The sequence below is a fragment of the Pedobacter sp. KBW06 genome (genome assembly GCF_003852525.1).
GTDB lineage: Bacteria > Bacteroidota > Bacteroidia > Sphingobacteriales > Sphingobacteriaceae > Pedobacter.
On sequence record NZ_QAJL01000007.1, the window covers coordinates 57,672 to 115,342 of the forward strand.

The 57,671-nt window shown below is 41.4% G+C and carries 45 protein-coding genes (1 of these 45 only partly in view); 18 read left to right on the plus strand and 27 right to left on the minus strand.

Annotated features, from left to right (window positions below; genetic code table 11):
• Nucleotides 1-20: 20 nt before the first annotated feature.
• Complete coding sequence (locus DBR43_RS31445; protein ID WP_124587324.1) at nt 21-3,311, minus strand: SMEK domain-containing protein; 3,291 nt, start codon at nt 3,309-3,311, stop codon at nt 21-23.
• Nucleotides 3,312-3,621: 310 nt separating this feature from the next.
• Here DBR43_RS31445 and DBR43_RS31450 point away from each other — a divergent pair, with 310 nt between their 5' ends.
• The 3 genes from DBR43_RS31450 (at nt 3,622) to DBR43_RS31460 (ending at nt 12,036) form a co-directional block, all read left to right on the plus strand.
• The gene (locus tag DBR43_RS31450; protein ID WP_124587325.1) at nt 3,622-4,887 is read left to right on the plus strand and encodes a helix-turn-helix domain-containing protein; all 1,266 of its coding nucleotides are present in this window, start codon (nt 3,622-3,624) and stop codon (nt 4,885-4,887) included.
• Between the two features lie 179 nt (nt 4,888-5,066).
• Complete coding sequence (locus DBR43_RS31455) at nt 5,067-11,366, plus strand: hypothetical protein (RefSeq protein ID WP_124587326.1); 6,300 nt, start codon at nt 5,067-5,069, stop codon at nt 11,364-11,366.
• The gene (locus DBR43_RS31460; RefSeq protein WP_124587327.1) at nt 11,323-12,036 is read left to right on the plus strand and encodes a hypothetical protein; all 714 of its coding nucleotides are present in this window, start codon (nt 11,323-11,325) and stop codon (nt 12,034-12,036) included. The genes DBR43_RS31455 and DBR43_RS31460 overlap by 44 nt, the downstream gene beginning before the upstream one ends.
• Nucleotides 12,037-12,118: 82 nt before the next feature.
• On the opposite strand, the gene DBR43_RS31465 is transcribed toward DBR43_RS31460, so the two are convergent.
• The 12 genes from DBR43_RS31465 to DBR43_RS31520 form a co-directional block, all read right to left on the minus strand.
• Nucleotides 12,119-13,045, minus strand: coding sequence for a hypothetical protein (locus DBR43_RS31465; protein WP_124587328.1), 927 nt, complete (start codon nt 13,043-13,045; stop codon nt 12,119-12,121).
• A 5-nt stretch (nt 13,046-13,050) separates the two neighbouring features.
• Nucleotides 13,051-14,319, minus strand: coding sequence for a hypothetical protein (locus DBR43_RS31470; RefSeq protein ID WP_124587329.1), 1,269 nt, complete (start codon nt 14,317-14,319; stop codon nt 13,051-13,053).
• Between the two features lie 248 nt (nt 14,320-14,567).
• Nucleotides 14,568-15,212, minus strand: a complete 645-nt coding sequence (locus DBR43_RS31475) for a class I SAM-dependent methyltransferase (protein WP_124587330.1) — start codon at nt 15,210-15,212, stop codon at nt 14,568-14,570.
• Between the two features lie 65 nt (nt 15,213-15,277).
• Nucleotides 15,278-16,267, minus strand: a complete 990-nt coding sequence (locus DBR43_RS31480; protein ID WP_124587331.1) for a DUF6602 domain-containing protein — start codon at nt 16,265-16,267, stop codon at nt 15,278-15,280.
• Between the two features lie 158 nt (nt 16,268-16,425).
• Nucleotides 16,426-17,334: a DUF4238 domain-containing protein gene (locus tag DBR43_RS31485; RefSeq protein WP_124587332.1), complete on the minus strand. Its 909-nt coding sequence runs from the start codon at nt 17,332-17,334 to the stop codon at nt 16,426-16,428.
• 103 nt (nt 17,335-17,437) lie between these two features.
• Nucleotides 17,438-18,337: an SIR2 family protein gene (locus DBR43_RS31490; protein WP_124587333.1), complete on the minus strand. Its 900-nt coding sequence runs from the start codon at nt 18,335-18,337 to the stop codon at nt 17,438-17,440.
• Nucleotides 18,338-18,443: 106 nt separating this feature from the next.
• A complete protein-coding gene (locus DBR43_RS31495) occupies nt 18,444-19,445 on the minus strand; it encodes a hypothetical protein (RefSeq protein ID WP_124587334.1) in 1,002 nt (333 codons plus the stop codon).
• A gap of 13 nt (nt 19,446-19,458) precedes the next feature.
• A complete protein-coding gene (locus tag DBR43_RS31500; protein ID WP_124587335.1) occupies nt 19,459-20,991 on the minus strand; it encodes a reverse transcriptase domain-containing protein in 1,533 nt (510 codons plus the stop codon).
• A gap of 839 nt (nt 20,992-21,830) precedes the next feature.
• On the minus strand, nt 21,831-23,888 hold the full coding sequence (gene mobC / locus DBR43_RS31505; RefSeq protein WP_124587336.1) for a conjugal transfer protein MobC: 2,058 nt from the start codon (nt 23,886-23,888) through the stop codon (nt 21,831-21,833).
• 25 nt (nt 23,889-23,913) lie between these two features.
• The gene (locus DBR43_RS31510; protein WP_124587337.1) at nt 23,914-24,852 is read right to left on the minus strand and encodes a DUF5712 family protein; all 939 of its coding nucleotides are present in this window, start codon (nt 24,850-24,852) and stop codon (nt 23,914-23,916) included.
• 11 nt (nt 24,853-24,863) lie between these two features.
• Nucleotides 24,864-25,442, minus strand: a complete 579-nt coding sequence (locus tag DBR43_RS31515) for a BfmA/BtgA family mobilization protein (RefSeq protein WP_124587338.1) — start codon at nt 25,440-25,442, stop codon at nt 24,864-24,866.
• A 207-nt stretch (nt 25,443-25,649) separates the two neighbouring features.
• Nucleotides 25,650-26,015 carry a hypothetical protein gene (locus DBR43_RS31520; RefSeq protein ID WP_124587339.1) on the minus strand — a complete coding sequence of 122 codons (366 nt, stop codon included), beginning with the start codon at nt 26,013-26,015 and terminating at the stop codon, nt 25,650-25,652.
• 691 nt (nt 26,016-26,706) lie between these two features.
• On the opposite strand from DBR43_RS31520, the gene DBR43_RS31525 reads away from it, so the two are divergent.
• The 4 genes from DBR43_RS31525 (at nt 26,707) to DBR43_RS31545 (ending at nt 31,958) form a co-directional block, all read left to right on the plus strand.
• Nucleotides 26,707-28,020 carry a reverse transcriptase domain-containing protein gene (locus tag DBR43_RS31525; protein ID WP_124587340.1) on the plus strand — a complete coding sequence of 438 codons (1,314 nt, stop codon included), beginning with the start codon at nt 26,707-26,709 and terminating at the stop codon, nt 28,018-28,020.
• 230 nt (nt 28,021-28,250) lie between these two features.
• A complete protein-coding gene (locus DBR43_RS31530) occupies nt 28,251-29,273 on the plus strand; it encodes a protein kinase domain-containing protein (RefSeq protein WP_124587341.1) in 1,023 nt (340 codons plus the stop codon).
• A gap of 541 nt (nt 29,274-29,814) precedes the next feature.
• On the plus strand, nt 29,815-31,374 hold the full coding sequence (locus DBR43_RS31540; RefSeq protein WP_124587342.1) for a Fic family protein: 1,560 nt from the start codon (nt 29,815-29,817) through the stop codon (nt 31,372-31,374).
• A 236-nt stretch (nt 31,375-31,610) separates the two neighbouring features.
• Complete coding sequence (locus DBR43_RS31545) at nt 31,611-31,958, plus strand: helix-turn-helix domain-containing protein (RefSeq protein ID WP_124587343.1); 348 nt, start codon at nt 31,611-31,613, stop codon at nt 31,956-31,958.
• 330 nt (nt 31,959-32,288) lie between these two features.
• On the opposite strand, the gene DBR43_RS31550 is transcribed toward DBR43_RS31545, so the two are convergent.
• From DBR43_RS31550 to mnmE, 5 genes are all read right to left on the minus strand, one after another.
• Nucleotides 32,289-33,023: an HNH endonuclease gene (locus DBR43_RS31550; RefSeq protein ID WP_124587344.1), complete on the minus strand. Its 735-nt coding sequence runs from the start codon at nt 33,021-33,023 to the stop codon at nt 32,289-32,291.
• Entirely contained in the window at nt 33,020-34,648 is a 1,629-nt protein-coding gene (locus DBR43_RS31555; RefSeq protein ID WP_124587345.1) for an AAA family ATPase, read from the minus strand. The genes DBR43_RS31550 and DBR43_RS31555 overlap by 4 nt, the downstream gene beginning before the upstream one ends.
• 293 nt (nt 34,649-34,941) lie before the next feature.
• Entirely contained in the window at nt 34,942-36,135 is a 1,194-nt protein-coding gene (locus DBR43_RS31560) for a site-specific integrase (RefSeq protein WP_124587346.1), read from the minus strand.
• 3 nt (nt 36,136-36,138) lie between these two features.
• Nucleotides 36,139-36,705, minus strand: coding sequence for a helix-turn-helix domain-containing protein (locus tag DBR43_RS31565; protein WP_124587347.1), 567 nt, complete (start codon nt 36,703-36,705; stop codon nt 36,139-36,141).
• 321 nt (nt 36,706-37,026) lie between these two features.
• A complete protein-coding gene (mnmE, locus tag DBR43_RS31570; protein ID WP_124587348.1) occupies nt 37,027-38,397 on the minus strand; it encodes a tRNA uridine-5-carboxymethylaminomethyl(34) synthesis GTPase MnmE in 1,371 nt (456 codons plus the stop codon).
• Nucleotides 38,398-38,562: 165 nt separating this feature from the next.
• On the opposite strand from mnmE, the gene DBR43_RS31575 reads away from it, so the two are divergent.
• On the plus strand, nt 38,563-39,681 hold the full coding sequence (locus DBR43_RS31575) for an AI-2E family transporter (RefSeq protein WP_124587349.1): 1,119 nt from the start codon (nt 38,563-38,565) through the stop codon (nt 39,679-39,681).
• Nucleotides 39,682-39,728: 47 nt separating this feature from the next.
• Here the strand turns inward: DBR43_RS31575 and DBR43_RS31580 are convergent, their stop codons facing one another.
• Nucleotides 39,729-40,370, minus strand: coding sequence for a hypothetical protein (locus DBR43_RS31580; protein WP_124587350.1), 642 nt, complete (start codon nt 40,368-40,370; stop codon nt 39,729-39,731).
• 284 nt (nt 40,371-40,654) lie between these two features.
• Here DBR43_RS31580 and DBR43_RS31585 point away from each other — a divergent pair, with 284 nt between their 5' ends.
• The 4 genes from DBR43_RS31585 to DBR43_RS31600 all read left to right on the plus strand — a co-directional run bounded on the left by DBR43_RS31585 (nt 40,655) and on the right by DBR43_RS31600 (nt 43,645).
• On the plus strand, nt 40,655-41,017 hold the full coding sequence (locus DBR43_RS31585) for a DUF4870 domain-containing protein (protein WP_124587351.1): 363 nt from the start codon (nt 40,655-40,657) through the stop codon (nt 41,015-41,017).
• Nucleotides 41,018-41,159: 142 nt separating this feature from the next.
• Nucleotides 41,160-41,732 (plus strand): Crp/Fnr family transcriptional regulator, encoded by a 573-nt coding sequence (locus DBR43_RS31590; RefSeq protein WP_124587352.1) that lies wholly within the window; start codon nt 41,160-41,162, stop codon nt 41,730-41,732.
• Between the two features lie 62 nt (nt 41,733-41,794).
• A complete protein-coding gene (locus DBR43_RS31595) occupies nt 41,795-42,400 on the plus strand; it encodes a hypothetical protein (protein WP_124587353.1) in 606 nt (201 codons plus the stop codon).
• 3 nt (nt 42,401-42,403) lie between these two features.
• A complete protein-coding gene (locus DBR43_RS31600) occupies nt 42,404-43,645 on the plus strand; it encodes a serine hydrolase domain-containing protein (RefSeq protein ID WP_124587354.1) in 1,242 nt (413 codons plus the stop codon).
• 49 nt (nt 43,646-43,694) lie between these two features.
• Here the strand turns inward: DBR43_RS31600 and argS are convergent, their stop codons facing one another.
• Nucleotides 43,695-45,476: an arginine--tRNA ligase gene (gene argS, locus DBR43_RS31605; RefSeq protein WP_124587355.1), complete on the minus strand. Its 1,782-nt coding sequence runs from the start codon at nt 45,474-45,476 to the stop codon at nt 43,695-43,697.
• Between the two features lie 3 nt (nt 45,477-45,479).
• Nucleotides 45,480-46,430: an arginase gene (locus tag DBR43_RS31610; protein WP_124587356.1), complete on the minus strand. Its 951-nt coding sequence runs from the start codon at nt 46,428-46,430 to the stop codon at nt 45,480-45,482.
• Between the two features lie 103 nt (nt 46,431-46,533).
• Here DBR43_RS31610 and DBR43_RS31615 point away from each other — a divergent pair, with 103 nt between their 5' ends.
• Complete coding sequence (locus DBR43_RS31615; protein WP_124587357.1) at nt 46,534-47,925, plus strand: arginine decarboxylase; 1,392 nt, start codon at nt 46,534-46,536, stop codon at nt 47,923-47,925.
• Nucleotides 47,926-47,994: 69 nt separating this feature from the next.
• On the opposite strand, the gene DBR43_RS31620 is transcribed toward DBR43_RS31615, so the two are convergent.
• Complete coding sequence (locus DBR43_RS31620) at nt 47,995-48,768, minus strand: HAD-IIA family hydrolase (RefSeq protein ID WP_073225927.1); 774 nt, start codon at nt 48,766-48,768, stop codon at nt 47,995-47,997.
• Nucleotides 48,769-49,029: 261 nt separating this feature from the next.
• Between DBR43_RS31620 and DBR43_RS31625 the strand changes: the two genes are divergently transcribed.
• The 5 genes from DBR43_RS31625 to DBR43_RS31645 are packed head-to-tail and all read left to right on the plus strand — an operon-like array spanning nt 49,030 to nt 54,759.
• Entirely contained in the window at nt 49,030-50,046 is a 1,017-nt protein-coding gene (locus DBR43_RS31625; RefSeq protein ID WP_124587358.1) for an ABC transporter substrate-binding protein, read from the plus strand.
• A complete protein-coding gene (locus DBR43_RS31630) occupies nt 50,043-51,038 on the plus strand; it encodes a FecCD family ABC transporter permease (RefSeq protein WP_233603298.1) in 996 nt (331 codons plus the stop codon). The genes DBR43_RS31625 and DBR43_RS31630 overlap by 4 nt, the downstream gene beginning before the upstream one ends.
• A complete protein-coding gene (locus DBR43_RS31635) occupies nt 51,035-51,805 on the plus strand; it encodes an ABC transporter ATP-binding protein (protein WP_124587359.1) in 771 nt (256 codons plus the stop codon). The genes DBR43_RS31630 and DBR43_RS31635 overlap by 4 nt, the downstream gene beginning before the upstream one ends.
• Nucleotide 51,806: 1 nt before the next feature.
• Nucleotides 51,807-52,310 carry a GNAT family N-acetyltransferase gene (locus DBR43_RS31640; protein ID WP_124587360.1) on the plus strand — a complete coding sequence of 168 codons (504 nt, stop codon included), beginning with the start codon at nt 51,807-51,809 and terminating at the stop codon, nt 52,308-52,310.
• A gap of 1 nt (nt 52,311) precedes the next feature.
• On the plus strand, nt 52,312-54,759 hold the full coding sequence (locus tag DBR43_RS31645) for a TonB-dependent receptor (RefSeq protein ID WP_124587361.1): 2,448 nt from the start codon (nt 52,312-52,314) through the stop codon (nt 54,757-54,759).
• Between the two features lie 61 nt (nt 54,760-54,820).
• Here DBR43_RS31645 and DBR43_RS31650 read toward each other — a convergent pair whose 3' ends face one another.
• The 5 genes in view from DBR43_RS31650 to ureG are tightly spaced (at most 11 nt apart) and all read right to left on the minus strand, a layout consistent with a single transcriptional unit that may run on beyond the window.
• A complete protein-coding gene (locus DBR43_RS31650) occupies nt 54,821-55,306 on the minus strand; it encodes an urease accessory protein UreE (RefSeq protein ID WP_158622651.1) in 486 nt (161 codons plus the stop codon).
• The gene (gene hypB / locus DBR43_RS31655; protein WP_199757184.1) at nt 55,287-55,994 is read right to left on the minus strand and encodes a hydrogenase nickel incorporation protein HypB; all 708 of its coding nucleotides are present in this window, start codon (nt 55,992-55,994) and stop codon (nt 55,287-55,289) included. The genes DBR43_RS31650 and hypB overlap by 20 nt, the downstream gene beginning before the upstream one ends.
• A complete protein-coding gene (locus tag DBR43_RS31660) occupies nt 55,994-56,350 on the minus strand; it encodes a hydrogenase maturation nickel metallochaperone HypA (protein ID WP_124587363.1) in 357 nt (118 codons plus the stop codon). Before DBR43_RS31660 ends, hypB begins: the two co-directional genes overlap by 1 nt.
• Nucleotides 56,338-57,150 (minus strand): urease accessory protein UreD, encoded by an 813-nt coding sequence (locus tag DBR43_RS31665; protein WP_124587364.1) that lies wholly within the window; start codon nt 57,148-57,150, stop codon nt 56,338-56,340. Before DBR43_RS31665 ends, DBR43_RS31660 begins: the two co-directional genes overlap by 13 nt.
• Before the next feature lie 11 nt (nt 57,151-57,161).
• Nucleotides 57,162-57,671, minus strand: the 3' portion of a protein-coding gene (gene ureG / locus DBR43_RS31670; protein WP_124587365.1) for an urease accessory protein UreG. The gene runs 105 nt beyond the window's last position; 510 of the gene's 615 nt are visible here — the last part of the coding sequence; its start codon lies off the right edge, out of view; the stop codon is at nt 57,162-57,164.

Consider the following 57,671-nt stretch of genomic DNA (forward strand, 5'->3'; position numbering starts at 1 on the left):
TAAAAGCAGGTTCAGCCAAACTAATCCCGGCTTAATTTCTTTATCGCTTCGACTGCCGATTCGCCCAGTAGCGGATGATCCGTTATACCACGCAGCAGCACAATATCTAGCATTCCACCCAGCCGCTCCAGCATATAAATCGCATGCCTGTCTACATCTGCACCACCGCGCTGAAAACCCAACACCTCTTTTTGCCACCCAAGATTTTGGAGAGTAGCGTAGCAGGCTTTCAGACATTCACCCGGGAAAAAATCTTCGATATGAACAATTGATGAGTCTCCCCATAACCTATTTGTATCATATCCAGGAAGATTATGCCGTGATTCCTGAATGCTGTCAATTAGGTACTCATTGTTACTAGAAAACAGAACTTTAGTCGAGGGTGCAGAGGCATCCCTTTTCTCCTTCTGACTCAGATCAGGCCGGTTAAGCCAGTAATAGAGCTCACCTGCAGCGAACAATGACTGATCCAAGGGATCTGAAGCCTCTTTAAACCTGCTCAGTACCGGGAAGCAGTATTTGGAACAAATCAGGTTTGTGAAAAGAAAAATTTTGATTGAATCTTGGGGTGTCGTTTTATCATAAATTGGCTGATCTAGCCATTTTTCAATTAATGGGCAAACCTTTTCCTGCATGTGCAAGGTCGTATCTATCAAAATAGAAGAAGCAAAGAAAGATCTGTTGGTTCCCTTGAGCGCCATCTCGTAAAACAATTTCTTTTTGGGCTCCTCCATGTCCTCAATGACAACCTGATACGCGTAGTCATAAGGATGATCAAACTGCCGGTCGTAAAAATTTGATGCCCAAGTCCAATTTTCCTCCAGGTCCGGATCGTCAAACAGCAGCTCCATTTCCTCCCTGACAACAGGTATATAGGCAGTTGCATCATCCTCCAATGCCCCTAAAGCAGACAAAGCATCAAACAACATGGTAGATTTCCATATATCCTGGGTATCAGCATGAATTGCATTCAACTGGTCAATCAACGATTTGCGCTGCTGATCATCTTTGGTGAAATGAGTAACATTGTCCAAAATCTCATTGAACAAGTGGTAAGGCAAACCCTTCCAGTTCTTAGTTAAGGCATTAATAACATAAGGATACAGTATCCTCAGCTTATCATCCCAGCGCAAAAGTACCAGCAGAAAATAAAACTGACCGTGGTATAATGAGCGCTTGCCAAGCAATTCTTCTACTAACGAAACAGGGACCGTCTGTTTCCTGTAAAAATCCGAGAAGCCGGAATGCAAACAAGAAACGATCCAGGTCATTGCACAACCGCGAATCGCTACTCCAACATAGGACGAAGCAAATATCCCGGACCGCGCACTCTGCCCTTTTTGCTTTGCTTCTTCTTTTAGCAACTGAACGGCCGAGTTACCTTTTTCATCCAGTTTACCGACTAACGAGAAAACTTCTTTGACCAAGCGGCCTTTGCTCAACATCGAGGGAATCACTCTGATCAAAGCCCTATCATGATCGGTCCAGGAGCGCAGCGTACTGTCAACAAAATTCACCCCGGAAAGCGAATTCTCATCCATTGCAAACTCCAAGTGATCTACCTCCTGTTCCACCTTACTTAATAAATCACTGATTTTCCAGTCCAGCCAGTTGCAGCAGAATTCCCCTCCCTCCCCGAAAGCCAGGGAAAGCAGCAGGTTGACGTCTGTCAGGCCATTCAGCACCTCAACCAAAACCTCCTGGTCATCAATTGATCCGATAATGAGCAGTTTCTTATCATGATTTTTTGGCGCACGTATCGCTTCATTGATCTCGGAAGCGCCACTGGCGAACCGGACCACACTTTCGGCAACAAAAAAATCGTAAAACATCTCATGACCAAAAGTTACCTTGGCCATTTTTTTCTCGAGCAGCCCGGCATTTAGGCAAGCTTCATATACAGTAACAGCTAGTGCAGTCTCCCTCAAAACCCCGTCCAATTTACGTTCATAAATACTGAAAGAAATGGCGTCCGAAAGCAGTTTCGCGGTAGATGCCAAAAGCAAAAATCCGTCCCTCCTGTTTTTACCCAGCTTCCTTGAAATAAATGCTTCAAATAAGGAAAACCGGCTCAAACCCTCAATCTGTTCCGCTCCGATCTCCCCAATCATTCTGGCCTCGAGCGCCGTCGATACCATTGCTAAAAGCGATACCAGTTTAGGATTTTCCGGCTTTCCGCTATAAGCCCCGGCAATCTTGATTTTGGTAAGTGGCGGCGGAAAATCAACTTTTACTAGTAGAGCGTCAAACGGTGCAAAAAGCGGATCATCAAGTTGGGCGGTGATCAACATTTTACAATTCTTTTCCACTTTCACTTTTTCAAGTTCAGCAATCAGTTTGGCTCGTTTTTCAGGCAGGCATTCATTATATCCGTCGATGATGATCAACATGGGAACATTCAAAACCTGCGCAGCATCAAAAAGATCCATCACGGAATCAAAGCCAAAGGCTGTAGCCTCCTTCTCCAGCAACGCTTCCAGGTTTCGCTCGTAATATTTTCCCTGGAGGGTTACGGAAATGCCGGATTGCAAAAAGTTGATGGCCATCTGAGCTGCTAAAATTGACTTGCCACAACCAGAAGGGCCAAGTATGAGCATCGACGCTGATGACTGTAAATGCTGATCGAGTTCAGTTGTCGAGACTTCCATATCTCCTATTTTGCACGAAAATTCGATAAACCTGTCGGTAGCGGATTGGTGGCTTCCTGAAATTACCCGTTTATAGAAAGCAAATTTATCCTCCGCAGAATTAAAACTGATCAGTGTTTTATTTATAATACCTTGTTTACTACGCCCACCAAACTCGTCTCTCAGAAAATCCAGGATTTTCTCAAACTTGGGACGGTCACTATGGTATAGACCTTCAACATTTTTTTGCAAATCTGAGGGGTAAAGTATGTCTGTCTGGGGATTAAACAGTTCCCTGAATTCTGCAAACCTAACAGAATGAATTTTACGCTTTTTATCACTGCTAATAATAAAAAACCGTATTCCTTTTCCAAACCGTTCATGAAGCTTGTTTCTGCGAAACGTCTCCAGGCTGGAAATAATTTTCGAACTTGTATTTTCTGAGGTAATCTGAAAAGCAATCCCTTTGTGAAGATCCCCCAGATCGACACCAGGATGGTTTAGTTTAAGCTTGTTCAGATCTTGAAGCTGGAGATCATAAACCTGATTTAGTAAAACCATAGCAGTTCTCTCAGAAATTCTGTTAATATCCATGTATCCTGATTGATTCGCCAGTCCAACATCAGTCACCCATGCTGCTAAATACTTTCGAAGCTCATAAAAATCTGGTTCGCTATTGCCCATTATTTCATTCTTTAACACCCCGGACTTGTTCGGGGTTAAAGTTGCAAGATAGTTAATCGTTCAAAGAATACCATGTTATCTGTAATGTCCCTGAGATGTCAAAACACTTTGACTATGGCTGGAAAGAAAACGGATACGATTATTGCAGCCTTCCCATGATATCCAGGCATTAGCATTAGAGCCCGCCGATCACTATTTATTCTTAACCCCGTCAAACAAGTAGATTTCAAACTTGTTCCTGCTCCTTATAGATTGCCACATTTGATCGTCACTTTTGTATCTTCGTGAAGTAACATACTCCAAGTTATAGATGAAAAATAACGCTAGCATACAAGAAGATTTTGACCATGAAGTGGCCATCAACCAATTTCCCTTTCCTGAGGTAGTAACGGGTAATCAGAAATATATCCCGTTTTTATTTGAAGAGTTTTCCAGACTTACACCCCGCCCAAAATTCCATCTCTACTTTAACGATTTCATCAGCGAGGAAGAATGGCTGAAAGACCGGACTGAAAACAGAGGTTATATGCACACTTCTACTTCCAGGGAAGTTGTAGCAGCTAATTTCGTACAAAGATCAGCACTGGAAATACAGGCAGAAGAGCTTTATTCAGACTTCACAAATATGATGGTCAAAAAAACAGTGGATCAAAAGTATTTTGGAAGGTTTATCATCGATATGGAAACCCATAAAACATTAACCTCTTTAAATAAAGAGTTGGATCATTTTAGAAAATATGTCTTTAATAGCTCAGACATTAGCCAATACAGTAATTATGCAAGGGCGGCAGCAAAAAAAATGATTTCATTAACTAACAAACTTAAAATTCCGGGGCTAAAATCAGATTTGATAACGTTTATTTTAAACATAGATACAGAGAACGACTTCAAAATGATGTTTTGGATCAATTCAGATAAGAAACATGAACACGACCTGTTAAGTAGCAATTTTAGTTATTTGAAAACACTGGCTGACGAATTATTTTACGATGAAATTCATCAATCGACCTCACAGGATAAAACCAGTCCTGTCAAAAGTAAATCTGATCCTAAGTCCTTTAAAAACTCCAGGTATGCTAATATGACTTGTCAGCAGCTCATTCAGCAAGGGGAAGGAAAATTTATTGAGTTCAAACGTACCTTGAGAATAGACCTGGAAACAAATAAACCTGGAAACAAAGCAAAACAAGCTGTTGTCAAAACACTAGCTTCTTACCTGAATTCAGGTGGAGGAGCACTATTGATCGGAGTAGCTGACAACAAAAAGGTCATCGGCTTGGACTTAGATTTCAGCTCCATAAAGAAGGGCGATAACCATGATAACTTTAAAAAAAGCTTTGACGAACTGATTTCCCTAAAATTTGGCAGCGATTACCATCACCTGATAGACCTTAGCTTTCATACTATAGATGAAAAAGAAGTTTGCTTAATCATCATTGATACTAAATGCCACAAGCCCGTCTATATTAAAGACGAAGCAAACACCTCCAAGGAATTTTACATCAGACGGCAAGCCTCTACAATACCCCTAAAAATTCATGAGGTCAACAACTACATTCAATCCTATTGGACTTAAGTCTTGACAAATCTTACTTTTAACCAACTGCGTAATATAAAACTCTCTCCTAATGGATACATCCAATTTTAATAAATTAGACTTTACTACCATTTTCCTATTTGAAACACCGATTGGACGCACGGTTCAGATGGAAAACCTATCTTCATATATTATTTCTCATCTAACCATAAATAAAAATGGCGGATAATTTAGTGGGCTACAGCAGGGCCGGAGACATGTTTCATTACCAGTACGCCGCCCGTAGAAGCCTGCGGCTGCTGGATCCAAACTCTGCGCCAACACTTTTCAAAATAGAAGGATCACCTGAACCCGATAAGGAAGGCGAATACGTCATAGACCTCTTCGAACAGTATGGTGACTCAAAAAATGCTGAACGGATTTTGTACTTCCAGCTTAAACATACCACCCAGAATGAAAACGTTCCTTTTATTCTTAGTGACTTGAAAGATACCTTCGTTGGATTCGCCAAACGTTTTAAGGAACACCATTCCAAAAACGAAATCATCAGCAAAAATATACAATTCAACATCGTCACCAACCGGCCATTTGATCATGACTTGAAAAGTAACTTAAAGAAAATATCAACCGGCAAGGATTCAGGTAAAAGGTTTTTGAACACCCTGACCAAATACACTAAACTCGATCCAGATGAACTAAAGCAATTTTGCAGCATCCTTAATATCCTAGACACAGAAGGGAACTATACCATACAGGAGCAACAGCTTCGTATAGAACTTACGCAACTCTTTGCAGGTAGCATAAATCATATTCAAATTATGACCATCAGCAACATGATGGCTACCAAAGTAATGCCCAATTCAGACGGAACGGTAACACCGGAAGAAGTTCTACACTGCTTCGGGATGGAGATGCAACACCTTTATCCTGCCACGCCTGTATGGGAACCAGCAGCAAAACTTATTCGGCGCGAATGCCATGATCAAATAAGCAAACAGATCCTATCCTACAATCAGCCTGTTATCGTGCACGCCCCAGGCGGGGTCGGCAAATCCGTCTTCACCCGGCAGCTCGTCGAAAATATCGAGGAAGGCTCAGTGGCTATCGCCTATGACTGCTTCGGCGCAGGAAAATACCGAAATAAAAGTCATTCTCGCCATCGACACAGGGATGCGCTGGTGCAAATCACCAATGAACTTGCAGTCAAAGGCCTTACAGAAATCCTGCTGGCTCAAAACGGAACGCAGGACAGCGACATCATTCGCAAATTCCTCCATCGAATTGAGATGGCCATTCTCTCCATCAGAAAAGCTTATCCTGAAGCCGTATTACTGATACTCGTGGATGCAGCTGACAATTCAGAAATGGCCGCTGAAGAGATGAGTGAAAACTGTTTCGCATCAGACTTGTTGGCAGAGGAAATGCCCGACGGGTGCAAGCTGGTCTACCTCTGCAGGACAGAAAGAATTCTCTTGCTCAACCCTAAATCTACCGTTCATCAAATCCCTCTTGATTCCTTTACTTTAAGCGAGACCAAGGAACACCTCAGGCAACATTTCCCAGACGCAAGCGAAGCAGAGTCTGAAGAATTTCACCGGCTCAGTCTGGCCAACCCGCGTGTTCAGGCCAATGCCATTGCAGAAGGAGCACAAACTCTCGAAGTCCTACTCAGCAATCTGGGACCAAACCCGGTAACAGTTGAAAAACAGATAGAACTGCAGTTGGAAAAAGCCCTGAATAAAGTAAAAGATGCTTACCCAAAAAGATTTCACAAACAATTTCAAAAGATATGCACCGGTCTGGCCAGTCTCTCTCCAAACATACCATTGGAAATACTGGCAAAAATAGCTAAGGTCGATGTTCCTACTATATTCAGTTTTGTCACAGATTTCGGAAGATCCCTTTGGATAACTGGTGAAGCTGTACAGTTCCGCGATGAACCAACCGAAACCTGGTTTAAAAAAACTTTCACGGCTGATACAACTGCTTTTAAGAAGTTCGCAAAAACCTTGGAACCGCTGGCAGAACACTCCACCTACGTCGCAGGAGTGCTGCCGCAAATCTATCACCAGGCAGAACAATACCGAAAGCTAATTGATCTTTCACTCTCCGATGATTACCTACCAAAAAACAATGAAATCGACGCAAGGAATATTCGAATCTACCGGCTGCACTTTGCATTGAAGGCAGCTTTGAGAATTAATGAGCTAAAAGATGCCGCAGTTCTTGCTTTAAGAGCGGGGGAAGAAATCGCTGGAAATAGCAGACAGTTTTACCTTCTCCGGGACAACCTGCACCTCATCACTGAACTCAGAACCGCTGATGAAGTTCATGAGATGGCACTTAAAAGGGACTTTCATAGCGGATGGGACGGCTCATCCAACCTCTATTCAGCATCCCTGTTATCCCGAATCCCGGAATTTCGGGGCGAAGCCCTAGCCTTCCAAAGGTCGGCCATCAACTGGCTGCGGGTCTCCTACGATACGCCAAAAGATCCGGATGACCGGGACGATGTACCTTCAGAGGCTGACTGGCTTGAATTACTTTACCTCAAACTACAATTCCAAGGTACAGAAAGTGCCGCAACGATGATGTGTAAAATGAAGGACCGTGCACTGGTACATAAAATATCCGGCTGGCTGATCCAACGACTCGCAGACTTTCAGGACTTCGAAACAATCCATTTTTTGCTTGCAAAGTGCAGCGAGGACCCAATCCTTGTCATGAAATTTAATCAGGAACTTGCACTCTGCGGGTTAAGCTGTCCAAAAAAACTGATCAGGGATGCGGTGAAAAAAATCAAATCGCTAAAAGCGGATTCGCTTGCACAACCGATCGCATTCGATGACTATCGCTGGAAGGGGCCGGTATCCCTTGCAGAAACTGCGCTGGGTTACGGAATAGCAAAAGAAGACATTACCATATTCCTTAATAGAAACCTTCATATGCCTTCCAGCTATATGCTGAATAACTCAAGGTATTTCAATCAAATGGACCACTTCATGAGGAGCCTGGCTTTACGCCACGAACTTGGGGGCGGTACTGAGTTGATAGAGGAATTTTTAAGCGCTGAAAAGCCGTCAAAAACCAAGGCATCCTATGACGAACAGCGCAAATACGAAGAAAAGAAAAATGTCGTCTTAGGCCTGCTACCTTGGTACAAGGCAAGGCTGGGAATCGTTACAAACGGTGGAAAATTGGAGCTGAACACCATAGAAACCTTTGCAAAAGCTTCGAAAAAGTCTGTTGCCGGACTGTATTTGCAAGATGACCCGGTACCTGTTACAATAGCTAAAGTATGCCTTGATATCCTCAAATTCGCTTCAGGAACCAGCGTGCAAGAACTTAAGGAATTTTACCATAAATACGTTAAAGGCAACAAAAGCCTGTACCCATCAGACTGGAATTCAGCCGTCTATTTTGCCCACCGAGCACCCCACTTAGCCGAGCTACGGGATGAAATTGAGGATGCCGCCTTTCGGAGAATAAGTCATATGCATGATATCGGGCCTGACGAACTATCCGAGCTGTATATGAGTCTGACCCGCGCAGTCCTCAAAACTTCTAAAGACAATGCCCTGTTTTATTTTGGAAAAGCGGCCGAAGCGGTCTCCAAAGTTGGTGATGAGCTATTCCATCGCTGGGATGCAGTAGTTCCCCTGGCAAAACAAACTGCCACAAGTAAAAAAGATGAACAGCAACTCGCCCAACGTTTCATGCGCACGGCAGAAGGGATTGGGAAAGACCAACGGGAAAAGCACTGGAGCAGAACCACAGCAGTGATAACAGCGGTTCAACTATCCCCTGGAGGCGGGCTATCCGCTTTAAGCAGATGGCGTGATCGGGAAATTGGTGATGCCGATTGGGCCAATGCTCATGCGCTGCTGGAAATGGTAGAAAGCTGGGACGTTGATCCGCTAGCCGCCTGGAGTTTCACCACACTCTCTAGCCGAGACTCGCTTGCACGGGCCCTGGAACGCTTCGTAAAATCCAAACTAATTCCAGCGGCTGCGAAAAACCAGATTATAACAGACGCAGTGAGCCGCATGAAGAGAGAAGGCATCGAAATTAATTTCTGGTTTGAACTGGAAGGTTGGTTGAGCGAGGAGAAAATAAAGAACCCTGCCTTAGCTGAAATCCTTGCCGAATTTCCAGCACGACAAAAGAAAGATAAGGCAAAAAGTGATTACCAGCAAAACAAGGACTATCAGCCTGACCTAGACTGGGAAGCTATATTCAGAAACCTCAATCTGCTGGATTACCGCGACATCGAAAAGCTAAATACAAGAATCGAGCAGCACAGCAGGGAGAAGAAGACTTCCTTCCAACGTTACGTCATTTGGAACGAGTCCTTAAAAAGGATCAGCACTCAACAATTAGCTCCCTTCATAGACGAAGTACTTAAATGCGACTGGCTGGTCAGTTATGATTTCGAAGCACTATTAGCCAGAATCCCTGAGTCTTGGGCCTTACGGCCTGCCTTTCAGCAACAGCTGGATGCAATCATAGAAAAAATAGGTATCCGCTTCGCCCTTGATCTGACTGAAGATTATGGCTATCGTAACATTTTGAAGGTCTTACCAAAGCACGAAAATTCTGAAATAACTCTTCAAAAGGGCATATTCAACGGACTAATCAACAGCCGTGAATTTGCTAGCGCAGAACAATTATTTGGACTGGCTCGGCTCGCCTCTCCGTACCTTACACCTGCTCAGGCGGCGGAGACACTAGATTATGCGCTCAGTCGCTTTGAATGTCATTTTGAAGATTCCTTTGCCGACGGCCCATGGCAGGACTGGCTGGAGACTTCTGCCGATCCTATCCACGTGATGTCAGGATATTTATGGGCGGCACTTGCTTCCCCAAGTGCCGACATCAGATGGAGGGCTGCCCATACAATCAGACGCCTTGCAGCTTTTGGCCGGACGAACGTAATTGGATGTTTGTTTCAAAATGCCAAGGAAAACAAGGCCAGGGCATTCGGTGCAAAGGACTATCCATTTTATCAGCTGAACGCCAACCTTTTCTTAGTGATCGCCTGCGCAAGGGTATCCCTGGAACTTCCGGAAACACTAGAATCTTTCGCATCAGAGCTTCTCTTTTATGCCACCGACAGTGAGCATGCCTTAATTATGAAATTCGCTTCAGAGGCTGCGCTAGCATTAGCCTCTAAATTTCCTTTATGCTATACCCCGGAGCAAATCCACTCCATAGATCCCATAAGCCGGTCATTGGGAACACTTGGAGAAGTGGAATTAGAAGAATGGCATAATACAAATTTAGATCAGAATCAAATATCAGCGGAAAATCAGTATCAATATGAAGACCAGGATGAAACTGAAGTGGAAGAAAATGAAGAAGACTTCCACCTGGATTATGATTTCAAAAAGGATTGGCTGAGTCCATTGGCCGACTCCTTCGGCCTCAAAGAAAACTATATCTCCCAGCTGATCTCTAATATAATTCATATAGAATGGGAGCTCAGACTCGACAAATTTGACGACGATTCGAGGTCAGACCTCTGGAACAAGGCCAGTAACTACAATCGCCTTTCCAGCCGACACGGATATCCAGAAGCAGATGACTATCGGTTTTACCTCTCCTACCATGCATTAATGGTAGTGGCAGCTCGTTTATTATCATCTATTCCGCTGCTCAAAGCCGAGGAGTATGATGAATACAATCCTTGGGAAGGCTTTCTATCTTCACACAGTTTAACACGTCCAGACGGGCGATGGATTTCAGATTGGAGAGACCCCGCTCCACTACAACTTCCAGAATGGGCAAGCCAGGATTTCCAGGAATGGCATTCTGCAATACCAGAACAAAGCTTCATCAATGCGATCATAGGAAAGAGAGAGAAAGAAATCATCATTACACTCTCTGGCAATTGGCGGGAGGAAGTGGATTCTAAACGGGAAACAACCTATGTAGCATCCGCACTTGTTGAACCGACAACCTCCGATGCGCTGCTGCGTGCCTTAAGCACCTGCGAAAATCCAAGGCACTTCGTCCTGCCAGCATACAAGGATTCCCATGAAGGCATTGACCGCTACCCCTTTCGCCTTTGGGGCTGGATAGTTAATTCAGGCCTTACCGCAGAGCTGGACAAAAGAGACCCATTTGCTAATGAACTGCCAATCCCGCCTATTGAAATCGGAGAAAAATTCTGCGCGCAACTTGGATTACTCAAGGCCGTCGATCATAAATCTTATGCACTTAAAAACCAGCCCTCAAAAAGCATCATACAGTGCCAGATGTGGTGCGCCAGCCCTGCTTCAGAAAACGACAATTCTCAGCAGCGCGGCAATACGATTCGTTGCAAGTTTAGCTCATTAATTAATATCTTAAAAGAATTGAATATGGAACTGCTTCTGGAGGTCGAGATTGAAAGGAAGTATCATACCACGTACCGTTCCCAAAAAGATGACAAGGACCTGCCCGCTGTACATAAATTATTTATCATCTCACAAAATGGAACAATCAGAGACATTCGACAAAGTTACCCGATTGGGTAAGCTACTGGTAAAAGAACTATCACTAGAAAACAGCAGTGACACGCTGGGCCGCTGGATGGCTCATTACGTCGCCGGAAAAATGGACGAAGCCAGCAATGGTACGGGCAAAAGAAAGGAAGAAGCCGAGCAAGCCTGCACGGAAACAATCCTTGCTCTTTGGGACCACCGATGGAAAATGAGCTCCAGACTCCGGCCGCTTAAAAGCTTCCGAGAAATACTGGAAACCCTGAGCGCCATGGTTCCTGAAAACAAACAGTCTTATTATTTTCATTATCAGGATGTAGACCCTACCCCCTCCGACAACCAGAAACTGAAAAAAGCCAGGGAAATAGATGCAGCAGCGAGGGGTGTTCTCAAATACTTAATGTCTGAGGCGGCAAAGGAAGTTGCCTCACCAGACCTCCACGACTGGATTGAAGCCTCAGATGCCATTGCCGAATATCCAGACATGATGGTGATCAGGACAGTTTATGAACGAAAAGAATATGCTGTCGATCGGAATGTCCCATTATTTGACGACAACGAATTGACTCCGGGCTATTTGTTGAGCGGCTTGGAACAAACCCTAAGGCAGATGGACCTTCTTATTCAGCATACTAAATTGATAAAGACAGAAATCACTAAGAAAATTAAGGCAACTAAAGCTGCGAAATCCAGATCAACTGAATAAACATCATAAATCCGAGCCGATCTTCCCATTGATATTTTTAGACTGGCAATGGAAGTCTTAGTTCTTTGGCGAGGGCCCAGAATTAGTCCTTAGCGACATCAGCAATTTCCGGAACAATGATTTTTATAGGTTGTCCATCATTACTCAGTAGAAAAACTTTAGCCAGATTGCCGTCTACATCAAAAGTATAACTAAACATTCCACAAATGTATTCTAATGGGCCGTGGGGAGTTCTTACAAAGACTCTGTAACGGCCATGATTAATTTCTTTGAATTGTTCCTGGGTAATTGGATGTGCGTAGTGACAGACCCGAATCATGTGCAGGTTGGCACCCCCGTTCTCAGTCTCATGAAGCGGTACGTATTCATTTTTCGACGCGTTGGGAATGCTCGCCCAAGCCTCAGATTGAATATTTATTTCTTTTTTGGCCTGGAAGGCATCATTTGGCCAATATTTATAGGCTAATGCCGATATTCTGTCAAAAACCGGCTTATTGAACTGACTCAAACTTTTAGCACCAGGAAAGAGCCCGTCGTCAAAATGAAAATCAGTAAGGAAACCGTCTCTAAAGTAAAGATAAGCATCAATACTTTGCGCATAGAACATACCATTTCTGGAAACATTTTCAAGTTTCAACACCTTTGAAAGAAAGTCAACGTTCAGGCTATTGTATTCGATACCGTCAGTAAGTGCTTCGGCGACTTTTTGAGTATTGAAATATTTATTTATCGAAAAGTTACCCAGGAATTTTTTGACTTCCTTGTCCGTGAGATAGGTTATATCAGTTGAGGTTAAAACGAATGCTATATTTCTTGTAAAGAGTTCAAAGCCCACATAGTGGATTTTGTCTTTACCGCTTCCAATTACTGGTCCATATACTTGCTCAAGTTCATAACCCAAAGCCAAGGTTACACTGTTCACAGATCCGTTACCAGTATCCCCAATATATTGGACAAACCCACTTTTTGCCGGGACGAATATACCTGTGGATGTACGCTTGTTAAACATGATGGTTAGGGATTAGAAATCTGAGAAGAAATATCTGTTAATTTTGATTTCACATATAAATGAACTTTGTTGATGTCTGCTGTTGAAAATTGAACTGAAAACAAACGTTCGATATGTTGTATTTGCTGATTTATGCCTTTTCCGTCCTGAAACAATTCCCAGATATTAGTAAGTCCTTTAAACCGGTTTATGACTTTGTGGTCTTTGTAAGACTGGATGCCTTTAGTCAAGATGTTGCCACCAAGTTTTCCCAGATTTAGATCTTTAAATGAATCGGTTAGACTTTCACCATCAAGTAAACTATCGGTTCCTTTATCCAAATCAGCATCCTTTGAAACATCAAGTGTTCCATAAAATATCTTGCTCCGTTGACCCAAATACTTATGGTTAAATGTGGTCCAGAATTCCTCAAACTTTCTGAAAGTGCTCAACTGGGACTTTAGATTTGGCGCTTCAGCTATTTCCTGCTCAAATTCGACGAACTTATCCCTTAAGTTTTGATAGTCAGCCCTAAGCTGCGTAAGCTTTAGCGGAATGTCAGAAACGGAAGTTACCTGTCCCAGCAAAATATTAGCAAAGGGTGGAATCGGAAGTACCCGATAATTCAAGCTCCTGAGCAATTCGTGTAAGTTTGCCTCGTGTGTCTTTGCAATTTTATCCAGTGCTTTAATTGAATACGGCGTAGTGGTCAGCGAACTGATCTGCTGTCCGTATAAATAAATTGGGAGTGTTGTTTGGATACTGGATGTTCTGGAAACACCCAGTAAATTGCGAACTAGTTCATCAGACCTGCTCAAAACTTCAGAAACAACGAAATCCTCATCGTCTACCTTTGCCGTCACCAGTGGTATTTCATCAATTATATGACCCACATCACTTTTGAGGAAATAGTCACTATGTATCCTTTTCCCGTATTCAATGATAAAACCTTGTTGCAATTCCTTCCGGGTCCTGCCATACGTACTGGCCCTGTATATTTCCCGCCCTGATTTTTCAAGCACACCATTTACGAATCTCAGCCCTCCTTCTCTTACCACCATATTCAGGATTGGTCTCCCGTTCGGAAAAAGAGCCGATGTTGTAAGATTAAGATGATTCAACTCGTTTAGTGAAGTGTAAAAACTTGATGATCCGATGAAGGTTTCTACAAATGTGTTTAAGGTAAACAAGAATTCAAAATTGGGCTTTCCATAACCTCCAAGGTAGAAATCAAGTTCATCCAGTAAGTTCATACTGATATAAGCACTGTTATACGAAATTGAGTCATCTGCCATTGCTGAGTCTTATTGGTTAGGTGCTCAATATAGTAACATTGTCCCGTACCTTCCGCATTATTTTCCTCTCTGGGTCGTTACCTCGAGATCCGGGCTCATACCAGCGCTGAAATGTTAAAAAAAATAGGCCATTTCTCTCTCAACAGATAATGTATATGTATTTAGCCATTGTTTAGATCTATGCAAATACCGAATTTAATATTCTTCAGCATACTAGTTATATAACGGCCATACAACGGAAGGCAGACTTAAAATATACGCGCTCTGCCAGAAGCCGTTTTCGCTTTGCGCACGCACCAGGTAGTCATACTTCTCAGATTCTGAACATTAGCGGTCTTTATCGGCTCGTGAAGTTCTCCGCCAATTTTTTTGGTGAGTCTGAGCAGCATCTCCTGGTTCACCAGAAAGCGCTCCGACCCATCTGGAAGCAAGTACCGTCCATTTCCGATAAAGCTTACTAGTGATTCGATCCCGATCTCTGAAGCCAACCGGCAGAAAAAATAACCTCCGGGTTTAAGCACATCCCACATGGAATTCAGCATGGCTTCGAAATGACTAAGGTTTTCTGCAAAATGTAATACAGCACTACTGATGACCAGATCAAAGGTTTCATTTTCAAAGGGCAGCTGCTCTACAGCAGCCACCTTAAAGTTCTCTTCCGAATCAACCTGGGGAAATGCGCTGGCAAGGGTTCTTAGCTGCGCAATGGCTTCCGGGTTTTGATCTACGCCAAAAACATTCACGCCGCTTTTCAGCAGATACACTAGGTTTCTGCCTGTTCCACAAACAGCATCTAAAATCTTATGACAATCATCATACGTGCTTTTTAGCAACTGGTCAAATAAGTAAATATCAATATTCCCGAAAGTATCCTGAATGTGCTGTTTTTTCATCTCCGGGCAAAGATAGCCACAAGGCAGCTCACATTAAAACGTTATTCCGTCCGCCTATCAATGAGCTATCCGTTATAAAAACCACTACCGAAAATTTTCTCGACCTCTTCCCGATACCTTTTAAAATCCTCGGGATTTGCGTACGTTGTACTAACGGCGCTGCCATTTTCCCAATCAGTTGTGCCAAAGCCGTACATGCTTGATAACGCGGACGGTAGATAAGTACCCTTGAGTAGTGCAATAATGTCGAATGCAAATTGAGAAAAGTGGGTTTCCGAATGTAATAGCCTTGCCCTCAAATAGAGCTCATTTAACTTCTTGCATTTTGAGTTAGCCCAGAAAAGTAGTGAACTGTTACTTGGAGCTATGTCCTCATCTAAGTATTCAAAAGTTATTCTGCCACTGGAATATTTTTCAATTGATTCCGAGCGAAGAATGTAGCCTCCGTAAAAGCCCCTTAAGTCCGAGCCATCAAGCATGGCGTCCAGTGCCCCAAAATCCCTTTCATCCTTCTTATGGAGTTCATAAAAAACAGTCGCACAAAAGAAATTTCTGGGCAGATAAAATCTGTAGTCGTGGACTGATGGTTTACTGGAGCCCATCAATGGCCGTAACTTTCGCAATTGCTCGACCGCCTCCTTAACACTCCTTTTATTAAACACCGCCTTCACCTCAATCACGCCACAAACATATTCAACAGGAATGGCCATCGATCTTCCCTGTGAAGAAGAATCTGAACTACCGTCCACCCAAAGAACAGGGGATTCCAGCTGGTCATAGATGATCACATCGTAGTGGACAAAATCTTCTGAATTTGGCACGCCCTGGGAAATAATAAAACCCGAGGTAACCCCGTATCGTTTTGGCAAAAAATCACTGAGCCACTTTCGGAACTCAGCTTCAGCGACATTCCCGTGCCCGGTCTGTACCGTTCTTTTACTGCTATGCACGCGTGCCCTGTCGTACGCATCAAGCATTTCGTCCCTTGCCGTTAGAAACTGTTTCCATCCCTGATTAGGGAGCTGTATCTTAAGTTTGGATTGACCGTTTGCCATGGTATTGAGTTTTAAGCTCTAATGTACAAATTTCATAGCTTCCAATTTAAACGTAATTAAAGGTAATCAGCGACAGCCATTTTGGAATCGTCTAACCTCCAACCCATCAAGTAATGGGTTAATTAATCGAAAATATTTTAATAAATGTCTTAAATAGACTATCCGGCTTCAACTCGTTTTCTTAAAGTGTCTGCGTAAAAGGGCTGATTTTTCAAAACTAGTTGGGCAATATCGAAGTCTTCACTATAGGAATACACCTGTCTATAAGAATTTTTAACCTGTAGAGCGTTGAAATAAATGATGTTATCTGGGTTCTCCAAGGGTAGTAATGAATTTTCACTTTTCTCATATTGAAAAAATTGTGAACGGTCAAAAAGGCCCAAACAATAGAATGGCGATAATGGAAAGTTTATTTCAATTCCTTGTGACTGATAACCGGACATAGAGTAATATGGGGAATGTAGATGCGGTACTTTGACAACAGGGTGATCAGAACAATAGAGGAACTGATCGGTCCTGTTTTCAAAAATAATCCAGATGTGGCTGTTCAATACCTGGTAAAGCTCTTCCTTAATTGATCTTTTGTCCAGTCCAAGGATGGAGCGCCCCTGCATATTTTTAATATCGGACGGACTAGTATATAAGCCTCTTTGTTTGACTTCATGGATGTCCATCCACCCTTTGTCTATGATACCCTGGGCCATCTGCGCCAATACCTGTGACATTTCCTGACGATATTCTCTAGTTCTGATGATCTGATAAACCATATACCTACAGATTTCCGATCGTAAGGTAGGATCCAAGTATGAGAATTTTTGTTCGTGCAAGATTTTTACTAGGCGGGCGAGATGAGGGGCAAATCTCGTCTCTATCTCTCCAAGGTGTTTTTCAACCAGTTGTTCCCGGTCGTTTTCATCAAAATCATAGAAATAGTTTTCATTAGCGAGGTTGAGAATCGACGACTGAAAGCTTTTACCCGAAACCTTATCGAAACACCAGATCTTCTGTTTGTTAGAAACAAAACCTCGAAGGTAGAACCTTGGTACGTAATGTTGATTTTTTACCATTTGTTTAGTGTATTGATCTAAAATTCATGTTTTCATGGCAATCTTATTTAACCATCACCTACAAAAGGTCAGAAAAGCCACATCTGATTCTATAAATATTTAATTACAAACGACGGTTAATCCCATCCAAAACCCTGTGGTAGTATGAGATCCCTTCCAGATTCGGAACAATATTTATGATGACATCGTTTGCTTCCAGAACCTGCAATTTATGCGCAGCTATTTTAGCAAATTTCTCCGGAATATAGTAAGTGATCTTATTGGTAATCTTCAGGAGGTCTGGCTTCTTACTTTTTGACTTCTTTTTATAAAACTTGTTCCTGGCTCTGTAAGTTAATAACCACCAAAGATCTGTTTCGACGAAATCCAGAGTTAATCCAACAATATGGATATCAGAAGTAAAGAAAAGATCGATCCATGATTGATTGTTAGGTATTTTACCAGCTTTAAGACGGCTGATCAGTGACGACTTAATAATCTCATCGGATTTATAATAAGTTCCTGTCACAGTATAATTCCGCATATTTTGCAATTGACCGCAGTAATGCTCATATCCCAGGTTAATTGAAGCCGGATAATTGGCTTCCCCATGAATATGCCAAAACTTAGTATCTCCAAATTGATGATTCCGAAAAACACTATAAAGCCTTTCAAATACCAAGCCTTCGTTTTTCTTTGGCATCTCTCCCTGTAGGGTGTAATCATAATTGGTTGTCATGACGTGCGCAAAATTAATCTTCCTGATTCTCGCATGGATTTCGTTTGGAGTGATCTCCGAAACGGACTGCGCAATGAAAGATTTCACCTGAAACTCATCCCATTGTCTGGCTTGTACTGCCCGCAAGAAAATTTCATCATATAGTATCGGAAACGGTTTCTGCTTCTTATTGATGTCAGTGAGCGCACAAAATTGAATGATATCATCTAAAACATCTTCCCAACTTTTGCCTGGAGTAATGTCATTGATACCATTGCCAATGAGTAAACAGAGATTATTGTTCATGCTTATACTTACTAGATTGAGTTATAAAAGTATAAGAAATAAACTTAATTCAGGAAAGATTCAGCCTTTCCGAAGTACGCAGGTGAGCTATCAATATCTTACGGATTTATTCTCGCTCACGTAAGCGCTCAATCTGAGTTTCAATCTCGGCATCAAGAGCACTCGCAGCTTTATGCAGCGCTTCATGAATCATGTTTATTTCAGTACGGAACTGAATAAATTTACTAAGCGCTTTATGACCAGGCAAAGCCCCGATACCCTTATAATGGCCTTCCAACATATTAAGCCGTTCCGACTTCACATAAGTCCAGTTATTTTTATAAGCAATGATCATTTCCTTATGAGCTTTGTTATAGGACGTGCTATCACTGCCTAATTTTAAATTTTTTAGTTCAAATTCTTTGACGTTATAAAATGAATAGAACATCAAAAATTCGTTTAATTCCCAATTCTCAGTTGATTGAGATAAATTGCTGTGATCATCAGTAAGAAACTGGTAATAATCTTTTGCCGTACCTACTTTAGTTAATAAGTACTCTGAAATCAACGCTGGAACTGTTTTAGAATCACCCGGCAGGCAAATAAAATATTTACTTAAAAACTCAGTCCAGCCGTCTTTACTATTTGAAGCCGTACCAGATTGGGTTTTATCATTAGTTACATATGGGTCTTTGATATTCATCGTCATGAAATCTCTGCCTGATCTCCAATCTGGCTGATACTTAAGGATGATGGCATTTAAAAATTTTAGAGCAATTGTCGTAATTAACGGCTCTTCTTTGGATTGGTGGTACAAGTTATTTCTAACATCATGACAAAAAATGAGGATCTCCCGTTCTTCTCTGATAATTAGTTTTTCTGATTCGCATGCCTTTAGCATGTCGTCGTAATTATAAAGTATTTTCTTTCTAAGCGTATAGTTGAACTTTGGCGGCCTTGAAGTAAAGCAATCGTCATAAGCAAACTGCTTTTTCATCAGCTCAGAAAGCTGTATTTCGATGAAGTTATCAAGTAATATCACAGCTAAACGTTGTTTTGAAAAGTCATTACAAACTGCAAGTTTTGCAGCCTCGACTAACTGTGTTTTTAATAATACCACTCTTTTCATATCGCGAGATAAATTAACTTTTTTTTGCGACTCCTAGTGTATCAGCAAATTGCTTACTTGTTTTGCTTATCTCCCGCTCTAAAAATGAAAAATGGGCAGAGAGCTGTCTTTTTATGGAAATAGAATCTAATCCCTCCCGTTTATCACCCTTGTAGTTTGAATATTCCTTTTTTGCAGCATTCTGAGCATAGGAAATGAAATTACGCCTTCCAAAATGGGAGTATTTAGTATAAAGCTTTTTTCTGCCGACCGTAGGACGGGTTGAATTTTTACCATACGCCATCATCATCGTTTTGACAATACTGGCCTTTGCCTTTCTAAAATATCTGGATAGACTACCCGATCGAATGTAAATACTTGTACCATTATATTCAAACCCAAGGTACTGAAGGTTTTTATAAAATTTTTGTTCGGTATTCTTATCAGTTTTTCTTCCTCCCGGTTGATTAATGTCAAAAGATCTGATCATACCTGTAGAATTCTCTCTAAATTCCACGATCTCTGATTTCCTGGTCTGAATAGTTAATTCAAATTCATCTTTGATAACTCTGACAATTTCATCAACAAGATACCTTACATTATCAGATTTACAGACGACGAGTAAATCATCGCAATACCTGAAATACTTGAAGTCCATAAGTACGCTCAGGTTATGCAGCCAACGGTCAAATTCCAATAAATAGATATTAGAAAGCACAGAACTCATAGGAGAACCTTGTGGAATTCCACGATATGATATTGTACCGTCAGCAGCTTTTTTGGGTTTATTTTTGATAATAAGCTGTTCCTTCCTTAACAAATCCATTTTGTTCTGAAAAGATGCTCCATTAATAGAATCCGGAATCAGATCCAACAATGTTCTCCATTTCTTGGTTTTAGGAACCTTTATATTGAAGTGTTTAAGCAAATTGGCCTTCCCCACGTATGCATAATTGGTTAAAGAGCGGTAGATCTGATATTGATCCTTTGGTAGTTGCGTTACACCTAAAACGTCACACCATTTTGATTTCAGAATTTTGTGATCAATAGCATCAAAGTAGCCAGAGATGTCCAAAGCGATTGCACTGCACTTACCATATTTCTTATACATCTCTTTGACGCTATCAAAGGCTCTTTTTGCGAATTGGATGTTGCTGTCTCCATTTAAGTCTGAGCGGTATGCCAATACACATGGTGCAAACCCTTCACCTTTAATATAATCCTGGTATGCCTCAGTTAAGACGAAAGCATAGAAACCATAGATATAAGCGTCTAAATGAGCAGCAAAAGAAATCGGTCTGATCTTAGTTTCCAGACCATAGGCGTTAACATACTCATCGTATTTGTATCGTGGTGTTTTAGTGAGAATCTTTACCAGGGGAGAGAAAGAATATTGAGCGATACTTTCCAACGTCGGATCGCTTACTAATTTTTTGATCAACTCAGCACGATCCTTAAATTCAAAAATTGGATCAAAATGCTTGTAGGATTTTAGTTTGCTATTTTTGGCTATCTTGGCAGCATACGCTTCCCATTTTGCTTCTGAGTATATCGGTTCACTATGCATCAGTTTTATTGGGACATTAGCCAAAGAGATTCATCAGTTTTAACTTCTTTGGCTAATGCACAATGTAAATCACTGCTTGGTCGATGACGCCTCAAATCACCTGGGGATTCACACCCCTACTTACCTTAATCCACCCATGGCCAATCATCCCTAAAAATGTGGCACTACACATCAGGCCCGCGGCCCGACCTATCCAGAATTTTCCGGCGATAACTGATATCGCTTTACACTCCTGAAACCTTTCTGCATATGTTTCGCTACAGATCGAGTTTGCTGAGACACCGCCTCAGTAAGGACATTTTAACAACTATAATGTTATGAGAATACTAAGATCAATACTACCAGCCTTACTTATCATCGTCAACCTCTCTACAAGGATTGAAATCAACTTTGACAGTACCTTTGATGAAATGAAATATTATTTGGCCGAGACCAGAATAATGCGTACCTTAAACTTATCACCCCCCAATCAGTATTAAGGGCACCCAAAGATATCATTTATTAAGTGTGTTAACTTATATGACAAAAAAATAGTTATCAACTTTTTAACACTTGATTCTTTTCAAAATGAATCCTCCAGTTATTGTTTAGATAAGTATTGAATGAACTTGCCCTTTCCATCATATCCTGGTCGGGTATGTTTTCGAAATCCTTAAAACTTAGTTTAGAATAATCCATAATCTTAAAAATTAATTCTATAAATACATGTGTCCGATTATATAAAATCAGTTACACTAATTTAAATAGTATAAAATTAATTATCAAGAGTTATTTTTCTTAAAACACTAATCAGCAATCACATACAAGAAAACGACACAAACTATTGATTTATGATTTTTTTAAATTGGGCTGATATGATCTGAAAGGATATTTGTTTCGTTTACTCCTTGAGGTTGTTGACTCATCTTCTTACCATCCTGACTTTCTATAGTTTCATCTTCGAGAACGTTTTGAGCTGATAACTTCCCAAGTTCAGTAGTCACCAAGCCCTTTACCTCAGCCTTAATCTTTCTGTATACCTCTTCTACATCAGTAATGGTTACATTTTCAATTATAGGAATCATCTGGTAGGCCTCCTCTTCATTTTTAATCGCCTCATGATCGTTTTGTATTTCGCTATGGAACATTTTCAAATTCATCTTCTGACCTGGATTATCAGCGAGGATTCCTACAAACTCCCCGGAAGAAAGTGTTGCAATTTTAGATGCGGGAATGGCAGCTTCCAGTTGCAGGGATTTAGAAATTGAGGTATCGCTACTACTGATGCTCTTACTTTCCCGGTCCTGCATGATACGCCCAAAATTCTCACTCAGCTTCTTAGCGGTATCTCCAGTCACCTGGCCACTGATGATGTTACCAACGATACCGGTAATCACTGCCGCCTGTTCTGTGCCGTAATCTTTACGAACCTGTTCCAGGCTCTGAACCGCGAGACTCACACTTACCAGATTAGATCTGCAGGTTGCTAGTAAACTATCGGTGCCATTTAGAAAAATCGATGGGAATTCATCGAAGACCAGACTGGATTTTAACTGTCCTTTACGATTTACCAGCTTGATCATTTTGGATATATATAATGAAAGCACTGCCCCATAGGTCTGCTGCTTTTGAGGGTTATTCCCCATGCAAACCACTTTTGGCTCCATTGGATTATTTACATCCAGCGTAAAATCATTGCCACTTAACACATAATATAATTGCGGAGAAGCTAAACGGGCAAGGCCAATCTTGGCACTGGCAATCTGCCCTTCCAACTGAGCTTTGGCATTGTTCTGATACGCAGATAAAAAAGGATTGATCAGTACCTGAATCTCTTCCTGAGTTACTAAAATCGCAAAGAGATGATCATAATGTACCTGCATCAGCTCAATCACATGAGGAAGGGTACAGTACTTACCATTTTCATAGCAGCGTAAATACCAGATTATAGCGGTTAAAAAATTAATAGGGGATTCTACGAAGAAATCACCCTGTTTTTTAATCCAGTCACGGTTCAGTCCCAACATTATTGTTCTGGATGCTTCTGTAGCATCTGTGATATCATCCATACTTACCGGATCCAGCGGATTACAGCGATGCGTACGACTCAAATCTTCGAAATTGATTATGTAGAATTTAGGTTTTATCTTATATCCGGAATAGTATTTCAGCAGTTTGTTATAGGCAATTTTGGAAAGGTCATCGAATTTGAAATCGTAAAGGAACATACTAAATCCCTTACGCAGATGCTGATCAATGATATGCCTGATCAGAAAATAACTTTTACCTGCACCTGGGCTACCTGCAATAAGTATTCCCCTGAAGGGATTGATGATATTGATCCAACTATCCCTTATGCGATCCTTTAATTGATATTTTGCAGGTAAATTGATGGAGTATTCATTCTCCAGTAGCCGCTCTTCCTGCGGGAAAGTTTCATTTTCTGTATTAAAAATGTCTTTATTCAGCTGATCTTTAATCAGCCTGGACAATAAAGTCCCACCGGAGAGGATAAGGAGATAACCGGCAAGTGTAAGACCTATGTAGCATACAGCCACGATTACAGCATTGAGATCTAAATAAAAGCATCCTATACTACTAAAATACAAGAACAATCCTGAAACCAAGTACCAAAGGATTTTCTTCATTTGCATAGTCTCCTCCTTTCTCCCTTTTAGCCCAATCAATGAAATGGAAAGGCATACGAGCGCTGATATTTTTACGACTAAAAAACTGTTAAAAAGCCCCGTTTTGGCGACATTTTCCAGGATGCGGTTGGTGACTACGGTAGTCCATCCCCAGTTTTCAAAAGCCACATAACAGCTCAGGTAAAAATGTACCGAGAGTATAAATATGCTGATGTAGCGGGTAAAGTCTACAATCTTTCTAAGGGCAGTGATGTCTTCTCCGGTATTCATATTCAGAAATGTTTGAGGGTGAATTTTACAGATTCAATTCTTGTTGTTGCTGCTTTCCTTTTCTGCGTCTTTTTTTATTCCTGATGGTCGGTGCAGGATCATAACCAGTTTTTGCTAAAGCGATTTCCAGGAAATTGGTTGTTAGAGGAGATTTAAAGTAAACAGGCTCTACTTTTAATTCCGGAGAAGGTTTGAATGATTTATTCGGCGTATTCGCCTGAATTAACATACTTTGTTGCTGCTGCAGCTCCAGCCGTTGTTCCAGATTACCATTTTTTAAAGTATTGGCGTAATTAAAAGTGTCCGTAAGGCCACGCTCAAATCTGAATTGCTGATCAAATAATCTTTCTCCTGATGCTTTAAAAGCTGAACGATCAAATTGTCCCAGTTTTTTAGAATGGTCAATATTTTTACCTCTGGAGGTATTCATCGGACTAAGCCTGATGCGATTAGTCATATCCTTTCTGCTGACAATCACCTGTACATGCAGCTGCTCCCCAGGCTTAAGACTCCCCTTTTTCACCTCCCCATTTATTACCTCTGGATCCTTATTATTGTAATAACGATAGTGTTCCAACTTTGCAAACCACATCAGGTCTTTGTTATTATTAATTCCGGGTTTATGAAAATTACGGGCATATTCATCCATAACTCCTACCGCATATTCCTTTAAAGCAGTCTCCGCTCCTTTTTCTCCATATTGTTCTTTGAGGTAGCGAATCTCCTTCTGAGAGGGACTGATGTTCACCAAAAAAAACTTAGCATCATCCTTACAAAGTTTAGCAATGTTGTGATCCAAACTGTGTTTTACCAGATACGAGGGAATACTAATATTCAGCCCATTAAACCATTGCTCCGGGTAGAGATCTTTGAACATCCGATTTTCTTTATCCAGATAATGAACGAGTTCTCCGCTACTCCTCTTATTGTTTCCCTTGTCACTATCGGTGATGTTGATGTACATGAACCTGTGTTTTACATTTCTGCAACTTGTTTTCTGGCCAGTTCAGCCAATTCTTCTTTTTCCCTGGTTTTGAAGCTGCCGAGGTTCTCTCTATTTTTTATATAAGTATCCAGTATGGTTACAAATTTCTGCTGAAGAGTTCTTTTGATTTCCCGATCCTCATAAAGTACCTTGATGATCTTTGCCGACTCATTAATATCCTTAGTCTGGACTTGTTGATGTTCCAGTAATGATTTGTTTGCCTTTAATACCTGGTCATTAAAGAAACTGACGATTTGCTCCTGATTTTTGATCATGCGTTCCATCTCTGTGCGCATGGGTATCAACAACACCTTTTCCTGAGATTTAATGAAACTGACATAAGCATCATGATTTCTGGACAATGTTTTTTTAAGCTGCTCATCTCCAACATCCAGGGGGTCTTTTCCACTACGGTAAAAGTATTCCACCATTTGCATAAAGAGCTGCCTCTGGCTTCGCCCAAACTTCTCAGACAGTTTCAACAGTTCATTGTGTACTAATAAAGGGAAACGTATTGACTTCTCCTGGGGAGTATTTCTTTTATCGGATTTGATGCTGGGTATACTCATGATACATACTGTTTTATGGGTTTAAGCTGACTTAAAGAGGGCAAAATATACCCGGAGTATATTTCAAACCCCCTCAGCGATAGCGCTAAGGGGGAAAAGTAAGGTTTTGCCTAACTTCCGCTTGCTCCTTTTCTTTGAAGAGAAAAGGCAATAGATTAGCACCAAATTCGCTGCAATAAATTCAGGTGAGTTGCATGGATATCAGGTTCAGTCACCGACTAGATTCCCCTCAAAAACTGCATCCTTTAAAACAGGTTTGCCATTTTGATTGGATTCCACGGACAAATGCATCATAGTGCCAAAGGAAACAAAACGAATTTCCGTTTCGCCTGCCAGATACAAATCATCCTCACCTGGTTTCTTGTAAACTGAAAGGCTGATTTTTTTACCAGAATCTTTAATTGTAAAAAAGCAATTTATGGCCATAAAAGTCTTAGACCATAACATAAAGTCGAGCTTAGCCAGGTAATTTCCTGTGGGTACATCTTCTTTGTAGAAGGAATAATTTTTTGGTTCATAGCCTGCTTCTAAAGCTGGAAAGAACCCCATTACAGTGGTTTCTCTATTCATCATTTTAGGTATTGTTTACCCAAAGGTTCAGTTTTTGAAAGCACTGGTTTCCCATATGGGAAAAATAGTTAACCTAATATGATCAAATTAACGAAATCATGAACAGCCTGATTCCGAACTAAGCTATATGTTGCATTGTTGATAAATTCCACATAGATTCCCTTTCCTGCATAAATGATTTAGCTATATTTGTCCATGGGCTGTTCGGTTTAACAACCGAAACATACCCAAAGCGATGGAGCGAATGATGCGGAAAGTGTTGGCCTTAACAGTCAAGATTTGTATCATAGGCTCACTTATCTGCCCTTCGAAGACCACAGTATTTAGCAGACTAACTGTTTCCGTTGTTGTGGAGTGGAGAATTTTACAGGGAAAGGAAAGGCCGCTAGCGGGAACTATTTTCAAAAAAGTTGCAGAAGTGCGAAAAAACCTTAAATTTGAGTAACATGAAAAAACTACCCAAAAAGTACCCGTCAAATCGCTAGGTGTAAAGTCGCAGGATTGCACCCAGGGGGGACATGTTCGGTTTAACAACCGAAACATACCCAAAGCGATGGAGCGAATGATGCGGAAAGTGTTGGCCTTAACAGTCAAGATTTGTATCATAGGCTCACTTATCTGCCCTTAAAAATTTGTTGTCTGCTAAAACCAGTGGCACTGGAACGGAAACGGCAATTACTAAACAAATTAACTATTGGCTACACCAAGAAAAAAAAGACTATTAACTCAGATTTCTTCTCCCTCTCACCTGAAAAAAGCCTGGACTAAGCTTAATAAAACTAACAAAGAATCCAGAGGTATATCTGAAGAGACCATAAGCGACTTCACCAACAATCTCGAATCCAATCTAATTGAGATCAGCAAAAGGCTCAAAGCCAAAACCTATAAGTTTAGTGATGTCCGCCCAGTACTCATTCCCAAGAATGAAAAAAAACAGTTCAGGCCCTTGCGCCTATCGGAAATAAGTGATAGAGTAGTTCAAAAAGCACTTGCATTGAAACTGGAAGAACTCCTATCCGAAAAGTACAAACTAGACAATCCTTGTAGTTTCGCATACCGAAAGGAAGGCAAAGTTGAGGACGCCGTCAAAAAAATGGTTGAATATTACAAGGAAGGTTTTCACTACATACTTGAGGCTGACATTAAAAAATTCTTTGATAACGTCAACCGAAAAAAGCTTTTAAAAAAAGTATTTGATGACCTGCCCGATAACACCATCAACAAGCTAATTAGAGAAGCATTAGAACAAAACATTGGCGATCTATCACATTATGAAACACAGCATCACCACTATTTTCTAGACTCTATGCAGGGTATCCCCCAAGGAAACTCACTATCTCCCTTACTCGCCAACATCTACCTTGCGGATTTCGACCAAAGAATGATTACTGAAAAGCTAAGGTTAGTTCGCTATGCAGATGATTTCATTGTAATGTGCAAGGACGAGGCACAAGCTAAACAAGCTTTGCAAATTGCCAAGGAAGAAATCGAGGCTAAACTCGGCCTGTCCATTCATGATCTTCCCTCCCCTGCGCATCTCGAAGGATCAAAAACTCGTATCGTCAATCCAATACACCATCGCTTCTCCTTCCTTTCAATATCATTTGATGGAAAAAAAGCCTGGGTAAAGCCCAGCAAAATAAATGATCTAAGGACCAAAATAAACGACATCACAAATATCAGTAGCTACAAAAATGACCCAAAATTTCAGGGATTACCGACCATATTAAAAAGACTTAAGAATCTTCTAGAAGGATGGCTATCAGCATTCAAATATGTGGATGTGGACCGCGAATTCCAGGAAATAGACGACCACATCAACTACAAGATACTAACCGTACTCGTAAAAATGGACTTTAGACTAAAGACTAATAATGTAGAGACAAAAAAAATAAAGTCAATAGGAAAGACTATACAGTTAATCTCCAAAACTCAACGAGAAAACATCGGTGTACCAACTTGTGCCAACTTTTTAAGCTCAATCGAGAGAGGGAAAATTCATCTGTAACTATAACAAGTTTCCATCCGATCTAATCCAAAGCCAGGGATAAAATAAATGATTACTATTACAACCAGGAATCAAACTGATTTTCAAAAAAAACAAAAAGACAGGCGGGTAAAATGAAGTATTTTTGTTTACGGTACCTAAAATTATAAAATCATGGCCAGCAACAGATTTACTACCAATAAGATTTCTTACTTGTAAGCACTTTATTAAATTTGCCGAAAATTAATACTATGGATGTTGAATTAGAAAGAAGCAAATGTCTCCTGAGTGAATTAAAACTAGAATTTCCAAACAAATATCAAGTGGAAGAAAAAGATCTGCTTGGCTTCGGTAGCCAAGCGGCCGTGTTTAAAGCGAAGGATCTCCACAGAGATATAGATGTTGCTATAAAAATTCATTACGAGGGAAAAGCTCCTCTAGGATCTGAAAGAAATTGGACTATTTCCTCTATCGTAAATCACCATCAAATTGCACATACTTACACAGTAGAAAGTTTCAGTACATCGCGTGGTAAAAACTGTATTGCTGTTGTAACACGCTTTATACCTGGAAAATCTCTGAATCACATTTGGGATCATTACGAAAAGCTAACTGATTTTCAAAAAGAAATCATTACGGAAGATTTTGTCTATTCTCTAGTTCCATCCATGCTTGAAATTCTGGAATTTTGTCATAAACTAGGCTACGGACACGGAGATTTAAATTCTGGAAACGTTATGTTTTTTATTAGTGAAATTAATAAACGTTATCACTTTACTGCGATTCTAATTGACTTTGATAATGCTACAGGTAAAGATGAACTATCTTATGAATCGGAAATAGAAAAAATAGCCGCCGATTATCCTAAATTGAGACAGCTCATCAACGGTACGCTTTGCGATTGGTTCTACAGAGCACCAGTTATGGAACTTTTTGATGCTTACGATAATGTTCAAAACTTCAGAATTGGATACACAAAAATGATTTCATTTATTGAAATCATACAAAAACCATATTGTACAACAGCTTCAATACTACAGTTTTTAAAAACATTACTTCCCTTAGAATTACCAAGGGACATCCTGCGCCCAATCCTCAATTGCCTAGAAAAGGTAGCTGAGATGAAAAACAAGCTAGAGGACTTCAAATACGCCTTAAAGGATTTTGATGTAGAACTTCAAACGTATGAGGAATTGGCTGATTTGAGGATGGAAATGACCGTAATTGAACATTCAGATATTAAATATGAAATTTACACCAAGATGTTCGCATAAGACGGTGCAGCGCCCAACTATTTTTTGTATTTGTAAACCGAATAAAAACTATCATGCTTATAAATTAAAATAGACAATACGGGGGAAATCACCTCCCCTAATGATTAATTAAGTGCATCAACACCCGATTGAGCAAATTCCATACAGAGATTAAAAGCAGTCTGAGACCTCTGGGATCCAATACCATCCATGATGCATTTAAATTTACTTTCGTCATCCTTGTAATTACGAACATTCTGAAAATACTCCGTTACTGCAGTTAAGATACATACAGTTAAAAAAGGAGATAAAAGGAATAATCATATATTTGCATTAAACAATAGAAATAGCACAACAGAAAACAATAGAAATAACACAACAACAAACAATATAAATAGCACAACAACCAGCAAAAGAAATAACACAAAAAGAAATAGAAAAGATTAGTTGTATTCATCTGAAATGATACAGCACAAAAAGAACTTCTCGCATAGATGATGCGAAAATCGAAGGAGTTACCATGGTGACCTTGAAATAGCATCAATACAAAAAGTAAATAGTTATGGCAACACCAAAGGAAAAATTTGCAGAAGCATTAGTCACCCTAAAAGAGCTTCAGGATAAAGGATCTGCAGGATTCTATACTGACGAAATACCCAACCGTTCACAGCGTGAAATCTTATTAAAAAACGGTTTTATCAAAGAAGTCTCCAAAGGTTGGTATGTATCTGCAGACCCTTCAGAAGTTCCAGGTGATAACACATCCTGGTACAGTTGTTATTGGGAATTCTGTGCAAAATTTATCCGCCACAAATATGGAGAAAACTGGTGCCTTTCTGCCCACCAGTCGCTCATGATACATGCAGGTAATTTGACCGTGCCTACCCAACTACGGCTACGCTCACCAAGTGGGAATAACAGTTCAATTACCTTACCGCATAACACCTCGCTGTTTAACTATAGGGCAGAACTTCCCTCAGATGAAATGGTTACCAACATTAACGACCTTAGGTTATATAGTCTGCAGGGGGCATTGATTTACAGTAGTGAAGGGATGTACCGTGCTAAACCACTGGATTGCCGCGTTGGATTAGCCAGTATCAGTGATGCCTCAGAACTATTGCCAATTTTGCTGGACAATGGTCACTCCACCATCAGCGGTAGACTAGCTGGCGCATTCCGAAACATCGGGAGGGACAGAATTGCCGACCAGATCATTGATACCATGAAACAGGCAGGATATGACGTCAGAGAAGAAGACCCTTTTCAGGAAAAGCTACAAGTGGTGATCAGCCCGCGCGAACGCTCTCCATTTGTTAATCGCATCCGCATAATGTGGCAACAAATGACTGAAGTAATTTTAAAAGACTTCCCTAAAGCCCCAGGTATACCGGCAGACCGGGGAACCTATATTAAAACGGTGGAAGAAGTTTACCTTACAGATGCCTATCATTCCCTATCCATAGAACGTTACCGCGTCACACCGGAACTCATCGCCAAAGTAAGCAGTGGCGAATGGGATAAAGATAGCTCCCAGGAAGACCGCAAACAAAAAGATGCCATGGCAGCAAGAGGCTACTTCCAGGCCTTTCAGGAAGTAAAAAAATCTCTGGAGAAAATCCTGAAGGGAGAGAACGCAGGACTACAAGCAGATAAAGATCATCAGAAATGGTATCGGGAACTTTTTGACCCAAGCGTACAATCTGGAATTCTAAAAGCTTCGGATCTTGCTGGTTATCGCAGCAACCAAGTGTATATCAGTTCTTCAAAGCATATACCACTGAGCGTAGAGGCCATGCGAGATGCAATGCCAGAGTTATTTGATTTACTTCAGAAGGAACAGCATCCAGCAGTAAGGGCAGTGCTAGGTCATTACATTTTCGTTTTCATTCATCCCTATATGGATGGCAATGGTAGAATAGGCAGGTTCCTGATGAACACGATGCTAGCCTCGGGTGGCTATCCATGGACAGTAATTCCAGTAGAAAAAAGAGATGAATATATGAAATCCCTGGAAACTGCCAGTGTTACTGGAGACATTGGTCCCTTCTCCAAATTTATTGCCTACCTAGTTAGCGAAAATATGAAAGGTAAACCAGTTGCTCACCTACCGGGAAAATAAAGAATAATACCACAGATCTTTTTTCCAAGGCCAAATCGACAGCATTAGCAAACCTTGGAGAATGTTAAATGCCCCCCACTAACGCCATTCTTAGCACAAACACCCGAAACAGCCTTACTATACGGGCCGGCGAAAATCTAACCTATTTATCCCATATGGGACTCCTTCTATTTTAAATTGACAATCATTGTAATCAACTCAATTGACAATAAAAACGAAAAGGAAGAAATCTGCCTATGGAACCATTTAGTTTTGAAAAACTTCCCGAAGTAATCAGAATCCTATTTGAAAAAGTAGAGCACATTGAAGAATTACTTCAGGATTTACAGCCGCAGCCCCCCAACGAAAATGAGCTTTTAACGATTCATGAAGCCGCCGAATTTCTGAAGGTCACTGTACCCGCCTTATATACAAAAGTAAGCAGACAAGAGATCCCAGTAAGCAAACCAGGAAAAAGGCTATACTTCAACAAGACCGATCTGAAGAAATGGATCATCGCATCAAGAAAAAAAACGGTGGGAGAAATCAGAAAGGAAGCGGAAGAGCGTATCAAAATGCTCAATAAACATAAAAACTTTGTATGATACTTACCTTAAAAAACACCTCCACCATACATTCTTATAAGCTATTTGAAAATATGAAGCTGAAATTAATCAAGTCGACTAAACTAGGTAAACTTAACTTCTATTGATTTTGGAGTCGTCCTTTACTGTATCGAAAATTTTGAATGGCTTATATATTCTCCGAATTGATCGGATGGAGCAAATTTGCTCTAAAAAATCATAACGGCCAGCTTAATAATGATATTCATATAAATAAACAATTTTCGAAAATAGTTGTTGTAAAACTTGAATGTATTTAAATATCAAAAAATGAACAGCTCAATGGCATGGGTATTTTTATTTGATTTTGGCCTACTTAATCTTTGAAAAGACTCCTAATAGTTCAAGTAAAGATTCACCGAAATTATCAATCACCATATTTGAGTAAGCTGCATCAGGTGACATGTATTTTATCAGACGAATAAATAATATATCAAGTATTTCTTTTTCAATTTGAGTGATTTCTTTGCTTCTAAAAGTTTTCTCTAAAAGTGTATACAAAAGATTTAAAAGTTGGAAAACCTCATCATAGACCTTAATTCTCGCTTCAACTAAGTAAGACCTATTACTCCGCCCGCTTCCATTTAGATTATTAAGATCAAACAGGTCAATGCTATATTGTCCCCTATCTACGTTTTTTATGTCTCTTGAGTAAAGTAAATGTCCAACATAAATCAGTTCTCTCTTGAACTTATCGGGATTGGAATGCACCCACTCGCCTTTTATCAAATAGAAATTTGGCGAAAATAAGTTTGGATGAGGTATTTCCCTTTTCAAAGCATTACAGCGTTGACAGCTGTAGTGTAAATTCTTGATATCTTTTTCGTATTTATCAAAACCATACATGCTATTTTTAGGATAAAAATGTTCAATTTGAAAATAAGATGCTGATTCAGGTGAACTTCCGCAATAGGCACAACACCCTGAATAAATGTCTCTTATAATGTCCCTAATGCGAACATCATCATTGTAATCGTTTATTTTTTCTAAGATCGAACTTGCCTCCTTTAAATGTTCAGATAAAGAATTTTTGTCAACCCACCTCATATAACAGAATTAGATTTATTGAACAGCTCAGTGATTTTTTGCTTAAGATCAAAAGAGTCTCGTACACTAGCAATCGGATCGTGCGCAGGAAGTGCAACTTTTTTAGTATCCAAAAACTTTTTTAATTCAGCCTCTGTCCGTTGAGACCGATAACTGATCTTAAATTCATCAAGTAATACTTCTTCAATACTAAAGGTATTAACGTGGTCAATCATCTCGCTTGTTAAATTTCCTACGCTATCACGACTAAACCTTAATACATCTGTGTTTGCGTTCTGAGCGGCTTTCATGATTAGTACCGGTGAATGCGTAGCGAATAGAAAATGAGAATTTTTTATTTCATAAACGGTTTCCGCTATATCTCTGAAATTTTCAGGAAACTCCTGCTGCCATTTGGGGTGCAGACTATTTTCCGGCTCATCGAAGAAAACAATACAATTTTCCGGATTTTCCGACAACGGCATATCAGAAAAATAGCTAAATAGCCGTATCATATTTTGTTGTCCAGAACTCATTTCCGCCAGCGGTATGTCATCTATAAATATATCCAGTTCAACTGCTTGATGTTCCACCAATAAAGCCAGCAAATTGATTTCAAATATTGAAAGTTCATTTAGGTCGAGCTCAAGTCCCCAGTTGATATGTTGATCTTTGGAAATCTCAAAGTTACCTGCGACTGTTTTCTCCGGCGTTAGTTCAATGCTTTTCATGAAATGGTTTAGCGACTTTATGATTGGACTTTCACTGATATCTTTAAAAAACTCTGCATCAGATCCGGTATGATCAAAATATAATTTAAAAAATGATCCCGATCTATATAAATTCTCAACCACAGAATAATCAATTTTACTAACAGGATTCTTGACTGTCAAATCCCCTTTGTCATCTCGTTTTAGATTACTTAGAACTCTCAAAAAGTCATGGATAAATGCACTCTTTGTTGAACCTAGCATTACAAAAATTTTGTCGTCAATGGCTGGAGCTTGAAAATCAATAGGTAGTCGATAACGAACTTTCCACTGAGCGTCTTTACGATGTTCTAGCAATTGGTTCAGTCGCTTAATTCTATTATTCTGGTAATTTTTGAATAATGCCCTCAAAAAAAGATAACTGGTGACGTTAACTGGCGACTGATGATTAAAGCTTCTGAAACGCGAATTTCGATGAACTATCTTGTTTTCCACCGTAGATGTAATCAAAATAAGTTGGCCGTTGTGGCGACTAAGGAAGTCATTCCCATGATCGTTAGTAGGGTCCATAATAATGGTTTCATTATTTGTATGAACGCCCATTTTCTGAAGTGGGATAATAGCACCATCGAGCAATGGTTTAGTACCATATTTTTGATCCTCCTGATTAAGACTTTGAAATCTCCGTAACTTGCTGTCAATTGCCGAGCCTAGGTTCATAGCATGAGTAATTGTACGAAAGAAAAAAGTTTTGCCAACCCCATTTTCTCCGATAATATAGGAGTATTGGTTTGGCGCAGAAGTATCATCGATAGCGACCTTAATATTTGTGTCATCGATATCTTCCAGTGAAACATTATTATGATCTATCAGAAGATCAAGATTAACATCTCCAAGTACCTTGTGTTTATTAAAAATAATAGTTTGAATTCTCATAATCGATTTAGGTTCACGATTGTTAAAGATAGGAAATATACATAAATACTCATTTTAGGCATCACAATCCGCCTTTAGAAAGTCATGAACTGTAAGCAAGCAGATACCCCCATCTCATTCAGGTTAATTTGATTTGTAGTAGTATCTTTTGTAATCCCCTTTGTTAAGACAACGTACGTATATTCCTTTTCATCAAAAGTGATATGCGCAGCGGTAAACTCATAATGTAAATATAGCCTCAGTCATGTGCTTTTATTGTGCTAATACCATAGATACTTATGAAGGGGTAAAAACTACCTTTCATTCCGATGCACAATAAACTTAAATGATTTCGGCGGTAAGTTTTCATCCAATTCTACTTTAACAGCCTCCTCGGGCATTTTCAACATAATCTTATCAGCCGCATTACGCTTGGTCTTGTCTACAATTTTGGCGTAGATTTCCGTATTCTTAAAAGCCTTATGGCCTAACATTTTAGAAACCGTATAAATATCCGTTCCGAGCTCCAGTTGCAGCGTGGCGAATGTATGGCGGAAACTATGGAAAGTAATATTCTTATTGATACCTGCTGCAGCAAGCCAATGTGTAAAAAAAGTCTTTAGCCTCGAATACCTTAATCCCTGAAAAACAAGAATATTCTCCGTGTCCTGATTCCCCATAAAAAAGACTGCCTGATCTGAGATTGGCATCACCTCTGCGGCTTCTGTTTTTTCCTGTGAGAACTGAAGTTCATATTTCCCGGCAGTTCCGCGCAAGTCTGACCACTTCAATGTTGCTACATCAGAAAATCTCAATCCCGTTAGTCCAGAGAAAAGCGCAGCCCTTCTCATTAAATCTGACTCGGCAGGAGTTTCCGCCAAATGCTGGAACTCTTCTAATGTAAGCCTCTCCCTGTGTGTCTCTTTAGCTGGAATGGCTTTTACGATCGAATGCAAATCCTGTGATATAATACCCTTTTTATAGGCAATTCTTAAAACATGCCTCAACTTCGCATAATAACATACAGCCGTATTTCTCTTGATCGGTCTTCCTGTTCTGCTAATACTAGGACCACTAAGCAAGTAGATTTTGTAATCTTCACACAAATGGTCATTGACTTCAGGAAACTTAAGATCATGGCCTGCAAAAGCGATAAAGTATCTCAAACCCATAGCCCAATCATCTGAAAGCGATTGTTGCTTTTTGCGGGTTTCTATTTTGAAAAAATCAATGAAACTGGAATCTCTTACGGCATCTGAAAGAAAGCCAAATCTACGGTTTTGGATATCCAGTTGACGTTGTGCACAAACGGTACGGGCCAGGATCATCGTTTCCTTATTATGTTGCCGCTCCCATTGATCAGCAGGATCATCATAGATATACAATTTAAGGGTTTCAAATCGATGAAATTTACCTGAAGCTGGGTTTTTGAGCGGTGGTGAATAATCCAGCACGATACTTTTTCTGTTATTCACGATAGTTCTCATTCTCATTTTCACTTTAGCCATAACTTAATCGTTTTGGTTAGAAAATTTATTTAGATCAGACTTTAAAACGTAAGTGTACTTACCATCTCGATATTTAGGGATATTATTCCGCTTCAGCAGATCCCACAACGCTCTCTCAGAAAAATTAAGCGCCTCTTGAGCCTCCGACATGGAATAGCAGAACTTCGGATGAGGATTCTTTTTACGCGCCTTCAGCACAGGTACCTGGAATTCCGGGAGCACAAGCATCTGATCAAGATCAACTCGTTTAATCAGTGTTTTTCGAGGTGTGAACCTAATGGCTTTTATTCTACCACTTTGAATGATATTGTAAATACTTCTGACCGAAGTATTCAATAATCTGGCAGCCTCCTTAACCGTTAAAAATTCTGCCACTACTGTACTCGCAGTGGTCGCGGCTATAGTCTCCACAACTTGCTTTTCAGAAGCCTCTATTTTCAATTCTCTGGCCTTTCGCTTTCCGTATCTGCTATTACAGATATGACTGCAAAATCTGGTCACCGTAGTCTTTGCCATGAAAGCATTTCCACAGAATTCACAGATCCTTTTTACCTTAATGTTCGAACTCATCCTTTTGTTGCATTTAGTCAAATGCACCGTCTCTTTTTGACCGAATTCTACCCAAAAACACCTGTAGTTATCTCGCCTTTTTAAGTGTCATTAAGCGCCGATAAGTGTTATTAAGTGTCATTAGATGTCGTTAGTCGCCATAATCTACCAGATGATTTTTACACCTGATTTTTAGGAGAAAAAAGCTACAAATGCGCTACAAAAGTCAGAAAAACAAAGTGATATTTCCAAAAATATGGACAAAAGAAATTCACATAACTTATTAACAATAAGCCATATACTTGTCATTACTTAGCGTAATTATGCAGTAATTATCATCGATTATTTGCCAATACAAAACTTGCTAAAAATATTCTCCAGCAAATCATCAGTGGTCACCTGGCCTGTGATCTCCCCAAGGTAATAAAGCGCCTGCTTAATATCCATCGCTAAAAAATCTGAAGTCACCGGATTCAACAAACCATTAGCAACACTGCTCAGCGCTACCTGCGTTTTCTGCAAGGCTTCCACGTGTCTGATGTTCGTCACCATCGTATGATTTGCAGAAAGCTTATCGCCTACTGCAGTATTATAGATCAACTCCTTCAACTCCTCAATCCCCTGATTCTCTTTCGCAGAGATCGAAATAAAATTGATATCGGAAGGAAGGCTCAATTCTTTAAGCCTGTCGTTATAAGAAAGGTCCATTTTATTCGCTACTGCAACAAAAGATACTCCCGGTTTATGCAAGCTAGCAATATCTTCTTTGATCTCGGAAGCGGAAAGGTTCAGTACATCAAATAAATACACCAATACCGCAGACTGACTAATCTTCTGCATGGTCTTCTCTACTCCTATCGCCTCAATCGTATCTGTAGCCTCTCTGATTCCAGCCGTATCGATCAACCTGAAATTAATCCCGTTGATATTTAAAACCTCTTCAATCGTATCCCTTGTTGTCCCTGCAATCTCACTTACAATCGCCCGGTCTTCGTTTAACAGTGCATTTAACAAAGTTGATTTACCCGCATTTGGTCTGCCGGCAATCACCGTATTGATCCCTTCCTTGATCACATTCCCCAATTCAAAAGAACGGATCAGTTTATTGATCACCAAAGTGATCTTATTGATCAGGTCCTGTAACTGATCTCTGTTTGCAAACTCCACATCCTCTTCAGAGAAATCAAGTTCCAGTTCAATCATCGATGCAAAATGAATCAATTGTTCCCTTAACAAATTAAGCTCAGTACTAAAACCTCCTCTCAACTGGTTCATCGCTACGCTATGCGCTGCCTGAGAATCCGAAGAAATCAAATCTGCAACAGCCTCAGCCTGGGAAAGATCCAAACCTCCGTTCAAGAATGCCCTTAACGTAAATTCTCCGGGCTTGGCTGCCGATGCTCCCCTTCTGATCAACAAAGAAATGATCTGTTGAATAATATAATTCGAGCCATGACAGGAAATCTCTACCACATTCTCTTTCGTATAAGATTTCGGGGCGACAAACAAACTGACCACCACCTCATCAATCACCATATCCCCATCCTTTATCAATCCAAAATGTAGTGTATGAGAATCCTGCTTCAACAAGTCTTTTCCACTAAAAACTGAATTTGTGATAGAGATCGCGTCCTTACCCGAAAGGCGGATTACACCTATGGCGCCGATTCCTGGTGGCGTAGATAAGGCAACTATGGTTTCATTACTGATCATAAGAGAAATATACTGTGTTTTGATTATTTACAAAACTAGCCAAACATTTCATACCTTACCGTGTTTACCTTTTGAAAAAACAAATAAACTACAATTCAAGCCATCATGTCGCTCTTTATCTGACTTATAAAAGCCGATAAAGGCAGTAAAACAAGCTCTATCCTTATGAAAGAAATGCCCCTAACCGTAAAAAGATCCATAGAACTCCTCGGAATCGTCCTCGTTGGCGCCCTGTTGGTCATTGGAAAAGACATCATCATGCCTGTAATCATGGCATTTTTCATTAGCATTGTGCTGCTTCCTGTATTCCGTTTCCTCAGGAAATACAAATTTCCGGAAATTGCGGCGATTATCCTGCCCATCCTTCTTGTCGTGATCTTTGTAGGCGCCATCGTATGGTTTTTCTCCGCGCAGATTGGTGTTTTGGCCGCAGACTTCCCTCAGATCAAAAGTAATGTAAATGCCCATTTAAAATCACTCAGCGAGTGGTTCAGTACCATCAGTCATGTTTCTACCACTGAACAGATGAAATTCATTACCGAAAAAAGTGATGATTTACTCGGAATGGCTGGAAAAGCGGCAAGTGGTGCAGCGGTCACCCTAAGCTCAATTTTTGTATTTGTGGGGTTACTTCCCATATACATTTACCTGATGCTTTTTTACAAAGACATTTTACTGCGTTTCATTTTCATGTGGTTCAAACCGGATCACCATCCAAAAGTAAAAGAAGCCATTTATGAGACAGAATCCATCATCAAAAACTACCTGGTAGGATTGTTGATCCAGGTAACCTATATGACCATCCTCTTAGGAGGTATCCTATTACTGGTTGGCATTAAACATGCCCTGTTGATTGGTGTCATCTTCGCCATCTTAAACCTGATCCCATATGTGGGTGCTTTAATTGGAAATATCATCGGTGTATTGCTTACCCTCACCTCTTCTACTGAACTATGGCCGGTAGTAACGGTACTGGGAGTAATTGCAGTTGTACAATTCCTGGACAACAACATCCTGATGCCAAAGATTGTAGGTTCCAAAGTGAAGATCAATGCGCTTTTTGCCATTCTCGGGGTCATCATTGGTGGAAGTATTGCCGGCGTTTCCGGAATGTTCCTCTCCATGCCGATCATTGCCGTATTAAAAGTAATCTTCGACAGAACAGATATGTTTAAACAATGGGGCGTATTGCTGGGTGATGAAAGGCCGGCAAAGAGCCCAATGACCTTTGCCTCATTTAGGAAAAAGAAGACCGTTCCTGCCGAACCAGGCGTACAAAAATAAAAGTGAAAAGATATGGTTCTCTTCAAAAGAGGGGAACCATATCAAAATTATTGCTCCACTTCTGCAAAAATAGCCGCAGCCCCACTTCGCATAGGACTCCATTTTCCTGTATTCTCAATTCTGGAGAAACCTCCCTTAGCCATCATATTGGCCCTGAAACTCAAAAGAGAAAGCTTTTTATTCCGTTCTTTGGGAAGATACTCCAAAGAAAGCACACAATCCTCCTCCAGGAAGACCTGTTCAGCGCTCAGGTCAAAACGCAGCATCTCCGAGTCCTTTGAAAAAGATTTGATGATGTTCTTTTCTATCAATCGCTCTCCCGGCAATCCGTTTTCAAATTTATAAATGTTTAAACGGAAGGATACTGAATCCCGGGCACCTTTGAATCCGGAGGTTCCTACATTAACGTTAAGCAAACGCACCATTGAAGAAATCCGGATCAATTGTCCGATTTCGGCGTAACCGGCTTTACCTTTCAAACTGAGTCCGACCCACATTTCAGGAGTATATCCGTTCACACCAACAATATTGACTTTCTTATTGGTGATCACCACCTCCTTCAGTTGATTAACCTGCCCCTTTTCCTTATGCAGCAGCCCTTTTAAAGCTTTATTCTGTGAAAAAGCAGGAAGAACAGGAAGCGCAAAAAAGCCAGGCACTAAAACAATAAAACCAAACCACACTTTCATATTCAATTCCCCCTGAATGGATACCCGCAAATTAAGACTCTAAACCTCCTTCCACAACAAATTAACAGTATTTAACAGGAAGAAGCTATTCATACAACAATTCAATTGCCTGCAAAGTATGGGCAGAACAAAACTAAGATGCCGGGGTTAAACATAACGGAATTAAACAAAGTCACCATAAAGATTCGAAGTAAAATAAATAAACCTGACAACAAATAATTTACTATATTCACGAGAAAATGCCTACCATCTCACAAAAAACATCTATTTAACAAATCAAATCTATGGAAACTAATTTCAACCCAACCCCGACAGAAGAAGGAAAGCCAGCGGCTATTATCAGTTACCTCTCCATTATTGGATGGCTGATCTCCTATTTCGCCATACACAAAGACAAGAGAACAGACCTGGGCAGCTATCACCTCAGACAAACCTTACTGCTATACCTGGTAGGTTTTGTACTGCAAATTACACAACGCATTTTCTTTTCGATAATGCCTTTTGATACTATGGGCATGTTGTTCAACATTGTGTATTTAGCCTTGTTTATTCTATGGGTAATCGGTCTGATCGGCGCTATTCAAGGCGTTAAAAAAGAAATTCCTTTAATTGGTAAGCAGGCACAAACCATGTTCCCAAGTATTTAAACCCATCTCTTTTTTTAAAATGCAGAGCGATCAAAAACAGCTCTGCATTTTTTCTTTCCTGCCGGCGTATAAAGAACGCTATCCAACTAGTCCTCAGGTCATTTAGAATTGTATTAGAATAGACAAACAACAAAAGAAGTTTATGCTAAACCCCAATAACAATTTTGAACACGGCGACCTGGCTTACCTGCCACCGGAGCTCCACTTGCTGCTCCCCTTTGCACGAAAAAGAAAAATCCCAAAAGGTAGCTACCTCATCGAAGAAGGCATAGTCAGCCATTACTTTTTTCTTGTCGTTGAAGGCATTTTCCGCACCTTCAGAACGATAGATGCTGAAGAATACATCACGGGATTTACCTTTCCGGGCGATATTGACGGTTCTGCATACTCTTTCTTTACGACCGACCCTGCGAATGAAACGATCCAGGCCATAACGGAGGCAAAAATTATTGTTTTCTATAAAGCTGACTTTACAGCGCAAAAGAGAAAAGATCCCGCTTTGGAAGATTTCATTTTGAAACTGTTGTCTAATTACATTAACATTCTGCAAAACCGGCTGCTGGAACACCAAAGCATCACCGCCGAAGAGCGCTATCTGCTGTTATTAAAACAGCAACCCGTAGAGTCGGCCAGAATTCCGCTTACCTATATCGCCTCTTTTCTCGGTATTTCGAGAGAACGCCTCAGCCGGATCAGAAAGTTGATCCAGGTTTGACTTAGGTCAAATCAACTGTAAAAACCAAGCAATAGTTTTGTTTCAACATAAAACAAACCACGATGAAAAAACTATTGATATTGCTTGGCATGCTATGCCTGTTCAGCCGGCTCAGTTGTATGGCACAAAAACGGGCAGAGATCCCAATTGGCTTTGAGTTCTACAACCATACCATTGGACTTCCATTCGACAACCCAAATAAAAAGCCCTTTAATCTCGGCCTGGCCATAACCAGTTCTTACCCGCTGCTGCTCAGCAAGCATTCAAAAATAACACTGGATGGAGAACTGGGGTATTTTAAACACAAGGAACTGGCCAGCGGAATCAACATCAACACCGGTGTCAGCTATACCTTTACCACTGGTATAGGGATCTATGTTTCAGCTGGAATCCCCTTAGGTTATCTCCGAACTTTTAATGCCTATGACCTATACGCGCTCAATGACCTGGGAGAATATGAGTTGACAAAAGACAAGGGCAGGTCTTCTCTTTTTCTGGGTTACAGCCTGCAGCTCGGCTACGATTTTAGAAAAAAATTAAATGCCCCCTTTTCCCTGTACGTAAAAAATGAATGGTGGCTGCAAACAAATTACAGCAAATACCTGCCCTCCCTGCTCCAAAACACATTGCGCATAGGTCTAAACATTTACCCATTTAATCAGAAATAGAAAATGAAAAGCCAATTGTTATCAGCACTAATCCTATTCCTTATCATCAGTTGCGCTTCCTGCAAGAAAGCAGGGAATGTTCCTGTCGACAGTAATGGAAATATCGATTTTGAAAATCCCAGTGCACTACATCCCGATAAAGAAAAATTCCAAAATATCCTGAACAAATATAAAAAGGAGGGAATTCCGGGTTTATCCATGCTGATCTACACGCCTGAGAAAGGGATGTGGATCGGCACAGCGGGATACAGCGCGATTGAAAATAAAACTCAAATGAAACTGTTCAATGTATTTCATTCTGCGAGTGTCATCAAAACTTATATGTCGGTCGCAACGCTTAAACTGGCAGAAGAAGGAAAGCTCAGACTAAGTGATAAAATTGACCAGTACCTGCCGGCCGAATGCAGTGATAAAATCGCAAATGCACATGAAGCGACGATCTTAAACCTGTTAAACCATTCCTCCGGCATTCCGGATTTTCTGTTTCAGTCCAGTCATGAAGCAGATTATTACAACAATTTCTATGCAACATTCAGTACCACTGATTACCTGAAATACATCTACCATAAAAAAGCACTGTTCAGGGTTGGAGAAAAATTTGAATATTGTAATACCAATTATATGTTACTGGCGCTGGTGCTGGACAAGGTCTATGGAAGTCATGCGAACCTGTTAACAGAGCGGATTTTTAAGCCTTATGGATTGTTTCATTCTTATTATAAAAATGAAAGCGGTTACCCCGCCCCATTTGGGGCAGTAAACACCTATATCGATCTGTACGGCGATGGGAAACTCCAGAATTCGACTGGATGGGAACGTAATTTTGCGAAAAATAACATTGGTCATGATGGGATGTTATTTACTACCCACGACTGCTTTCTATTTTTCAAAGCACTTTTTATAGACCGGAAAATCCTCGCTGCGCAATCCTTACAAACCATGCTTGATTTTAAACCAACACGTGATCCGATCAATGGTTACAGATTTGAGGGTGCTTTAGGAATAGAAAGAATTACCAATCCAAAGGGCCTGCAGAGAATCTATCATGTTGGTGCTTCCCTGGGCGGAGCCAACTGGGTTTGTTACTACCCTCAGGAAAATGCAGTGATCGTCATTAATGCCAACTTCGGGGCGATTATCGATTCCCCGATTGCAAATGCCTTCCTGGGATACAAAGGCCGGGGCAAAACAGATGGAATGCTGGAAGCAGTTGAAGCAGTTGTATTTCCCGATAAAGTCCCTTAAAAACAGAAAAGGTGCATCTCTGCACCTTTTCTGTTCTATGTTTAAGACCTTACATCCTTTCCGGAACCGTGATCCCTAAAATCTTCATTCCTGATTTAAGGATCCCTGCAGTTACCGCACTGATGTTTAAACGGTGATGTTTCAATTCCTCATCTTCTTCTTTCACAATCGGCGGAACCTCATGATAGAACTTGTTGAACATCTTTGCCACCTCGTACAGGTAATTGGCCAGACTTGCCGGACTATACACCTTTGCAGCAGCAATCAGCTCTGCAGGATATTTTGCCAGCAACATGATCATCTCACGTTCTGTATCTGTCAGGATAACGTTTTCCGCCCCTCCCTTTTCTGCATCATAACCTGCTTTATTCAACAGCGATTTGATACGTGCATGGGTATACTGGATAAACGGACCTGTATTTCCCTGGAAGTCGATAGATTCCGCAGGATCAAACAACAGGCGTTTCTTAGGCTCTACTTTCAACAGGAAGTATTTTAATGCACCCAATCCGATATTCTGGTATAAGTTTTCTTTTTCTTCTTCAGAGAAGTCGTTCACCTTTCCTAAGGCTTCGGTTTTCTGTTTTGCAGTTTCCACCATTTCTGCCATCAGGTCATCGGCATCAACTACTGTACCCTCTCTGGATTTCATTTTTCCGCTTGGAAGATCCACCATGCCGTACGACAAATGGTGTAATCCTTTAGCCCAGGTCTTACCAAGTTTCTCCAGAATCAGGAACAACACTTTAAAGTGATAATCCTGCTCATTCCCTACAACATATAAGGAATCATCCATCTGAAAATCATCGTGTTTCATTTGAGCAGTCCCAAGATCCTGAGTGATGTATACCGAAGTACCATCCGCACGAAGTACGAGTTTCTGATCTAAACCATCGGCAGTCAGGTCAATCCATACAGAGCCGTCCGGTTTCTTAAAGAACACACCTTTTTCAAGACCTTCTTCTACCGTCCCTTTGCCCAAAAGGTAAGTATTGCTCTCATAATAATATTTATCGAAGTCAACACCCATGGTTTTGTAGGTCACGGCAAAACCGTCATATACCCAACCATTCATGGTCTTCCATAAAGACATCACCGCTTCATCTCCATTCTCCCAATCCAGCAGCATTTTCTGTGCTTCCCTGATCAGTGGCGCATTCTTTTTCGCTTCGTCCTCAGTCTGTCCTTCTGCTTTTAAAGCCTCGATTTCTTTTTTGTATTCTTTATCAAAGATGACATAGTATTTTCCTACCAGGTGATCACCCTTTAACAAGGAACTTTCCGGAGTTTCACCATTCCCCCATTTCTGCCATGCCAGCATGGACTTACAAATATGGATTCCCCTGTCGTTTACCAGGTTTACTTTATATACTTCATGACCGCTTGCTTTCAGCAATTCGGCCACAGAATAACCCAACAGGTTGTTCCTAACGTGCCCAAGGTGTAATGGCTTATTGGTATTTGGCGAAGAATATTCTACCATCACCTTTTTGCCATTGGCCGGTACCGAACCAAAATCAGGGCTCAGCAGGTCCTGATTAAACAGGTTTAACCAATAACGATCTGCTACGGTTAAGTTCAGGAATCCTTTCACCACATTAAATGCAGTAATTTCTTCAATATTTGCCACCAGGTATTCGCCAAGCTCAGTTGCCGTTACTTCCGGTGATTTCTTAGAAAAACGTACGACAGGAAACACGACAATCGTGATCTGTCCCTCAAATTCTACTCTGGTATCTTGTAAGCTAACCTGGTTTTCAGGAATCTCCTGATCGTATAAATGCTTTACTGCAGCTATCGTTGCAGTGGTAATATGTTGTTCGATATTCATAATTTACTCGTTTCTAAAAGCGTTCGTCGCTTTAATTAAAATCTCAAAGGCATGTTCTGCCATTTGATTCTCTCTGTCGAGAGTAGGGTTTACTTCTACAATTTCGAAGCAGCATACCTTTTGATTGGTGATCAGCCCGGACATCAGCTTTCCTGCTTCTCTCTCCGTTAGTCCTTGCGCAACCGGTGTTCCCGTTCCCCGCGATGCGGTAGGGTCCATAGAATCTACATCAAATGAAACATAGATCAGGTCGCAATCGTCAAGGTAAACTAAAGTGTCGATTACTGTCCGCTCTACCCCTCTTTTCCGGACATCAGCCGTAGTATAGATCTTTACTTTGTTTTTCTTAAGTAAAAATTCTTCCGGTTTCTCCATATCCCTCGCAGAAATCAGCACAAGATCGCGATAATTAATCTTAGGTGCGATATTTCCCACGTTTTTTAGCTGATACCAGTAATTGATCGTCTCCTGATCCAGCTTGTTCACCTTCGACTCTAAATTATCTTCGTCGAGCGCTATCGCAAGCGGCATTCCGTGCATATTTCCGGAGGGTGTAGTGTAAGGAGAATGTAAATCTGAGTGCGCATCGATCCAGATTACCCCTAATCTCGACTTCGGATAGGCGGCTTTTATACCTGCAATTGTACCTGCAGCAGTGCTGTGGTCACCAGCTATAACCACTGGAAATTGCTTCTCATCAAGCGTAGTCTGCACCATTTCACTCACCCGCTCTACCATAGTTAAAATCCCGGAAATCCGCTTCGCATAGGGGCTGCCGGTGCCTTCAAGCAATAAATGGTTCTCATTTGGCACTTCTACAGATTTGTGTTTTTTGAAAAATCTGCTTCCAAAATCCAATGCCGCAATCTTAATTGCATCTACTCCTAAACTGGCTCCGCGGGTACCGGCGCCGATCTCGGATTTTACCTCAATAATTTTTAAAGTCTTAGTCATAAAAAAAAATACAAGTGTATTTTATAAAGTGTTTATCTTTGGAACCGAAATTAACTCATTTTAATTTGCTACTCCTTTAAATAATTGTTCAAAAATATAAAAAATGCAGAGTTACTCCGAATTTCTTGATCTAAGTGTTGGTTTTCCTCAGGAAGGTTACAGCGTTATAGACGACGAATTATATTTTCAAGATCTCAATCTGATGGAAATGATTGAAACCTATGGTACGCCATTACGTTTCACTTACCTCCCAATGATAAGTAAGAAAATTCAACAAGCCAAATTATTATTTCAAACGGCGATCATTAAGAACAATTACCGTGGGGACTATAAGTATTGTTATTGTACTAAAAGTTCACACTTCAGGCATATTGTTGAAGAAGCCTTGAAAAATGGCATCCATTTGGAAACCTCATCTGCCTTCGATATGCCCATGATTGAGGCACTGGAGAAAAAAGGTGCCCTGACCAAAGACATTACCGTAATCTGTAATGGATTTAAGACCTACCAGTACAAACAATATATCATTGATATGTTGCATGATGGCTATAAGAACATCATCCCCGTACTGGACAACAAAGAAGAGTTCAACCTTTTCGATGATGAAGTAGAACTGGACACTCCTTGTAACCTCGGAATCCGTATCGCGGCAGAAGAGCAGCCGGATTCACAATTCTATACCTCCAGACTGGGTGTCCGTATGGAAGATGTGATCGATTTCTACAACAATAAGATCTCGGCCAATCCTAACTTCAGGGTAAAATTACTTCACTTCTTTATCAACTCCGGAATTACAGACTCTCCATACTACTGGAATGAGCTGGAAAAATACGTGACCTTGTATTGCAAGTTTAAAAAGATCAATCCTGAGCTGGATACTTTAGATATCGGTGGTGGTATGCCATTTAAAGATTCCCTGGTATTTGATTTTGATTACGAATACATGGTGAATGAAATCGTAAAAAGGATTAAAGAAATCTGTGCAGAGCACGATGTGGTAGAACCGGATATCATTACTGAATTTGGTAAATACACCGTTGCAGAAGCCTCGGGGATCTTATACAAAGTATTGGGTCGTAAACAACAGAACGACAGGGAGAAATGGCTGATGCTGGATGGTTCATTCATCACCAACCTACCTGATGTATGGGCATTAAACCAAAAATACATCCTCCTTCCGATCAACAACTGGGATGCAGAATATGAGCGGGTAAACTTAGGTGGAATCACTTGTGATGGCCAGGATTACTACAATCAGGAAGCGCATATGAACAGTGTGTTCATGCCAAAAACACGTAAAGTACAATACCTTGGTTTCTTCAATACCGGAGCTTACCAGGAAGTACTGAGCGGATATGGCGGTATTCACCATTGCTTATTGCCAAGTCCTAAACATGTGATCATTCGCAGAAACAGAGATGAAACTTTCAACTTTGAAGTATTCGGCGAAGAGCAAAACAGTAAACAGGTATTAAAAATCCTGGGTTACGCTTAAACGTACACCAGGTAAAAAAAAGAGGCTGTCTCCAATGAGCAGCCTCTTTTCTTTACCATTAAAACGCCCTTACCACCATTTCAAAGGGAATTCAAGCTGATCTACAGAACCAACAATCAAGTCTGGTTTAAAGGCATACTCACTTAAACTTTCTTTTTTTGCGATTCCGGACAAAACCAATATGGTCTTATAGCCCATTTGTACGCCTCCCTGTATATCGGTCTCCATCGTATCCCCTATTACCGTCGTTTCTGCGGTTTCCAGTCCCAGATACTTTCTGGCCGAACGCATCATGACAGGGCTCGGCTTCCCGATAACAAACGCTTTCCTGCCGGTGGCCTCTTCAATCATTGCTGTAGTGGCGGCTATGCCCAGGTTGTTCCATCCCGGTTTTTTAGGAGATGGATCCTGATTGGTCGTGATAAATTTGGCACCTGCCAGAATCATGTCTACGGCGCGTTGTACCATTTCCAAAGTAAAATTCCTGCCTTCACCCAATACCACAAACTCCGGATCAGTGTTCACGAGGTTAATCCCGTTTTCATGTAAACTGGTAATCAGTCCGCCCTCTCCCAATACATATGCAGTTCCGTTTTCACCCTGGTCGCCCAGAAATTTACCGGTCGCCATAGCACTGGTGTAAACATGCTTTTCAGTCACCTCAATACCCAGCAGTTTCAGTTTACGAACCACATCAAGCCGGGTACGCTGGCTATTGTTCGTCATAAAGGTAAAGGGGATGTCGTTTTTAAGCAGATTGGCAATAAACTTATCAGCGCCCTCTATTAAAGTTTCGCCACTGTAAATGACACCATCCATGTCAATTAGAAGTCCGTGTTTCATATTTTTCTGTCCGTAATTTCGTAATAATGATTTAGTTTCCTTTTGCCGCTTAATTTACAATAAAGATGCACATATATCATAATGATTAAAAGCAGGGCAAAAACACTTTGCAAATTGATATTGCTGACTTAATAATCAGGCCGCTTCTTTTAAAGATCAATGCTTTTATTTTAACAAGGACCAAACACAAGGATTAAGATTCTAAATCTATTCTAATCTTCTGCTTATCCCCCTCACATACGATCATTATATAATTGTAAGATGAAAAAACACTACAGTTGTCTATTTTCCCTGATCGTCTTTGCCTCATCACTGAGCGCTTGCGGGACCAATAAAACAGACAAAAAGAATTACCGGATAAGCGCTGTTGACGCAATCGGCGATACGATCCGCTTAACAAAGCCTGCTCAAAGGGTGGTTGCACTCATTCCCGCAGCCCTCGACGCCATTTACATGCTTCATGCAGATAGTGCAATTATCGGCGCGCCAAACCGCGTCTACACCGATCCCAATCTGTACCCTTATTTTTCAAAAGTTGATCCGAGAATTAAAGAAAAGAAGATCGCCACTCCCGCTTTGGCAGAGGGAGGACCGAATATGGAAACGATCATTAAGCTAAATCCCGACCTGGTCATTGTACAATCCAACCATACCGACGCGATCACAATGCTTAAAGAACTGGGAATTGCCGTATTCGGCATAACTTCTCAAAACTTCGAACAGCTCAACGAGGAAATACAAAACCTGGGGATCCTCCTGGGCAAAGAAGACAGGGCTAAAGAACTCCTGTCCTTCAGTCAAAGTCAGATCGCCGGACTGAAAGAGAGAAACAGAAACATAAGCCAGAAAAAAACCATTTATTACTCCTGGTCCGGGGGCCGTATTTATTCCACTACGGGCAGAAAAGGGATGATGAACGACTGTTTCGAAATGGCAGGTCTGGAGAATGCCTGTCCACATGACATCGATGCACCTAACATCAGTCCTGAAACCCTGATCAGCTGGAATCCCGACATTATGCTGCTTTGGAATACAGATGAAAGTGTCTTGTATCAGCAAAAAGAACTTTCTTCCCTGAAAGCCTTAAAAGAAAAAAAAGTTTTCAATCTTAGTCCGCCGTTCTTATACGACCCGCATACCCTAAAAATCCTACTGGCTTCCGTTGCGATCAACCAGTACAGCTACCCGGGAACTGCAAATGAAAAACTGAGCTTCCGGCAAATGGAAATCCTGTCTGGTCTGTATGGTCCGGAAAAAGCTAAACTAATCCTGAGATGATGCGCCGGATCCTTAGCAATGCCATTATTTATGGCCTGCCCCTTCCTGTCATTTTTATTTCCCTGCTGATCGGCTCTTCAGACAACATTGGCTTTTCCGCCTTTTGGGACTGGATCAGCGCGACGCTTGATGGCAGTAATTCTGCGCCTTTGGTGGTAGAAAATGTGATTTTCAACATCAGGATTCCAAGGGCATTGATGACTTTCCTCGTAGGTGCGGCACTGGCTACCTCAGGAGGTGTACTGCAGGCAATTTTCAGAAACCCATTGGTAGATCCATATATCCTGGGAATCTCCTCCGGAGCAGCTTTCGGGGCTTCACTTGCCATATTAATTCCATTACTGTCGGTTCACATTTCCGCCTTTATTTTCGGGGCAGCAGCAGTCAGCCTGACCTATGTTTTCGGCTATACCAAAAATTCATCTTCCATCACGATTATCCTGGCAGGGATGATCGTATCCGGCTTATTTACAGCCAGCCTTGCCCTGGTACAATACCTGAGTGACCCTTTCAAACTGCAGGCCATTGTCCAGTGGACAATGGGAAGTCTGCACCTGAGTTCCTGGCATAAGGTACAGCAAAGCGTCATCCCGATCTCTGCCGGACTCCTGGGATTATACCTGATCCGCTGGAAGCTCAACCTGCTCTCCCTTGGTGATGAAGAAGCCAGGGCGGTGGGTGTCAACCCGGTTTACATCAAGGTCATTGCGGTAATTCTGGCCACAATGGTCACGGCAGTAGCAGTAGCCTCAGCGGGGATCATCAGTTTATACGGCCTTTTTGTACCGCACATTACCCGCATGCTCGTTGGTGCAAGCAATACCAAAACCACGCCGGCCAACATCTTTTTTGGGGGAACATTCCTGCTGATCATCGACAATTTCTGCAGAACGATATTCCCCTATGAAATTCCAATCGGAATCTTTACGATGATCATTGGTGCGCCCTTTTTTATATTCCTCATCAAGAAACGAAAAATCAACTGGACATGAGTATAGCTGCAATAAGCATAGAGAACCTAAGCTATTCCATACAAGGCAGACGCATCCTGGATCAGGTCTCACTTTCCCTTCCTGCAGATCAGTTTAGCGTTATACTGGGCAGAAACGGGAGTGGAAAATCCACCTTGTTTAACATGATTACCGGCAAATACCGCGACCCTTCGGGAGCCGTCTATCTGCTGGGAAAGGAACGAAATACCCTACCGGAAAAAGAACTGGCCAAAACAATCGGATTCCTTCCTCAGTTTCACCAGAGCATCTTTCCATTTTCCGTACATGATGTAGTCCTCACCGGAAGAGCAGCCTTTTACCGCTTTCTCCCCTCCCGGAACGATCATAAGATCGTCTCGGAAACACTGTCGAACATGGGGATCTCCCACCTTCAGGACAAGGCGTATACCGACCTTTCCGGAGGAGAGCGTCAATTGGTGCTCATTAGCCGCGTGATGGCCCAGGGACCGAAAATCCTGGTACTGGATGAACCAACCAATCATTTAGACCTCCATTTCCAGGTATTGGTACTGGAAAAACTGAAACTTTATTCCAAAAGCGGCCATACCGTGGTCTGTATCATGCACGACCCCAATATGGCCAACATCTATGCCGACCACTGTTATTTCATGAAAGATCAGAAGGCCTGCGACAGCCATCTGATGAAAGCAGAACACCCCTCCATCAACCTTTACGAAGCACTTTATGACACCCCGCTCCTGCAGGTCCGGATAAAAGACAAAACGATTATTGTTCCAAAATTCTAATATGGCTTATCCAATCACGATCCCAACCGGGGCACTCATCAAAAGGGCAATAGACTTTTCTTACCAGTCGAGAAAAATACTGTTCCCCATGCTTTGTCATGATCAGCTGCCCGAAGACCTGCAATTATTCGAATCTACTTACAGCAACGGAAATGCCGGAGCATTTCTGATTGCCAAAGACCACAAAGGAAAAATTGTTGGTTGTATTGCTGCAAGACCTTATAATCATAGATTTAAGCAGTTCAGGCTAGCGTCAGAGGCGCCGGCTTACGAAATTTGCCGGCTCTACGTCCTCCCCGCTTACCGCCATCAGAAGATCGGGGGCATGCTGTTCTCCGGAATCAGCCTGCTGCTCCAGAGCAAGGGGATAGAACAATTGTATTTACATACCCACCCCTTCCTTGATGGCGCACAATTATTCTGGGAAAAAATGGGATTTAAACTGATCCACAGGGATCAGGATCCCCCCTTCTATACCATTCACATGCAACATAACATATCCTAAAATGAGATCCATTTATTTAATTTCCATAGGTTGCTTTTTTACTGTAACCCTCTCAAATCAGGCATTTGCCCAACAAACAGGAAGCATCAAAGGGCAGGTTCAGGATGAAAAAGGCCGCCCTGCATCAGACATCAATATTCGCATCCCTGCACTCCAAACCAAACAAAAAAGCAATGAAAAAGGAGGCTTTGTATTTAACAACCTGCCTTATGGCGAACATCAGCTGATCTTTAGCGGAATTGGCCTTCAGTCTGATACCATCCTGGTCTCCATAAATGAAATGCAAAAAGAGGTACAGCTGCTTGTTCCTTTAATCAATAACCAGGAACATTTGCAGGAAGTCGTGGTTATGGGCAGAACAAAGAAATCTTATGTAAATTCCAAAAGTTTCATTGGCTCAAAAACAGAATCCAGGATTACGGAAATTCCCCAAACCATATCTGTAGTCACCAAAGAACTAATGGCCGACAAGCAGGCTTTTCTCATTACCGATGTCGTATCCGATCTTGCCGGAGTAAGCCAGTTTTCTGCTTACGATGACCTCAGCATCAGGGGCTTTAGGAATGGTTTCGAATCAGGCTTTCGCCTGGTCAATGGCCTCCGCTCCGGATATGGCTATGGAACCAGCTTTTTCAGGATTCCCTTAACCTTAAATCTGGAAAGCATCGAAGTGCTGAAAGGGCCTGGTGCTGCCTTATTTGGAGACATCAGTCCTGGAGGAACCGTCAATCTAAACACCAAAAAGCCGCTTGAAGAAAGAAGAAATTCTGTCTCCTTAAGCGCCGGTTCCTTTAACACCATCCGCTCGGCAATTGACCTGACCGGTCCCCTGGATGCAGAGAAAAAAATACTTTACAGGCTCAATATGGGCCATGAAACCACCAATACCTTCAGAGAGGTCAACAACCGCAAATCGTATATGATCGCGCCGACCTTTACCTTCAGACCGAGCCCGAACACGACGATCAACGCGGAAATCAATTACAGCAATTTTGATGGATACCTGGATAGAGGAATGGGCATTAGAAGCGGCGACCTCTTTGCATTGAACCGCGCTTTCAGCCTGAGTCAGCCCAGCGACTATTTTAAGGTCAGCGACATTTCCTTTAACGCTTCCATGAACCACCTCATCAGCGATAAGCTTTCTATAAATGCAAACTACCTGAAGTTTATCTACGCAGAAAACCTGGCCGAACACCGCACCCTGAATTCCTATGCAGACGCACCTTTAAATACGGTCATGAACATGCGTTATATAGAAAAACAAACCAAAGAATATACGGACAACATCTCTGCCTACCTGCATTACAAAGGCGGCAAACAGGATTTAAAGTACGATATCGTGGGGGGTCTGGACTATATCCAGTATGAAACAGACAAACGGGGCCATCAATGGGAGGCGAGAAACCAAACCATTAACGGAAAAATTATCCCCTTACAATTTGACCTGAACAACCCGGGCTATGAATTGAGAAATACAGCCTTATACAACCGGCTTCCATTAGCGCAGTTTTTTGTAGATTACCTGAACTCCTCTTATCAGACCACAGGGATCTTTATTCAAAACAAAATCCGCTGGAAAGAAAGGTTGAATATCCTCCTGGGGCTCCGCTACGAAAATTATGGCGACAAACGAAGGTTTGAAGGCAGTAACTTCGAAAAGGTGAAACAGTCGGTCTTATTGCCAAGGATTGGCCTGACCTATGCCATCAACCCCCAATTCCATTACTTTGCCAGTTACAGTCAGGGTTTCATTCCAATCAATCCACAGTTCGTCCGCAATCCACAGAACTATGGCCGTACAGAGGCTTTCAAGAGTCAGACGAGCTATCAGCTGGAAACCGGAATTAAGACAGAACTGTTCAACAAAGCCATCTTCTCTTCGGTTTCGCTTTATCACATTGAACGCAAAAACATGCTGGTCAACAGCGGACAGCTCAATGAAGCCGGCAATCCGATCTACAGACAAAATGGGAGGGTAAAATCTCAGGGAGTAGAATTTGACATCAAAGGGAACCTCTTTCCTTCCCTGGAACTGAGCGCCAACTACGCCTTCAACATCACCGAGGTGATGGAGAGCGACCTTAAACTGGAAAAAGGAATGACCAATGCCAATGCACCCAAACACCTGGCCTCAGTATGGACTAAATATACCCTCCGCGAGGGTAAACTAAAAGGATTGGGAATCGGTCTGGGTACACAACACACCGGTAAAAAGAGAATGGAAAACACGGTTCAAAACATTGCATCCGGCGAACTGGAATGGAACTTCTGGCCTTCGTATTTTATTGCAAATGCAGCAGTCTATTATAAACTGGATAAAATGAGTATTTCTCTCAATGCCAACAACCTGTTCGATAAATACTACTTTGTAGGTGGCTACGATTATACCAGGGCATTTCCGGGAAGCCCGAGAAACTTTATGACCGCAATCAGGTACACCTTCTAAAAACATTTTATAAAAAACAAAAAGGGGATGGCATTAAAATGCCATCCCCAAAACCATCAAACTATCTTTTTTGTCCGACGATATTGCCATAACAATTGATCATCTGTGAAGGATCCAGTCTATAATTGGCCAATGTGACCGGCGAACCATACTTTTGCTGCAGTGCCGGGAACAGCTGTCCATCATAAGCAAAGGCAATCTTATTTTCATCAATCAGATAAATAGGCAAATGCCTGTTGCCCACATCAAAACAGAACAAACCCACCAATTCCAGATCATTGGAATGCAGCACAATGCAGGTACAGGGTTTGATGAAGATCCTGATCACACAGACCTCATCCAGATAGATCACCGTACCCTGCTGCAACACGGCAGACAAAGGTTTGTCGAGATGGATCATCCTGCCCGACAAAGTTTCCCTTTTGATTAAAGTACGGTTCACTTCATACCATTCCAGTACCAGACTATCCTCTTCCTGATGCTGCAATGGAGTGAGCACAGGCAATGAGTCAATTTTGATGACCTGATTATTGAGCACTTTTTTCACGCTTTTCTTTAACTTTAGCACGCAGCCAGTCACACCATTCTTCCATCCCATCATCTTTCAGGCTGCTGATGGCAATGACTTCCAGATTGGGATTCACTTCTCTTGCATCCTTAGTTACCGCTTCCACGGAAAAAGGAACATAAGGCAGCAGATCAGATTTAGAAACGAGCATCAATTCGCTCGTCAGGAACATTCTTGGGTATTTTTTAGGTTTATCATCCCCCTCTGTAGCCGCAAGAAGCGTCACACGGTAATCTTCTCCCAGGTCAAAGGCCGCAGGGCAAACCAGGTTCCCAACATTCTCGATAAAAAGGAGGTCACATGAACTCAGGTCAATATGGTCTAAAGCCTGCAGGATCATCTGCGCTTCAATATGGCACATCCCTCCTGTCACGATCTGCAAAGCATTGATTCCTACCTCACGCATACGGATCGCATCCCTTTCGGTCTCCGGATCACCTACCAGCACTGCAATCCCAAGCTCTGCACCCAGGCGCTTACCGGTTTCCTGCATCAGGGTGGTTTTCCCGGAACCAGGTGAAGAACAAACATTGATCACACAGATCCCCGGAATGCGGTCTCTGATGGCTTTAGCTACAAAATCATTGGCTTTCAATAAATTCAGGGTTGTATTGTCACATTGTACCGACCCTACCGGCATCTGATTACTTTTCGGTGTTGCTGTCATTATTGTATGTTGTTTAAATCGTTAAAAATTACCTGACTAATGCGAAGTTCTTCGCCCTGCATGACCTGCCCTGAGGGTTGGCCGCAAACGCAAACAAACCTGTGAAACCTGACTTCAAAGTCAGATTCACAGGTTGTGCAATGGGCAATAATCGGAAGCAGCTCCACTTCCAGCTCTGTTTCCCTGAACTGGACCTCGTCCAGAATAAATGCTTCAAAAGCATTCTGAATCAGGATGGGTTGTATGTTGGCCAGCAATCCGGCCTGGATTCTTATTTTACTGATCTGCTTATAGGTATCCGGATAAGCTTGTTCCAGCGTTTTAAAAATGTCCTTAACTATAGCTATTTCATGCATAAATCTGATGGTTTAGTAATAGACTCCAGAAAATCTGTACACATGCTGGCAATCGTTTTTATAAAATTGTACAGCAGGTCCCCATTGTCGCCGAGTGCACGGAACAGGATCATGTCTTCAGCGCAGGTGGTAAATCCAAAGCTGATGTCTTCATAGTCGCCCCTGAAGATTTCATCCAGCTCCTTTTTAAATGCAGCAGCGTGTTCGGAGGCAAAAATCAAAGTGGCCTGATGGGTGTATCCTTCATGGAAAAGCATTTTATCAATGGGCTGATCCTTAGGTTTCAAAACCTGATTGTCGATATAGACCAGTTTTTTCTCCCTGTAAATCTTCGTGGTACTGTGCAGTTTTTCATACTCAAATACCTCATCACGAAATACCCGTCCTGCGCAAATGACATCTCCCCAAAGCAATGTGGCTCCTTTTTCAAGGTATACCTGATTAACCGTCGTAAATATCGAATCCTTAAATGGGGTAATCGGATGTGGGATATACTGAAAAAGTGCATCCTCACCTACCTGAACAACCATCTGCTGACTCGCCCCGGTTTTCATCGGATGCAGTTTATTGTAAGATTGGGAGTACAGGTGCAAACAGCCCTGATCGGCAATCTCTACCTCAATCTTCAAGTGATCGTCGTCCATAATTCCTGGCGAGGAACTCATAATGATCAATTCGATGTGCTGATTAGAGCGCTGCGTTCCATAATGTACGATTTTGTAAGGGGCATTGTAAAAGCTGTCTTTCAACAGGCTCTTGCCTTCCTCTGTCAATACGCTGATCTTAATTGCACTGTCCATATTTTTCTCTCCTATCCTTCCAGCAAAGCGTATTTCTTAATCCAGTCCTGCACCTGATCCAAACCTTCCAGTGTCATCATATTGGTCAGGATAAAAGGACGTTCTCCACGCATGCGCCTGGCATCGCTCTGCATAATGGAAAGGTCGGCCCCAACATATGGCGCAAGATCAATTTTATTGATCAGCAACAGGTCCGACCTGGTAATGCCCGGCCCACCTTTTCTTGGAATCTTCTCTCCCTCCGCCACATCGATCACAAAAATGGTCACATCTGCCAGATCCGGACTAAAGGTAGCCGTCAGGTTATCTCCGCCACTTTCTACAAAAATGAGCTCCACATCAGGAAATTGCGCTGCCAGATCTTCCACCGCTTCAATGTTCATGGAACAATCTTCCCTGATCGCAGTATGCGGACAACCGCCTGTCTCCACACCGGCAATCCGCTCTGCCGGCAATGAGGAATTCTTCTGAAGAAATTCAGCATCCTCACGTGTATAAATATCATTGGTGACCACACAGAT

Excerpts from the sequence above, each read along its gene's own strand:
- DBR43_RS31645 (WP_124587361.1), top strand. The coding sequence starts at position 52,312 with ATGAGATCCATTTATTTAATTTCCATAGGTTGCTTTTTTACTGTAACC.
- DBR43_RS31625 (WP_124587358.1), top strand. The coding sequence starts at position 49,030 with ATGAAAAAACACTACAGTTGTCTATTTTCCCTGATCGTCTTTGCCTCA.
- DBR43_RS31445 (WP_124587324.1), bottom strand. The coding sequence starts at position 3,311 with ATGGGCAATAGCGAACCAGATTTTTATGAGCTTCGAAAGTATTTAGCA.
- DBR43_RS31500 (WP_124587335.1), bottom strand. The coding sequence starts at position 20,991 with ATGCATAGTGAACCGATATACTCAGAAGCAAAATGGGAAGCGTATGCT.
- DBR43_RS31595 (WP_124587353.1), top strand. The coding sequence starts at position 41,795 with ATGAAAAAACTATTGATATTGCTTGGCATGCTATGCCTGTTCAGCCGG.
- DBR43_RS31450 (WP_124587325.1), top strand. The coding sequence starts at position 3,622 with ATGAAAAATAACGCTAGCATACAAGAAGATTTTGACCATGAAGTGGCC.
- DBR43_RS31515 (WP_124587338.1), bottom strand. The coding sequence starts at position 25,442 with ATGAGTATACCCAGCATCAAATCCGATAAAAGAAATACTCCCCAGGAG.
- DBR43_RS31545 (WP_124587343.1), top strand. The coding sequence starts at position 31,611 with ATGGAACCATTTAGTTTTGAAAAACTTCCCGAAGTAATCAGAATCCTA.
- mobC (WP_124587336.1), bottom strand. The coding sequence starts at position 23,888 with ATGAATACCGGAGAAGACATCACTGCCCTTAGAAAGATTGTAGACTTT.
- DBR43_RS31520 (WP_124587339.1), bottom strand. The coding sequence starts at position 26,015 with ATGATGAATAGAGAAACCACTGTAATGGGGTTCTTTCCAGCTTTAGAA.
- DBR43_RS31460 (WP_124587327.1), top strand. The coding sequence starts at position 11,323 with ATGGAACAATCAGAGACATTCGACAAAGTTACCCGATTGGGTAAGCTA.
- DBR43_RS31590 (WP_124587352.1), top strand. The coding sequence starts at position 41,160 with ATGCTAAACCCCAATAACAATTTTGAACACGGCGACCTGGCTTACCTG.
- DBR43_RS31495 (WP_124587334.1), bottom strand. The coding sequence starts at position 19,445 with ATGAAAAGAGTGGTATTATTAAAAACACAGTTAGTCGAGGCTGCAAAA.
- DBR43_RS31665 (WP_124587364.1), bottom strand. The coding sequence starts at position 57,150 with ATGGACAGTGCAATTAAGATCAGCGTATTGACAGAGGAAGGCAAGAGC.
- mnmE (WP_124587348.1), bottom strand. The coding sequence starts at position 38,397 with ATGATCAGTAATGAAACCATAGTTGCCTTATCTACGCCACCAGGAATC.
- DBR43_RS31615 (WP_124587357.1), top strand. The coding sequence starts at position 46,534 with ATGCAGAGTTACTCCGAATTTCTTGATCTAAGTGTTGGTTTTCCTCAG.
- DBR43_RS31555 (WP_124587345.1), bottom strand. The coding sequence starts at position 34,648 with ATGAGAATTCAAACTATTATTTTTAATAAACACAAGGTACTTGGAGAT.
- DBR43_RS31565 (WP_124587347.1), bottom strand. The coding sequence starts at position 36,705 with ATGAGTTCGAACATTAAGGTAAAAAGGATCTGTGAATTCTGTGGAAAT.
- DBR43_RS31470 (WP_124587329.1), bottom strand. The coding sequence starts at position 14,319 with ATGGCAGATGACTCAATTTCGTATAACAGTGCTTATATCAGTATGAAC.
- DBR43_RS31660 (WP_124587363.1), bottom strand. The coding sequence starts at position 56,350 with ATGCATGAAATAGCTATAGTTAAGGACATTTTTAAAACGCTGGAACAA.
- DBR43_RS31600 (WP_124587354.1), top strand. The coding sequence starts at position 42,404 with ATGAAAAGCCAATTGTTATCAGCACTAATCCTATTCCTTATCATCAGT.
- DBR43_RS31580 (WP_124587350.1), bottom strand. The coding sequence starts at position 40,370 with ATGAAAGTGTGGTTTGGTTTTATTGTTTTAGTGCCTGGCTTTTTTGCG.
- DBR43_RS31620 (WP_073225927.1), bottom strand. The coding sequence starts at position 48,768 with ATGAAACACGGACTTCTAATTGACATGGATGGTGTCATTTACAGTGGC.
- DBR43_RS31485 (WP_124587332.1), bottom strand. The coding sequence starts at position 17,334 with ATGGTAAAAAATCAACATTACGTACCAAGGTTCTACCTTCGAGGTTTT.
- DBR43_RS31475 (WP_124587330.1), bottom strand. The coding sequence starts at position 15,212 with ATGAAAAAACAGCACATTCAGGATACTTTCGGGAATATTGATATTTAC.
- DBR43_RS31550 (WP_124587344.1), bottom strand. The coding sequence starts at position 33,023 with ATGAGGTGGGTTGACAAAAATTCTTTATCTGAACATTTAAAGGAGGCA.
- DBR43_RS31490 (WP_124587333.1), bottom strand. The coding sequence starts at position 18,337 with ATGAACAATAATCTCTGTTTACTCATTGGCAATGGTATCAATGACATT.
- DBR43_RS31640 (WP_124587360.1), top strand. The coding sequence starts at position 51,807 with ATGGCTTATCCAATCACGATCCCAACCGGGGCACTCATCAAAAGGGCA.
- DBR43_RS31465 (WP_124587328.1), bottom strand. The coding sequence starts at position 13,045 with ATGTTTAACAAGCGTACATCCACAGGTATATTCGTCCCGGCAAAAAGT.
- DBR43_RS31585 (WP_124587351.1), top strand. The coding sequence starts at position 40,655 with ATGGAAACTAATTTCAACCCAACCCCGACAGAAGAAGGAAAGCCAGCG.
- DBR43_RS31575 (WP_124587349.1), top strand. The coding sequence starts at position 38,563 with ATGAAAGAAATGCCCCTAACCGTAAAAAGATCCATAGAACTCCTCGGA.
- DBR43_RS31630 (WP_233603298.1), top strand. The coding sequence starts at position 50,043 with ATGATGCGCCGGATCCTTAGCAATGCCATTATTTATGGCCTGCCCCTT.
- DBR43_RS31540 (WP_124587342.1), top strand. The coding sequence starts at position 29,815 with ATGGCAACACCAAAGGAAAAATTTGCAGAAGCATTAGTCACCCTAAAA.
- hypB (WP_199757184.1), bottom strand. The coding sequence starts at position 55,994 with ATGACAGCAACACCGAAAAGTAATCAGATGCCGGTAGGGTCGGTACAA.
- DBR43_RS31455 (WP_124587326.1), top strand. The coding sequence starts at position 5,067 with ATGGCGGATAATTTAGTGGGCTACAGCAGGGCCGGAGACATGTTTCAT.
- DBR43_RS31560 (WP_124587346.1), bottom strand. The coding sequence starts at position 36,135 with ATGGCTAAAGTGAAAATGAGAATGAGAACTATCGTGAATAACAGAAAA.
- DBR43_RS31510 (WP_124587337.1), bottom strand. The coding sequence starts at position 24,852 with ATGTACATCAACATCACCGATAGTGACAAGGGAAACAATAAGAGGAGT.
- DBR43_RS31530 (WP_124587341.1), top strand. The coding sequence starts at position 28,251 with ATGGATGTTGAATTAGAAAGAAGCAAATGTCTCCTGAGTGAATTAAAA.
- DBR43_RS31610 (WP_124587356.1), bottom strand. The coding sequence starts at position 46,430 with ATGACTAAGACTTTAAAAATTATTGAGGTAAAATCCGAGATCGGCGCC.
- DBR43_RS31635 (WP_124587359.1), top strand. The coding sequence starts at position 51,035 with ATGAGTATAGCTGCAATAAGCATAGAGAACCTAAGCTATTCCATACAA.
- argS (WP_124587355.1), bottom strand. The coding sequence starts at position 45,476 with ATGAATATCGAACAACATATTACCACTGCAACGATAGCTGCAGTAAAG.
- DBR43_RS31480 (WP_124587331.1), bottom strand. The coding sequence starts at position 16,267 with ATGGCAAACGGTCAATCCAAACTTAAGATACAGCTCCCTAATCAGGGA.